Source organism: Roseomonas sp. SRI_022, assembly GCF_057586215.1.
This window is the reverse complement of sequence record NZ_JBYCZL010000039.1, coordinates 1-41,925: the sequence shown is the minus strand read 5'-3', so window position 1 is coordinate 41,925 and position 41,925 is coordinate 1. Positions and strand designations below refer to the sequence as shown.

At 66.4% G+C, this 41,925-nt stretch carries 38 protein-coding genes and 2 pseudogenes; 21 read left to right on the top strand and 19 right to left on the bottom strand.

What is annotated here, in order from left to right:
* Positions 1-131 precede the first annotated feature (131 nt).
* Entirely contained in the window at positions 132-536 is a 405-nt protein-coding gene (locus AC2YHJ_RS25690; RefSeq protein WP_487399034.1) for a hypothetical protein, read from the top strand.
* A gap of 296 nt (positions 537-832) precedes the next feature.
* Here AC2YHJ_RS25690 and AC2YHJ_RS25685 read toward each other — a convergent pair whose 3' ends face one another.
* Positions 833-2,311: a hypothetical protein gene (locus tag AC2YHJ_RS25685; protein ID WP_487399033.1), complete on the bottom strand. Its 1,479-nt coding sequence runs from the start codon at positions 2,309-2,311 to the stop codon at positions 833-835.
* A gap of 189 nt (positions 2,312-2,500) precedes the next feature.
* On the opposite strand from AC2YHJ_RS25685, the gene AC2YHJ_RS25680 reads away from it, so the two are divergent.
* The 3 genes from AC2YHJ_RS25680 to AC2YHJ_RS25670 are packed head-to-tail and all read left to right on the top strand — an operon-like array spanning position 2,501 to position 3,711.
* Entirely contained in the window at positions 2,501-2,725 is a 225-nt protein-coding gene (locus tag AC2YHJ_RS25680; protein WP_487399032.1) for an ATP-binding protein, read from the top strand.
* A gap of 42 nt (positions 2,726-2,767) precedes the next feature.
* Positions 2,768-3,052: a transposase gene (locus AC2YHJ_RS25675; RefSeq protein ID WP_487399031.1), complete on the top strand. Its 285-nt coding sequence runs from the start codon at positions 2,768-2,770 to the stop codon at positions 3,050-3,052.
* A 38-nt stretch (positions 3,053-3,090) separates the two neighbouring features.
* Complete coding sequence (locus tag AC2YHJ_RS25670; protein ID WP_487399030.1) at positions 3,091-3,711, top strand: hypothetical protein; 621 nt, start codon at positions 3,091-3,093, stop codon at positions 3,709-3,711.
* A 4-nt stretch (positions 3,712-3,715) separates the two neighbouring features.
* Here AC2YHJ_RS25670 and AC2YHJ_RS25665 read toward each other — a convergent pair whose 3' ends face one another.
* A complete protein-coding gene (locus AC2YHJ_RS25665; protein WP_487399029.1) occupies positions 3,716-3,922 on the bottom strand; it encodes a hypothetical protein in 207 nt (68 codons plus the stop codon).
* Positions 3,923-4,018: 96 nt separating this feature from the next.
* Positions 4,019-4,207, bottom strand: coding sequence for a hypothetical protein (locus AC2YHJ_RS25660; protein WP_487399028.1), 189 nt, complete (start codon positions 4,205-4,207; stop codon positions 4,019-4,021).
* A 77-nt stretch (positions 4,208-4,284) separates the two neighbouring features.
* Here AC2YHJ_RS25660 and AC2YHJ_RS25655 point away from each other — a divergent pair, with 77 nt between their 5' ends.
* On the top strand, positions 4,285-5,196 hold the full coding sequence (locus AC2YHJ_RS25655) for a class I mannose-6-phosphate isomerase (RefSeq protein ID WP_487399027.1): 912 nt from the start codon (positions 4,285-4,287) through the stop codon (positions 5,194-5,196).
* A gap of 6 nt (positions 5,197-5,202) precedes the next feature.
* On the opposite strand, the gene AC2YHJ_RS25650 is transcribed toward AC2YHJ_RS25655, so the two are convergent.
* The 3 genes from AC2YHJ_RS25650 to AC2YHJ_RS25640 form a co-directional block, all read right to left on the bottom strand.
* Positions 5,203-6,498, bottom strand: a complete 1,296-nt coding sequence (locus AC2YHJ_RS25650; protein ID WP_487399026.1) for a glycoside hydrolase family 130 protein — start codon at positions 6,496-6,498, stop codon at positions 5,203-5,205.
* On the bottom strand, positions 6,495-8,780 hold the full coding sequence (locus AC2YHJ_RS25645; RefSeq protein WP_487399025.1) for a glycosyltransferase: 2,286 nt from the start codon (positions 8,778-8,780) through the stop codon (positions 6,495-6,497). The genes AC2YHJ_RS25650 and AC2YHJ_RS25645 overlap by 4 nt, the downstream gene beginning before the upstream one ends.
* 442 nt (positions 8,781-9,222) lie before the next feature.
* Positions 9,223-9,429, bottom strand: a complete 207-nt coding sequence (locus tag AC2YHJ_RS25640; RefSeq protein WP_487399024.1) for a cold-shock protein — start codon at positions 9,427-9,429, stop codon at positions 9,223-9,225.
* A 509-nt stretch (positions 9,430-9,938) separates the two neighbouring features.
* Here AC2YHJ_RS25640 and groES point away from each other — a divergent pair.
* The 3 genes from groES (at position 9,939) to AC2YHJ_RS25625 (ending at position 12,227) form a co-directional block, all read left to right on the top strand.
* Entirely contained in the window at positions 9,939-10,253 is a 315-nt protein-coding gene (gene groES, locus AC2YHJ_RS25635; RefSeq protein WP_487399023.1) for a co-chaperone GroES, read from the top strand.
* 155 nt (positions 10,254-10,408) lie between these two features.
* Positions 10,409-12,055, top strand: coding sequence for a chaperonin GroEL (gene groL, locus AC2YHJ_RS25630; protein ID WP_487399022.1), 1,647 nt, complete (start codon positions 10,409-10,411; stop codon positions 12,053-12,055).
* Between the two features lie 43 nt (positions 12,056-12,098).
* Positions 12,099-12,227 carry a hypothetical protein gene (locus AC2YHJ_RS25625; RefSeq protein ID WP_487399021.1) on the top strand — a complete coding sequence of 43 codons (129 nt, stop codon included), beginning with the start codon at positions 12,099-12,101 and terminating at the stop codon, positions 12,225-12,227.
* Between the two features lie 250 nt (positions 12,228-12,477).
* Here the strand turns inward: AC2YHJ_RS25625 and AC2YHJ_RS25620 are convergent, their stop codons facing one another.
* The 4 genes and pseudogenes from AC2YHJ_RS25620 to AC2YHJ_RS25605 all read right to left on the bottom strand — a co-directional run.
* The gene (locus AC2YHJ_RS25620) at positions 12,478-13,290 is read right to left on the bottom strand and encodes an Ntn hydrolase family protein (RefSeq protein WP_487399020.1); all 813 of its coding nucleotides are present in this window, start codon (positions 13,288-13,290) and stop codon (positions 12,478-12,480) included.
* A 63-nt stretch (positions 13,291-13,353) separates the two neighbouring features.
* Positions 13,354-13,950, bottom strand: coding sequence for an exopolysaccharide biosynthesis protein (locus AC2YHJ_RS25615; protein WP_487399019.1), 597 nt, complete (start codon positions 13,948-13,950; stop codon positions 13,354-13,356).
* 338 nt (positions 13,951-14,288) lie between these two features.
* Positions 14,289-15,221 carry a carbon-nitrogen hydrolase family protein gene (locus AC2YHJ_RS25610; protein ID WP_487399035.1) on the bottom strand — a complete coding sequence of 311 codons (933 nt, stop codon included), beginning with the start codon at positions 15,219-15,221 and terminating at the stop codon, positions 14,289-14,291.
* Between the two features lie 255 nt (positions 15,222-15,476).
* Positions 15,477-16,018 (bottom strand): annotated as a pseudogene (locus AC2YHJ_RS25605) (transposase family protein); the annotation flags it as partial.
* Between the two features lie 69 nt (positions 16,019-16,087).
* Between AC2YHJ_RS25605 and AC2YHJ_RS25600 the strand changes: the two are divergent.
* Positions 16,088-16,454, top strand: a pseudogene (locus AC2YHJ_RS25600) (transposase); the annotation flags it as partial.
* A gap of 148 nt (positions 16,455-16,602) precedes the next feature.
* On the opposite strand, the gene AC2YHJ_RS25595 reads toward AC2YHJ_RS25600, so the two are convergent.
* The 4 genes from AC2YHJ_RS25595 to AC2YHJ_RS25580 form a co-directional block, all read right to left on the bottom strand.
* Positions 16,603-18,357 (bottom strand): hypothetical protein, encoded by a 1,755-nt coding sequence (locus tag AC2YHJ_RS25595; protein WP_487399018.1) that lies wholly within the window; start codon positions 18,355-18,357, stop codon positions 16,603-16,605.
* A 490-nt stretch (positions 18,358-18,847) separates the two neighbouring features.
* The gene (locus tag AC2YHJ_RS25590; protein WP_487399017.1) at positions 18,848-19,291 is read right to left on the bottom strand and encodes a DUF4236 domain-containing protein; all 444 of its coding nucleotides are present in this window, start codon (positions 19,289-19,291) and stop codon (positions 18,848-18,850) included.
* 293 nt (positions 19,292-19,584) lie between these two features.
* Positions 19,585-19,740: a hypothetical protein gene (locus tag AC2YHJ_RS25585; protein ID WP_487399016.1), complete on the bottom strand. Its 156-nt coding sequence runs from the start codon at positions 19,738-19,740 to the stop codon at positions 19,585-19,587.
* Between the two features lie 126 nt (positions 19,741-19,866).
* On the bottom strand, positions 19,867-20,310 hold the full coding sequence (locus tag AC2YHJ_RS25580) for a DUF4236 domain-containing protein (RefSeq protein WP_487399015.1): 444 nt from the start codon (positions 20,308-20,310) through the stop codon (positions 19,867-19,869).
* 153 nt (positions 20,311-20,463) lie between these two features.
* Here AC2YHJ_RS25580 and AC2YHJ_RS25575 point away from each other — a divergent pair, with 153 nt between their 5' ends.
* From AC2YHJ_RS25575 to AC2YHJ_RS25540, 8 genes are all read left to right on the top strand, one after another.
* A complete protein-coding gene (locus AC2YHJ_RS25575) occupies positions 20,464-20,706 on the top strand; it encodes a helix-turn-helix domain-containing protein (RefSeq protein ID WP_487399014.1) in 243 nt (80 codons plus the stop codon).
* Between the two features lie 325 nt (positions 20,707-21,031).
* Positions 21,032-21,337, top strand: a complete 306-nt coding sequence (locus AC2YHJ_RS25570) for a hypothetical protein (RefSeq protein ID WP_487399013.1) — start codon at positions 21,032-21,034, stop codon at positions 21,335-21,337.
* Positions 21,334-21,708: a hypothetical protein gene (locus AC2YHJ_RS25565; RefSeq protein WP_487399012.1), complete on the top strand. Its 375-nt coding sequence runs from the start codon at positions 21,334-21,336 to the stop codon at positions 21,706-21,708. Before AC2YHJ_RS25570 ends, AC2YHJ_RS25565 begins: the two co-directional genes overlap by 4 nt.
* A 136-nt stretch (positions 21,709-21,844) precedes the next feature.
* Positions 21,845-22,402, top strand: a complete 558-nt coding sequence (locus AC2YHJ_RS25560; protein WP_487399011.1) for a hypothetical protein — start codon at positions 21,845-21,847, stop codon at positions 22,400-22,402.
* A gap of 253 nt (positions 22,403-22,655) precedes the next feature.
* Positions 22,656-23,627 carry a hypothetical protein gene (locus AC2YHJ_RS25555; protein ID WP_487399010.1) on the top strand — a complete coding sequence of 324 codons (972 nt, stop codon included), beginning with the start codon at positions 22,656-22,658 and terminating at the stop codon, positions 23,625-23,627.
* Positions 23,628-23,828: 201 nt separating this feature from the next.
* On the top strand, positions 23,829-24,059 hold the full coding sequence (locus AC2YHJ_RS25550; protein WP_487399009.1) for a helix-turn-helix domain-containing protein: 231 nt from the start codon (positions 23,829-23,831) through the stop codon (positions 24,057-24,059).
* A gap of 143 nt (positions 24,060-24,202) precedes the next feature.
* Positions 24,203-25,912 carry a tyrosine-type recombinase/integrase gene (locus AC2YHJ_RS25545; RefSeq protein ID WP_487399008.1) on the top strand — a complete coding sequence of 570 codons (1,710 nt, stop codon included), beginning with the start codon at positions 24,203-24,205 and terminating at the stop codon, positions 25,910-25,912.
* Positions 25,909-27,003, top strand: a complete 1,095-nt coding sequence (locus tag AC2YHJ_RS25540) for a tyrosine-type recombinase/integrase (protein ID WP_487399007.1) — start codon at positions 25,909-25,911, stop codon at positions 27,001-27,003. Before AC2YHJ_RS25545 ends, AC2YHJ_RS25540 begins: the two co-directional genes overlap by 4 nt.
* A 492-nt stretch (positions 27,004-27,495) precedes the next feature.
* On the opposite strand, the gene AC2YHJ_RS25535 is transcribed toward AC2YHJ_RS25540, so the two are convergent.
* The 4 genes from AC2YHJ_RS25535 to AC2YHJ_RS25520 form a co-directional block, all read right to left on the bottom strand.
* Positions 27,496-30,459, bottom strand: coding sequence for a cation-translocating P-type ATPase (locus AC2YHJ_RS25535; RefSeq protein WP_487399006.1), 2,964 nt, complete (start codon positions 30,457-30,459; stop codon positions 27,496-27,498).
* Positions 30,460-30,558: 99 nt separating this feature from the next.
* Positions 30,559-31,257, bottom strand: coding sequence for a CBS domain-containing protein (locus AC2YHJ_RS25530; RefSeq protein WP_487399005.1), 699 nt, complete (start codon positions 31,255-31,257; stop codon positions 30,559-30,561).
* Positions 31,258-31,577: 320 nt separating this feature from the next.
* Positions 31,578-33,170: an ABC transporter substrate-binding protein gene (locus AC2YHJ_RS25525; protein WP_487399004.1), complete on the bottom strand. Its 1,593-nt coding sequence runs from the start codon at positions 33,168-33,170 to the stop codon at positions 31,578-31,580.
* 17 nt (positions 33,171-33,187) lie between these two features.
* Entirely contained in the window at positions 33,188-34,792 is a 1,605-nt protein-coding gene (locus AC2YHJ_RS25520; RefSeq protein WP_487399003.1) for a GMC family oxidoreductase, read from the bottom strand.
* Between the two features lie 1,314 nt (positions 34,793-36,106).
* Here AC2YHJ_RS25520 and AC2YHJ_RS25515 point away from each other — a divergent pair.
* From AC2YHJ_RS25515 to AC2YHJ_RS25500, 4 genes are all read left to right on the top strand, one after another.
* A complete protein-coding gene (locus AC2YHJ_RS25515; RefSeq protein ID WP_487399002.1) occupies positions 36,107-37,810 on the top strand; it encodes a recombinase family protein in 1,704 nt (567 codons plus the stop codon).
* 12 nt (positions 37,811-37,822) lie between these two features.
* Positions 37,823-39,346 carry an apolipoprotein N-acyltransferase gene (gene lnt, locus AC2YHJ_RS25510; protein WP_487399001.1) on the top strand — a complete coding sequence of 508 codons (1,524 nt, stop codon included), beginning with the start codon at positions 37,823-37,825 and terminating at the stop codon, positions 39,344-39,346.
* Between the two features lie 178 nt (positions 39,347-39,524).
* Positions 39,525-39,980, top strand: a complete 456-nt coding sequence (locus tag AC2YHJ_RS25505; RefSeq protein ID WP_487399000.1) for a helix-turn-helix domain-containing protein — start codon at positions 39,525-39,527, stop codon at positions 39,978-39,980.
* Between the two features lie 72 nt (positions 39,981-40,052).
* A complete protein-coding gene (locus tag AC2YHJ_RS25500; protein ID WP_487398999.1) occupies positions 40,053-40,661 on the top strand; it encodes a FecR domain-containing protein in 609 nt (202 codons plus the stop codon).
* 3 nt (positions 40,662-40,664) lie between these two features.
* On the opposite strand, the gene AC2YHJ_RS25495 is transcribed toward AC2YHJ_RS25500, so the two are convergent.
* A partial coding sequence (locus AC2YHJ_RS25495) for an adenylate/guanylate cyclase domain-containing protein (protein WP_487398998.1) occupies positions 40,665-41,925 on the bottom strand: 1,261 nt, incomplete at its 5' end.

Here is a 41,925-nt window from a genome sequence, read left to right as displayed (position 1 = left end):
AGCACCCGACGATCCGGGTGCTACCGGCCCGAGCCCCGCGACGTGAACCACAGCGGGGCAGCGCGGTGCTCTCCGCGCGAACAACCGTTCGCTCTTAAGCACCGCGAAGCCAAGCGAAGGCCGCGATCATCTTGTTGCTTTCTGCAGCCTTCCCGCAGATCGGCATCGTTGGCTTCGATGGGCAGATCGAGGTTGAGGCGCTGCGTCTCTACGGGTTGCCGGAGGATGCGCCGTCGATCCTCTATGGTTGCCCATCGCTGCCGGCCGGGACGCAGGCCATTGCACTGAAGACCAGCCGGGACCTGCCGAGCCTCGCTGCCGGCACGACGGCCAATGTCGACGTGACGGTGCCTGGGGCGCGGCGGGCAGACTTCGCCGACGCATCGTTGGACACCAGCAGCATCGCGTTCGTGCTGGATTGCCATGTGTGGTCGAACAACAGCGTGCACGTGACGGCACGGAACGTCAGCGCGTCGAGGGTAGATCTCGCCGCCGCGCCGCTGGCGGTGCAGGTGGTGAAGCGGCGTATCCCGTGAGCCGGGCGGCGGCTGCGGCGCCGTCACCTCCGCACCCGCCTCCAACCATGCGGCCGGCTCGATGACGGCCAGCCTGGTGGGCGCCGGCGGGTTCGCCGCCATCCCCACCACCGCCCTCGATCCGCCCCACCGTGCGGCGTCTCCAGCGGTCCCCGCGCTTGAAGGTCCGGGTCCCCTGCCGCGACGATACCAGCCAGCGGCGACAGTGAAAGCGACGCTTGATCGTCGCCTCTCAGATCACCCCGAAAACTTGGCGTCCTCCCGCATGGGATAGGGCCGCGAATATGGGGACGGGGTCAGGAACTGAGGCGGAAACTGACCCCCTCGACGTCCCTGGGCTCGTGCGGGCCGCCCGCCGGACAGGGGATCGCGTCAGAAAGCTCCGGCTCAAAGACGAGACCGAAGCACTTCTGGCAGAACCGCCACCCGCTCTGTCCCGGGCCATCGATGTCGTGCGGCAGATGGAACTCCAGGCTGCTCGGCTTATGCCCAAGGCGGAAGTCAGGCCGGTTTGGCTGCGGACATTGTCCCCCTCGATCCACTGACCGGATCGGGAAGAAGAGGCCCCTGCACCGCCCGCACTTTGTCCAGCCGCGCAGGAACTCGCCCTGCGAAGGCTCGACCGTCGATATCTGGAAGATCGAGCCGCCCTTCGCCGGTTCGTGCAGATCTCCGAGCGAGCAGTTGCTGTTCTCAATCTCAGGCTCAAAAAACAGAACACTGCATTTCCGGCAGCGGCGCCATCCTATCGAATGGTCGGAGGAATCAGTGAGGACGCCGTGCTGGAGCCGGTAGTTGAAGGCACGCTTATCAGCAATCCCGGCGAGCGGATGATCGAAGGGAAGCTGCAGGCCCCCGGGGTCGGGAAAGCGTGTGTGTGGCCTATTGTTATTGGCCGGGCAGCCTTCCTCGTTCGTCGGCTCAGAATAGAGCCCGAAGCAATCTATGCAGAAGCGCCAACCCGCTTCCGTCGTTTCATCGCTGGGCAGACTCTCGACGCCCGTATGCGTCAGGACAAAGGTGCCGTCCTGCGAATGGATCGGCTTTGCCGGCGCCGGGCACTTCCCCTTCTGGTTCGGTATGCCATTGAAGTGCAGCCCCTCGCACCGCACGCAACGATGCCATTTTGCCTGGAACGAGATACCCGGCACTCCTTGGGGCAGACGGAAATTGCGGCCCGTTGGAGTATGGGAATGTCGCCCTCCGGCGGGGCAGTCGCTCTTTTCGGTTCCCGGAGCGAAGTACAGGCACTTGCACTTATCGCACATCCGCCAGTCCCGCTGCGACGGGCCCAACGCCGCTTTCTCACCGATCAGGAACTTCAACGGCACGTTCGTATTGCCGTTTGCTCCAATGGCGTGAATGACGAGTCTGTCGGAGGATTCCCCTTCCAGCGACGCGCCGGCTTCGTTGCTGCCGAAGAAGGGGATAGTCCAATCGATCCGAAAGAAGATGTTCGTCCCATCGACGTTGTATCGCGCGGAGCCTTCAGTTCCCGTGGCGAAGCCACTGCTCCTGGTTCCAAGCACTGCCGAATGGTTGGCCTCGATTACCGGTTCGGGGCCGGGGGAAAATCCCCCGTGGTCGTGCACATGGTCGAAGAGCAGCAGCTTGCGGCCGGTCGTATTGCGAATTTCCAGAGTCGCTGATCGCTCGAAGATGGACAGGGTATGCTCAACGGCCTGGATGGCCTCTGCGGTTGCCTTGATGGCTTCCGCGGCCCGTTTCAGAAGACCGATAAAGTCCGCAGGCTCTGCGGCAGCGCTGTCCGACATACCTGCCTCCAATCGTGTTCCATCGAGTGGCAAAGGAGCGGCATGGCGTGGTGGTGCCTGGGCTCCGATGGCGGCATCAGAACCTCTCTAGAGAGAGGGCGTCCCGGCACAGCTTTTTCGATATTTCATCGAATTGATATATGCCGCTGGGATGGAGTGCAAGCGATACGCGGCGCGGATGGTGGCTTGGTGGTTCCCCTCGCCGGACCGCAATTCCCCCGGGCCTTCCGTCCTGCCGTCGTGCCGCCGGATGCGTCCGGCCTGAGCGAGTTCGGCGTGGGCATGAAGAGCGCGGCGTGCTGGTTCTTCAGCCATTGGCGCGTGCGCACGAAGGCGGTTGGCGAGGCCGTGGAGCGCACCGTCAGGTTCGACATCGAGCGCATCGTCAACGACGATCGCGAGGAGCTCGACTGAAGTTGAAGTTGACCCGCCTTCGTGGACGCCCCGAGGCTTGAGATGGAGGTGTCCGAGATGCCCAGGTTCAGAGTGCCCTACCCGCCGGAGTTCCGGCGGCATATTGTGGAGTTGGTCCGGTCCGGGCGAACCCCGCAGGACCTTGCCCGTGAGTTCGAGCCGAACGCGCAGTCGATCGCGTACTGGGTCCGCCAGGCAGAGCGCGATGCCGACGATCGCCGCGACGGAGGCGCGACCAGCGCCGAGCGAGAGGAGCTGAGCAAGCTCCGCCGCGAGAACCATCGCCTACGCCAGGAGCGCAACATCTTGGCAAAGGCGGCGGCCTGATTCGCGAGGGACAAGACCCCGTCCGGGTCTTCGAATTCATGAGCGCGCACCAGGTCGAATTCCCCATCCGTGTCATGGCCCGCGTGCTGCGGGTCTTCGTGCGCTGCTTCGATGCGGCGACGAATGTGCGGGAGAACATCGCCGGCGACGCGCTGGCCTCGATCACCACGCTGCTGTGGAACATCCCGTCCAAGGCCTGGACCGGCGGCGCGGCCATGGCCGATGCATCGCTGAACAAGCGTATGACGGTGCGGCTTGGCGCAGGGGTGGCCTTCGCGCAGATCGGCATCGTCGGCTTCGATGGGCAGATCGAGGTCGAGGCGCTGCGGCTCTACGGGCTGCCCGAGGCGGCGCCGGCGCTGATCTGCGGCACGCCAACCCTGCCGGTCGGGCAGCGGGAGCTCGCCGCCGAGGTGGCGTGGGACCTCCCTAGCCTCGCGCCTGGCGCAACCAGCCTGCTCGACGTCATGATCCCCGGCGCCCGGCAGGGCGACCTTGCCCATGCCGCGCTGGTGTCGTCGACGCGCTTCATCGAGCTCGACACCGCAGCGTGGTCCAACAACACTGTGCGCGTCATGGCCAGGAACATCTCGCCGGCCACCTTTGACCTGGGTGCGGCGACCCTCTCCGTGGCCGCGCGTAAGCGAGGGCTGCCCTGAGCCGCTAGAACACCCGGTCGGTGATCATCAGCGGTGTGCCAGGCGGAACCAGACCATCGTCCATCGCCACCGCTCGAGAACAGAAGATCAGCTTCTTTCGGGCGTTGTCACTGGCAGCGTCCCAGATGCGCAGGTACTCGTCGCGCAGCTCCGGCCCAGGCTTGCGGCCCGGCACACGCTCGGCGTTCGGTGTCTTCACATGTTTGCTCATCGTCGTCTGCCTCACCGCGTGCCGAGCATGATATCTGCTACTCGAAGGGCCAAGCGATTTCAGCAGCAGTTCGCTTGCTTCCGCAGCACTCGCATTTCAGCGGAAATCGCGCATCGCCGGCATCTTTGGGCGACGTAATCTCGGCTCGGGCCGCTTCACTTCGTCAGCGCGACCGAGCGTCTTCTCTGCCCAGCCGCCATCTACTTGGCCATCGATCGTGCCCCGCGTGGCGAGCAGATCCGACCGATCGATCAGCCGCGATGCGATGAGATGCACGATCGGCACCTCGGCGTGCTTGTTCTCGCGTTCGATGCACCCCAGTTCATTCGAATGCCATCAATCTCAAGAGAATGCGGGTACGCATGAGCCACACGGCGCTGCGCATCATACCCACGCTGGTCGAGAGAATCTGGGGCCGTCGCGACCTCGGTCTCTGGATTGAAGCGGCCCCTACGGCCAGCGGCCCGGCCATCGGTGAAGCATGGCTGAGCGACATCAACTGCGAGATCGAGACAGGCGGGACGCTCGGCGACAATCTCACACGTTGCCATGCCGACCGCACCGGACCCGTTTTGCTTGCCAAGCTTCTCTTCACGTCGGCGTCGCTGTCGGTGCAGGTGCATCCGACGGACACGGCAGCCCATGCGTCGGGCAGGTTCGCTTCCGGCAAGGACGAGGCCTGGCACATACTGGAAGCAACATCCGATGCCCAGGTTTGGATCGGCTTCGAGGAACCAGTCACCGCCAGCGTGCTTCGCGCGGCCTCGGCCGATGGCACGGTACTCTCGCTGATGCACCAGCATGCGGTTCGCGTCGGCGATACTCTCCTGATACCCGCCGGTACGGTGCACGCGATTGGCGCCGGCCTGGTGCTGCTCGAGGTGCAGGATCCAATCGATGTCACGTACCGGCTCTACGACTATGGCCGGGCGCGCCCACTACAGATCGATGACGCCTTGTCGGTCGCCGATCTCGGCAGGTCCCGCGTTGTCATCGGCGCGGCGACGAATGCGGTACGGCAGACGCTGACGGTTGGCCCACGCTTCGTGCTGGAGCGGCTTGCCGTGGCAGGCGGTGTCACGCTTGTGCCGGATGGCGGCCACGAACATATCCTGGTGGCGCTTGCGGACGGCGTCACCTTGGACGGTCGCGCGCTGCCGCGGGGTACGGCTGCGTTCGTCCCTGCCTCAGGCGACGCGGTATGGATCACCGGTACGGCCGTCGCCCTGCTGCATCCCGGGCCCGGTCCGAGCCCGTGCCTCGCGATGGGCTGAGCCTGCTCAGCCCATCGCGTGGAGCAGCGCCGCCACGGGCATCACGGCGAAGCGTGTGGCGGTATCCGACGCCGCATAGGGCAGGATTAGCTGCCCGGCATGAACCATCGAACCGCAGGAATAGACGACGTTCGGCACATAGCCGTCCCGCTCACCCTTGATCGCCGTCAGCATCGGCTCGCGTAGCCGCGCTATCATCCGGCTTGGATCGTTCAGGTCCAGCAGCGCCGCGCCGATGCAGTAGCGCCGCATCGGGCCCACGCCATGGGTGATGACAAGCCAGCCTTCCGGCAGTTCGATCGGGCTGCCGCAATTGCCGATCTGCACGAATTCCCAAGGTTGCGCAGCGGCGAGGATCTCCGTCGCGTCGTTCCAGACATGCAGATCGTCGGATCGGACGATCTGCAGTGTCTCGCCGTCCGACCGCGCCAGCATCGCATAGCGCCCGCCAATGCGACGCGGGAACAGCGCCATGCCCTTGTTGCTGACCGCATCCCCACGCAGCGGTATGAAGGAGAAGCGGCGGAAGTCGTCGGTCCGCAGCATTTCGGGCGCGATCTCCCGCCCGGAATAGGCCGTATAGGTGGCGAAGTAGGTGGCGCGGCCATTGTCTTCGACGAAACGGACGAGGCGCGCATCCTCGATGCCGTTGCGCTGCTGCTGCGTGATCGGAAAGATCACGCGCTCGCCAAGTTCCGTGCTGGGCGGAAAGGTCACGTCATACGCATCCGCCAGCCGTGCCGCGGTGCTGCGGCGTGGCGTCGTGGCGAAACGGCCAGGGGGATCAAGGCGGATCGCGCCTGCCCCTGTGACAACACCGGAGCAAAAGCAGACCGAGCTGATGTGGCCCTCGCCGGTGGCACGGAGACTCATCACAAAGCGCAGCTCGCCCGCCTCAAGCCCCGTCTGGTCTGGATGCGAGACGATGGACGGATTGAACAGCGCGATGGACTGGAAGCTGTACTCGTTGCTGAAGAAGGCGCCGATCAGCAATCGTCTTGCCTCAACCGGGTCGTCTTCAAGGCCCAGCAGATCGCGAATCTGCGCGTACCGTTCGGCGAAGGTGATCGCAATGTCGGCATGACGCGCGCCGAAATCGCGCAGCGTCGTTGCGAGCTCCGCTTCAACCGCCGCCACGTTCATCGCCAGGATCCGGTCGATCAGGCGCGTCGCGCGCAGCAGGTCCGACCGGTGCAGATCCCGCGGATCAAGGGCAGAGAGAAACGGACGCAGGATGACCCGGGCAGGGTCGGGTTCGATCAGGATCGGCAGCCTGACCAGGTCGGCATCGCCGTTGGTCACTCTGCCACCTGCACGAAGCCGTCAGCAAGGCTAGGTGACGCGGCCGCCAGTGCAGCACGAAGCTCGGTCGACGCCATCAGAAAGGCGAGCGTCGATTCCGCACCCTGGTTTCCGTTCACGCGGTCACACAGCAATCCGTCGCAACACCCGCCGGTGCTCTCATCGTAAAGGGGCTGCCCAAGGTCGTTGTCGCCGAGAAACCAGGTAAAGGCGCGCTGGGCCTCGGCGAGCCAGATGCCATCGCCGGTCACGCGCCAGGCCTCGAGGCATGCACCGATGGTGGCCGCAGCCTCAAGCGGCTGTTGGTCATACACCGCGCGTTCGTCACCTCGACGCCAGAAGCCCTCGGAGCCAATCGGGCGGAAGTGCTCGCCGTCGGCAGTTTGGGCCTGACAGAGCCACTCGAGCGCCTCGATGCCGAGCGTGACCCATTCAAGCCGGCCAGCCTGATGGCCGGCGGCGATCAGTGCCTGTGGCAGGCGGGCGTTGTCATAGGAAACGATCTCCTCGAACCAGGTCCAGCCCGGGCGTCGATTGCCGCGCAGATGATCGTAGAGTCGTTCCGCAAGGGTCGTCCGCAGCCGCGAAAGGCGCAGATCCTCCGGCCGTGCCGCGAGGGCTTCGAGAATGCCCAGCAGGGCAAAGGCCCAGGCGCGCTGGGAGGTCAGCGCTAGCACCGGCGGCCCGGCCCGTTCAAGCAGGCCATAGGCCCAGGCGCGATGCGACGCGTCGGCGGCTCTCGCCGCGACAGTGCCGATCGCCCAGACCGCACGGCCGTGGCTGTCGTCGGAACCTACGGCTTCTAGCCAGCGTCGGTCATAGGCCATGAAGTTGCGGAACCGCCCAGTGCCGGCATCCCAGGCGTGCTGCACGAAGGCTGCGGTGATGCTGAACAGATAGCCCGCAGGCGGCGGCGCCGTGCGGCCGGCGGTCAACTGGGTGGCAAGAATCAACCCGCGGGCATTGTCGTCGACACAATAGCCATGCGCCCGGTCGACGACCGCCAACGTCGCGTGCTGCGCGAGGCCGGTCGGGTCCAGCAGCTGCGCGAGATGCGCAAGGCTCACCGGTGGGACAACACCGCCCTGCGGCGCAAAGCCCCGGCGCAGCGGTGCCACGACACCGGCACCACCCGCCTTGGCCATCGCCGCGAGCTGTCGCGGCTTGGCACGACGCGACGCTTCCAGTCGCACCTGGTCAAACACGTCGCGGTAACGCTCGCCGATGCGCGACCACCGCATGTCGTGTCCGAGCGCATAGGCCGTTTCGCGCATCGCCTGCAGCCTGTCAGGATCGGCGAGCAGCCCCACCACCGCGGCGGCGATGGCCGGCGGATCGGCGAAGGGCACCAGCACGCCGCGCCCCTCCGCCAGCAGTTCCGCGGCATGCCAGTAGGGCGTCGAGACCACCGCCTTGCCCATACCGAAGCTGTAGGCGAGCGTGCCCGAGACGCTCTGCGCCTCATTCAGGTAGGGCGTGAGGTAGATATCCGCCGCGGCGATGGCGCGCGTCAGCGTTGGCAAGTCGACGAAGTGGTCGAGGAAGCGCACATGGTCACTGACGCCAAGCTGCGCCGCGAGAGCCTTGAGGGAGTCGCGATGCGCTTCGCCTGCGCGCCGCAGGATGTTCGGATGGGTGGCACCGACGACGAGGTAGAGTGCATCCGGCCGGCGCGCGACGATCGCGGGCATGGCGCGGATGGCCTGTTCGATGCCCTTGCCGGGTGACAGCAGACCGAAGGTCAGCAGCACCGTCCGGCCAATGGCATTGAACTCAGCCTTGTGGCCGGCGGGCGGGTTCTCAGCCGGAATCTCCGGAATGCCATGCGGGATCACCGTGATGCGGTTGGCCGAGACGTCGTGGACGCTGCTCAGGATGCGCTGTGACCGTTCGGTCATCACCACGAGCCGATCGGCGTGGCGGATCACCTCCTCCATCACGCGGTACTGGCCTCGCGTGGGGCGGTCCAGCACGGTGTGCAGGGTCGCGACCACCGGCATCGTCGCAGCTTTGAGCAGGGTCAGCACCCGTTCCCCGTCGCGATCGCCGAAGATGCCGTACTCATGCTGGACGCAGAGGACGTCGGCATTCACCTCGCCAAGGAATTCGGCCGCGCGACCATAGGCGCGCGTGTCGTTCTCCGGGATCTGCAGCCAGACCTCCGGCGGATAGGCGTGACTGGCACCCGTCTCCGTCATCGCCATGACGAAGCATTCGGCGCGGGGTACCGCACTGGCGACGGCAGTACGCAGGTCTCCCGTGAAGGTGGCGAGGCCACACATACGTGGGGGATGATTGCCGAGGAACGCAATGCGATGGAGCGGCGGGGCTGAAGGACTCATCGTGACACGGCTCCTGCTGATGATTCACCTGGCGGATGGTGATGGTCCCCGTGAGCGCGAGGTCTGTTCCCATGGGGCGGCACAATCGCCTCGGGCATCACATCGGAGGCCTGGCGTGCGCAGCCTCCATCCCGTGCTGCGGGTCGAGTGTTGGGCGAACCGTTCGGAGCTGCGCGTCAGTCGAAGCTTACGAGAGCCAAAGGCGCAACATCTCTATCCGCTGGCGCCCGCTGAAATCAGGGCAAGCCTGCACATCGCTCCCGGATCGGCACGGCGGCACTTCGAAGCTTGCTGACGCGGTAAGCCCAGTTGGGCGAAGCAAGGCGTTCGTCCGTGTGTATCCCTCGGCGTCAACCAGTGGGAGAACAGCATTCAGTGCGCCCTACGTCAGCTTGAGATTGCCTGCGGAAACCTTCCCTTGCTGTCCCTGCTGAATCTCGTACTGGAGCTTCTGCCTTTCCTTGGGGCTTGCCATTCCTGCCCGTTCAACATCGGCAGCGTGTAGGAACACGTCCTTCGAGCCGTCTTCGGGTTGGCTGAACCCGTATCCCTTCGTCGCGTTGAACCATTTCACAGTGCCGACAGTCATTGCGGCGCATCCTTCTGAACGCGTTGCCGGCGCGCAAGAACGCGTAGCGGATCAAGCTTCGTAGGGAAACGTGCACCGAACTCAGAGCTCGACTGAGAGCGGAGGGGGCAGGCCGGACCGGACGATCGTGACAATTGAGCAAGTGGTGAGGCCAGCCATGCTCTACAACCCTCGGCGCGACGGTCGGGGGAGATGCACTGTCGTTGGCTCAGACGAGAAGGCTCTCGGCGTGGCCGCTAGCTCGCTTCGACCACAGCGCGATCGCGTTGCCGATGCACACTCAGCGATGCTGACTTGTCGGTGACACGAATGGCTGAGCAAGAGTTGCGCCGGATCGAAGAACGTGTCCCAGCGCGCAGGCGAGGAGCGCTCCGAATGAATCATGGACATTCGCGTCGGGAAGGCCCAGTTGATTAGCACTCTGCCCGTGAGAGTGCCAAGCGGCTGCCAAGGCAGCGCCGGCGTCACCGCAGCGGGGCAATCCACAAGAAGCTCAAGGAGAGGGCCGCATGAATTTCCGTCCCCTGCACGACCGTGTTCTCGTTCGCCGCGTCACCGCGGAAGAAAAGACTGCCGGCGGCATCATCATCCCCGACACCGCCAAGGAAAAGCCGCAGGAAGGCGAAGTCGTCTCCGTCGGTGCCGGCGCCATCAACGAACAGGGCGAGATCCGTCCGCTCGACGTGAAGGCCGGCGACCGCATCCTGTTCGGCAAGTGGTCCGGCACCGAGGTGAAGCTCGATGGCGAGGAACTCCTGATCATGAAGGAGAGCGACATCATGGGTATTCTCGAAGGCGTGTCCGCCGCGAAGAAGGCCGCCTAGAGCAGATCGCGCCTGACTGGAATCAGTCAGGCGCGTGAAGATGCTCGCTCAAACAAGGGGTTGGAGCGGGTTGCGTGAGCGCAGTCGAACGCAAACGGCTCAAAGGCGCCGCTTCGCTACGGCCGCTTACAACCGATTTGCAAAGGTAGAAGACAATGGCTGCTAAGGACGTGAAGTTCGGCGCTTCGGCGCGCGAGCGTATGATCCGTGGCGTGGATATCCTGGCCGACGCCGTGAAGGTGACGCTGGGCCCGAAGGGCCGCAACGTGCTGCTGGACAAGAGCTACGGCGCCCCGCGCATCACCAAGGATGGCGTGACCGTCGCCAAGGAGATCGAACTCTCCGACAAGTTCGAGAACATGGGTGCGCAACTCGTGCGCGAGGTGGCGTCACGCACCAGCGACACCGCCGGCGACGGCACCACCACCGCGACCGTGCTGGCGCAATCCATCGTCCGTGAAGGTGCCAAGGCCGTGGCCGCCGGCATGAACCCGATGGATCTCAAGCGCGGCATCGACAAGGCCGTCGCCCTCGTTGTCGCCGACCTCGAGACGAACAGCCGGAAGATTTCCACCTCGGCCGAGGTCGCCCAGGTCGGCTCGCTCTCCGCCAATGGCGACGCGGAGATCGGCGAGATGATCGCCAAGGCGATGGACAAGGTCGGCAAGGAAGGCGTGATCACGGTCGAGGAAGCCAAGAGCGTCGAGACCGAGCTCGACATCGTCGAGGGCATGCAGTTCGATCGCGGCTACGTCTCCCCGTATTTCATCACGAATGCGGAGAAGATGATCGCCGAGCTCGAGAACCCCTACATCCTCATCTTCGAGAAGAAACTGTCCGGTCTCCAGGTCATGCTGCCACTGCTCGAGGCCGTGGCGCAATCGACGCGTCCGCTGCTGATCATCGCCGAGGATGTCGAGGGCGAGGCGCTCGCCACGCTAGTGGTGAACAAGCTGCGTGGCGGCCTGAAGGTCGCGGCGGTGAAGGCGCCGGGCTTTGGTGATCGCCGCAAGGCGATGTTGGAAGACATCGCGATCCTGACCAGCGGCCAGGTGATCAGCGAGGACCTCGGCATCAAGCTCGAAAGCGTGACGCTGGAGATGCTCGGGCGCGCCAGGACCGTGCGGATCGAGAAGGACAACACCACGATCATCGACGGTGCCGGCGAGAAGGACGCGATCCACGGCCGCATCGCCCAGATCAAGGCGCAGGTCGAGGAGACCACCTCCGACTACGACCGGGAGAAGCTGCAGGAGCGCCTGGCGAAGCTGGCCGGCGGCGTTGCCATCATCCGCGTCGGTGGCTCGACCGAGGTCGAGGTGAAGGAACGCAAGGACCGCGTCGATGACGCGCTGCATGCGACCCGCGCCGCGGTCGAGGAAGGCATCGTCCCGGGCGGCGGCGTCGCGCTCGTGCGCGCCTCGGTGAAGCTCGCGGGCCTCAAGGGGTCAAATCCGGATGAGCAGACCGGCATCGAGATCGTGCGCCGCGCGATCCAGTCGCCTCTTCGCCAGATCGCCACGAATGCCGGCCAGGACGGCGCCGTGGTTGCGGGTGAAGTGCTGCGCACCGACACCTACGAATACGGCTACGATGCACAGTTAAGCGAGTACAAGGACTTGGTGGCCGCGGGCATCATCGACCCAACCAAGGTCGTGCGCTCGGCCCTGCAAGGGGCCGCGTCGATCGCGTCACTGTTGATTACGACCGAAGCGATGGTGGCCGAACGGCCCGATCGCAACCCCACGGCCGGCGGCCCGCCTGGCGGTGGCATGGGCGGCATGGGCGGGATGGACTTCTGAGCGTCGTCTCGGGGCGGGTCGAAGGGGCCCGCCCCGGTCGCGCGTGCTGACCGCGGCGGACATCCAGCTGCTGTCCTTCGCGCGGATCACGCTGTTGCGTCCGCGCTGGGTTGTGCTCGGTGATGCGACGGATGCGCTCGACCCGGCGTGGCCGACGCCATGCTGCGGCTGATCGCGGAACTGCTGCCGCAAGCCGGCATTGCCCTGATCGGACGGCATCCCGGATCGGCGGAGATCTTCAGCCGGCGGCTGACGCCTGAGCGCCCGGCCGGCGGCGAGATCCGGCTCAATGAGATCTGGAAACGGCGCCAGGCGGCGAAGGTGCCGCGCCCCAGGCCGCTCAGCGTCGTCGATCGGCTCCGCGAGGGATATACGGCCGCTGATGGCAACCGCACCGGCACCTCAAGGTCCCTGAAGCGTCGTCAGCGTTCCCGCGGCTCATCGGGCAGGTGGAAGCTCTTCCGCTGCACCCAGCGGAAGCCCTCATGCTTCGTGATGGTCGCAATCTCGACCGCTCCGCCAACGGATTTCGGCAGGAAGACGGCGAAGCGGACAAAGCCGATCGTCGTCTCGACCAGGAACCGCGCGAGGTCGATCGCGTCCTGGATCGGCATCGCCGGGACGGCGAGCGTCGCATACAGATCCTTGACCAGTCTCTTTTGAAGGTCGGCTGCCTGCTGCGGCGCCATGCCATGGCGTATCAGGACGGCGTCGATGTTGAAGCCGATACCCAGGATGAGCCGATTCAAGGCTTCGTACTGTCCGTCCCACAGCACGCCAAAGCCGTTCTCGTCCATGACGCGCCTCGGCGGTGGGCAAGCCTGCTGCGTCAGGTTGACTTCCCAGATCTCGGCCAGGGGGCGACCGGCGGAGTAGCCGCAGACGCGCAGCTGGATGTTCGTCGGATCCGCACAGACCGCGGCCTTCTCCTCGAAGAGAAAGCTGCGCAAGCGGTCTGCGACCTGTTCAACCGTATAGGTTTCGGGATCGAGCCGCCAATCCCCGTGGTCCGCGCTGAGACCGGCAAAGCGCCGCCGCAGGTCCTTGAGGAGCGTTTCGACAGACTCGTTCCCGATGCCACCCGATCCAGTGGACATGGCCCCTATGGACAGGCCTTCGCATAGATTGGCGATCTTGTGCGCGTGTGCGTAGATCTGTCCGCTCTCCATGGAACCCGCGCTATCGGCGGCCATGACGATGCCGTCGTTGATCTTCACCGAGACAATGACTGTCACAACGAGACCCCTTCCTGCGGTGTTGCCTTCAACTGCGGTCCCTCGCCGCGCGCAGCCTCCCGCTCAGAGAAGGCCGGGCACCCAGCCCGTGGCACTTGCCGTTTCCCATATGACGATGCCAGTCGCCGCGAGGATGGAGAGTGCGGCCAGCAGCGCGGCGCAGAGCAGCACGCCGTCCTCCTCCAGATACGCGAAGGCGATCAGCGTGATAACCAGGGCGGGCAGGACATTGCTCAGCGGCACCGGGGCAAGAAGGCAGGCGCCCAGCAGCAGCACGATGCCGCCGACCACTCGCTTCGTCGCCTCGAACGGCGTATACCATCGCGGGCGGACGAACCGCTCCAGCCACCGTATGACAGGCACCGCGCGACGCACCATCTTCGCAAGCCTGTGTGCCTCGAAGTGCTGTTCGCCAACGCGGTTGGGAAACATCGGTCTGCCGCGGGCCAGAATCATCTGCATCGCCGGGACCATCAGCAGTATGCCGGCCACGGCCGACACACCCGGAAGAAGACCAAGGATCGCCAAAACTAGAAGCACGATACCAAACGAACGGTCGCCCAGCCGGTCCAGGAGCCAATTGAGCGATACCTGCCCCTCAGCAAGCATGGCATCGAGCATGGCTTCCAAGGCGAAGGAGGTGGGCGGGCGCAGGCTCATTGCACCGCAGCATAGGCGGCCTGCGCGGCGGAATGGGAGCAATGAATTGTGCTTCGCCGAGCGGAGGCCATCACGCAAGTAGAAGCCGTCGCGCCCGCGACGGCGTGTCGATTAGTGGATATGTCTGCATCCCGTCGACGCGGAGCCGAAAGCAGCCGATCCCGCACGACGCCCTGCGCCAGCGCCACCGCCACCGCCACCGCATCAAGATCATGTTCAGCAGGCTCAAGGATTCGCGCCGCATCGCTATGCGGTACGACTGCCGCGCCCACACCTTCTTCAGCGCCATCGCACTCGCCGCAAACGTCACCTTCTGGTTCAATCAGTGAGTCCTAAGCTTAGTCGAATCGAATAGGAGTCTGCCTCTTTCGATTCACGGTAAGGGTGAAAACGTCGGGCCTGGCATAATGCCCACTCGCGTCAAACTTTCGCCGCGAGGCACGCGCCGCCGCCACATCGATCTCGGCGAACAGCAGGCCCTTCTCTCGATGCATCGGTCCTGCGATGACGCCGCCGAAGGGCTTGTAGACGACGGCGTCGCCCGCGTTGATCCATTCGTCCTTGTTCGGGAAAAGCTCGTCGCGATACGGCACGTCATCGGGGATGTCGGATGCTTCCAACGCCGTCGCGCATCCGACTACCCAGCAGCCGCCCTCGCGCGCGATGTGCTGCATCGTCGCGAGCCAGGTTTCGCCGCTGTCCCAGGTCGGGGCGACGTAGATGTCGATGTTCTGCGCATAGAGCGCGTAACGCGCCAGCGGCATGTAGTTTTCCCAGCAGATCAGTGCCCCGACGCGACCGACCGAGGTGTCCACGACATTCAGACCAGAGCCGTCGCCGAAGCCCCAGACCATCCGCTCCGGATTCGTCGGCATCAGCTTGCGGTGGTTGTTCGCAAGCCTGCCGTCCGCGTCGATGATCGCGCAGCTGTTGAACAGAGTGCTGCCGCTGACCGCGCCATCGACCTCCTGGTATCCGAGTACGATGACCACCCCGTGGTCCCTCGCCGCGTCCAGAAGCGGTCGCAGCCCGTCCCGGCTCAGGTCGACTGAGTTCGCCTGCGAGAGGGCGTAAAGCTCATCGGTCTTGCCCATCCCAGCCCCCGGCGGCAGGCGCCAGACGAACGTCGGATAGCCGGGAAGCCAGGCCTCGGGAAACACCACCATGCCGCAGCTTTTGGCTGCTGCCTCACCGACAAGCTCGACTGCGCGCGCCATGGATTTTTCGAGATCGAGGTAGACCGGCGGTTGCTGGACAACGGCAAGCTTCATGTGATTGTTCCGCTGCGCCCCGGGCTGGGGCGAGGGCATCGTATCACGTCTGCTGCGCTGCCTTCGCACGCTGCTTTTCCCAGCGACACCACTCGCAGACCTTCTACGGGGCACGCTGCGCCTCCAGAGTTGCTCGTCGGCGGGCGACAAGCCCAGAGAATGTTGGAATCCGGTTTCCACCGCTGCTCCAATCTTCTCTCTCACAACCTGTCTCTCCCGCACGGCGGATCGCGCTGATGCGCAGGTTTGGCCACCGGCAACGAAGGCCTCAAGGAAGGCAGCTGCCGTGACGCGCGTGGCGCTCTCGACCAGTTGGACGAAGGCGAACTTGCTGGTGCGGTCGATGGCAACGAAGAGATAGAGCTTGCCTTCGGCGGTCTGCACCTCGGCGATGTCGATGTGGAAGAAGCCGATAGGGTACGCCTTGAACGCCCTCTTGGTGACCTTGTCGCCTTCGACTTCGGCAGGCGGGGGATCCCGTGTCGCTGCAGGCAGCGGTGCAGTGAGGACTGCGTCAGCTGCGGGATCGTGGCCTGCAGGGCATAGAGGCAGTCATCGAGGGGCAGCAGCGTGTGGCGGCGAAAGGCCACGATGATGGCCTCCTGTTCGCTGGACAGGGTGGTTGAGTGGGGTGCCTTCGGGCCTGTGGCCTGATCGGAGACTGAGGATCGTTTACGCCATTTGGCGATGGTTTTGGGATTGACGCCGAAGCACCGCGCCAGGTCCCTCAGGCTCGTTTGACTATGTTGGATCGCGCAACGGATGGACTGTCGGGAACTCCGTGTGTGACCGGTCATGATGGGAAAGAAGGAGCCCCCATGGCCCCACGGAAAGAGCCTCAGTTCCCTGACGCGATCCTGGACTAGCTGCTGTCCGGGTCGGAAGCCAGCGCCGCGTTCGACCGGGGTGGCCTGCTGGACCAGTTGGAGATGGCGCTGGAGGTCCCACGCGACCGCCAGGACAGCTTCGACCCGCTGCTGATCGCGAAGTACCAGCGCCGCTTCCCCGGCTTCGACGACAAGATCATCTCGATGTATGCGCGGGGCATGAGCACGTGCGAGATCGCGGGCCACCTGCAGGAACTCTATGGGTTTCGAGGTCTCACCCGACCTGATCAGCACGGTCACCGATGCGGTGTTGGACGAGATCGCGACCTGGCAGGCGCGGCCGCTGGAGCCGGTCTACCCGCTCGTGTTCTTCGACGCGCTGCGGGTGAAGATCCGCGACGAAGGCGCCGCGGCGTAGTTCCGGAACAGGCGTGGCACCCCGGGCATGAGGTGACCCTCCATACCTCCAGAATCACCGCGCCACGTTGAGCCCGGCATTCCAGACGCGCTGTCGAATACGGCGCCCCAAGGCTACGGCCGGCGTGCCCGGCGGCTCAGTAGGGGTCCGAGCAGTGGGGGTCTTCCTCGGAGTTGCCGGGTCCTTCCCTATCGAGGTCACGGCCCTTATGCCCCCTATGCCCCCTATGCTTTCCGCCATCCGAGCGTCGTGAACCAGAACCCACGTACGCGCCACCAAGGGGCTGTTCATCGCGCAGGGCGTAGGTCGTCGTGCTCCATCGACCTCGAGGCTTCGCCGCGGTCATCACCAGTGAGCCGATCCGCGTGCCGACACACTGAACAAGCGCGGCGACGATGACCTGACGCCCTCGATCATGCGGGTCGAGCAGGCGTCGGATTTCCGGCGCGAGGTCCTTGGCCGCGATCGGCATCGAGCCATGGATGCGCCACCAGAGGCGGAACACTTCCGTCGTCCTGTCGCGTTCCGGATCCTGTTCCTTCGTCCGGCGTATTGCGTCACCGGGATCGCGACAGCCCAGAGCCAGGAGTGGATCGCGAACGTGCCTGGACCAGACCTCATAGGAACCGATGGGGGATCCAGGCGGCATTTTCGCACCTTCGAGCTGGCCCCATCGCCAAATCGTCAAGGCATCCGCCAGCAGTACCGCGCGACCCTCTAGGATTTCATCGTCGAACCCCGGTGTGAACCGGCGCCGCTCCGGCTCACTGCTTCCACCATCCAGCATGACGACGAGAAATCGGCGGGCCAGATCCTCCGATAGCTGAACGCCATTCCCCGTCACGGCGACGAAGGTCGTCGAGTGTAGGCGGCGAACTCCGCTTCGGCCCAGCGGACGGGTCGCGCACGTCTCCTCTGTCAAAATGCTGGCCAGCAGATCCGATCGAAGGGCGGTGGAGTTGATGTTGTCCAGAAACAGGGCGGAGCGAGCCTCCAGGAGGGATGACGCAATCCGCTGGTCGAATTCCGTCCTTGTGGTTCCGGCGGTCATCGCCATCGGATGACGGCCGTAGGCGATTGCGCAGATCGCTCGGACCAGCTTTCCTTTCCCGGTCCCTGCGCCGGAAAGCAGCGGCGCCCGGATCAACAGGCCGGGCGCAAGCGGCAGAGACGGCCGGCAGACAGCCGTCAGCAGCCCGTGAATGAAGCAGGATTCGTCCAGGCCGATCGGCGCATCGAGATCGACCAGCATCAAGCCGCTGTCGGGATCTTCCTGCCGCACGGCGTCGGCGAATGGGAAGGTCGCGAAGGCATCACGCAATCGCCGGAGGGCTTGCCGAGCTTCAATCCGTGTTGGCATGTGCGGTACATCCGGCGACTGCTGCGCATCGCAGAACATATGCGATGCGTCGTCATAGCCAGCGGCGGGCAGGATGGTGCCGCCGACCTTCAACAGCGGTGCCGCCGAGATGCCCCGCAACGGGCGTAGGTGCCACTCCCCCTGCATGCCCAGGTAGACGCGGACGACGTCCGAGGGGAGTTTCACACGCTCGAGGCTCTTGGTGCCGTTACGCGTCACCTTTGCCGCTACGATGGCAGCTGCCGCCTTGTGCGCCAATCTGGTGACGCCAGTTTCGTCGAGGGGGCGGGCAAGAAGCTCATCGGTGTGCTGGTCGCGGACCAATAGAGCCGGTCCGCCAAAATCGAAGAGCCCGGATTGCTTGGCCAGGATGTCTCTCAGTCGGTCCGCGGTCGCTGCCGGGTCAGTCGGATCGACCAACAGCACGCCACGGTCGCCGGGAACGCCATCTTGCTCGTCCGCCGAGCCAGATTCTCCGCTCGACGCCGATATGATGTCGGCCTCCGTCGGGCTTCCAGTTGGGTGCGTCATGCTGCCGACCCCGAAGCGGCCACGGCGCTGGGGGCCATCCCGTTGGGGGTATCGATCTCGAGGCCGGCGGCGCCGGCACCGGGCAGTGGCCCTGGACGTGAAAGACGTCGGCACAGGGTAGGATCGGGCTGCGGTTGGTCGGTCTCGGGTGTCGTCATGTGGCGCGAGCCTTGTCTCGAGTGGACGAGCGACTCCGTGCTGCCCTTCAAGGGCAACTGAGGAGGCTCCGAGACCCGGTTCGCGCTACAGGCCACCAAGGGCCAAAGGTCTCGACCCTGTCGGGCACGCGACATATGGATGCGAGCGCATGTGGTTCAAGGCTTGCGGGGACGACCCGGCATGATCGCGGCTGTCCGCGACGAGGTGCTTACAACCATCTCGCGTGCCCCGGCGTGGTTCAGCTTGCCAGGATCCTGTGATTCACGCAGCGGCGCGACGCCGTGGTGTTCAGGCGGGACGACGACCCCGCATTCGGTAGACCGTCCCGAACCTAAAGCGCGCGCAGGATGCGGATCCACAGGATGAACATGGGCAGGAAGATCAGGACGAAGAACAGGAAGCCGCCGCCCTGAGGCTCGGGCCGGACAACGGGCGAGACGATCTCGGTGCCGGACCGCATTGGCGGCAACGTCACGGTCAGGGTGATCGGGTCGTCGTCCTTGATGGTGGGATCCTGGACCTGGGCCATGGCCCGCAATGCCGTGACGAGATCCTGGTTCCTGATGGTCGCCGCGCGTGCCGCCGGCAGCTCCCACGGAACTATCTTTGTATACGACAGCCCCGTATCGGGGGCACTGAGGGTTGTTCTCAGCCCCCTGCTGCTGACGTTGACGGTTGTGCCCCGTCCACCGGCACTCAGGCTGGCGCCGCTCTTGCTGAGATTCAGATGGACGCCGCGGGCGAGCCTGATCCGACGTCGAAAATTCAAGGCCACGCTACCTCCATCGGAAGGACACCCGTACTGCCGAGACAAGTCGCCAGGTGCGACAGCCCGCCCGATATATCCCATTTTGGGTTATTCGACATCAGGTTTGTAACGAGGCGGCCGGTTCAGGCGGATTGGCCTGCTCATAACATCTGCACTTGAGTGCACGACTCACCCCATACTCGCGTAGAGCCGACAGAAACCGCTCGATCGCAGCCGCCCATCCCGGACCCCTTTTGAGGAAGTCAGTGATTCGTGTATGCCGTCCGTCCTTGAGCCCACGCCAACTCGCCGGCGATCAGTCATGCGACATCTACCAGATAGGCCCGAACAGCGGCCTCCCCGTTCGGCCGCGCGAGGACCGGCTTTGTGGCAGGGTAGATCTGCATCTCACCCGCCGTCGTGATGGAGCCGAGGCCGACGGCAGTGCCTTCCGCGACATCCGCCCTTAGCGTCATGGTTTGCTGCACGGCAGCAAGGACGCCCAGGCCCGGAAGCTCCTCCGTGACGCTGCGCAGCTACTCCCCTGCCCGCCCTCTCATCCGGACGGTCAGGCATAGGCCCTGATGCGGTGGAACTGAACGTCAACGCCCGCGCAGCACCCTGACCCAGAGCACGAAGATGGGCAGGAAGATCAGGATGAAGAGCAGGAACCCGCCGCCCTGCGGCGCGGGCCGGACCACTGGTGAGGCGATCTGGGTGCCTGGCTGCCTTGGCGGCAGCGTCACGGTGAGGGTGACCGGATCTTCGTCGCGGATGCTCGGATCCTCAACCTGCGCCATCGCCCGTAGCGTGGTGATCAGTTCGAGCATGCTGATGCTGGCGACGTGCCGTGCGGAGACCGTCCATGGAACGGCTTCAGTGTAGGACAATCCTGTCCCGGGAACGCTTAGCGTTGTCCTGATGCCCGAGGAATTCAGGTTGACGGTTGCGCCGTGTCCGCCTGCGCTGACGCTCGCGCCGCTCGTGCTGAGGTTCAGATGGATGCCGGGCGCGAGCTTGATGCGCCGTCGAAAGCCCAGTGCCATTCTGCGTCCCCCGCCATGGAACATCGGTGCGCTTGGCCGGGATGCGCTGAGCGATTGGTGACGCTCCCGGCCGGAAGCCTGAACTATCCCATTTTGGGTTATTCGGCATCAGGTTTGTAACGAGATGGCCGGTTCAGACGGATTGGCCCGCCCATGCCCCGCTCGCGCCGCTCGCCCCGCCGGGCACGGCTGCAGGAAATCCTGATCGGAAAGCGCAACGCCGCGGGGCTGACGCAGGTGGCGCTGGCCAAGCTGCTGCGGCGTCCACAGAGCTTCGTATCCAAATACGAGACCGGCGAACGACGCCTCGATGTCATCGAGCTGATCGAGGTGTCCGAGGCGCTTGGGGCGGATCCGGTGGCGATTGTGCGGGCGCTGCGCAAGGTGACGGGGTAACGCTCGATCGATATCCGCAATTAGGATATCTCGATGCCCGCCCCGAAGACCACGCGAGATGGAGTTGCATCCCGGCCGCCACCTCGCCGACGGCGCGTGGGCGGATCACAACGCCGCGCCGGCTGCAGAAGGCGGGGCTCGGCGAGCGGCCGGACGATGCTGATGATCTGTGCTGAGGAAAGACTGGTGTTTCGCCGAATTGGTATAATTCTAAGACAAAACATCGCCGGACAAAGGCTTTAATCTATCGCGAATTGAAATATACCAATCGCATTTCGCCGCATTTTGTTCACGCTCATCCTGTTCACTTCATCAGGAGAGCGACATGGCTCTGACCCGCGACCTCATGGTCGGCGAAGGCGTTCGGATTGACGCCACCGACACCTGGCTGCTCAAGAAGATCATCGAGGACGGCACCGCTGCCGTGATGTTCGATCCCACCGGCAAGGAGGTGACCCTTCGTCAGGATGTCGCCTATCGCGTCGGACCGGGCTTCCGGCTGAGCGTGGTGGCAATCGACGCGCCGGCGCACATCCGCCTGGTCATCGACGCCTACATCCCGCTGGTGCACCTGTATCCGCCGCGCACCGGCAAGCCGGTCGTCAAGATGCCGAAGGGACCCGGGTCATGACCGGGAAGCGAAAGCGTGACCCGCACCACCCGGTCCTCCGTCCGCGGCAGGGCGGCCAGAGGAAGGAGGACCTGGCGATCCGTCGGGCCCTCATTCGCAGTGCCGCCTTCATCCGGCGGGAGATCGAGGCCGAGATCGGACGCCTGACGGCCTTGCGTGGCATGTCTGAAGCCGAGCTCGCGCGGTTCGGGACCGTCCCTTGGGAGGTGACCATCACCCTCCGCCGTGCCCAGAAGGCGCAGATCCACCTGCACTATGCAGAGAGCGTCTGGGCCGCACTGCCGGAGGCCATCGAACAGGGCGAAGCAGTCATGCTCGAATGCCGGACCGTCCCCGGTGACGTGCCGCCGGCCGACATCGAGGTCGAGTAGACGTGACGGCTGGTTGGCGGCCCCTCGTCTGGCCATATGACGCTGGCCACCGACGCCGATGTATAGCCATCCGCATCGGCCCGATGGCGGCGCGCGGGCCGTTCCTCGGGAACCGGCAATGCGGCATGCTGGCGGCATGTCAAGCAGATCCCAGTCCGCAAAGCCGAAGGCCACCCGTCAGACACCGCTCGAACGAGCCCTGACTGACCTTGCCGAACTTGCGGCCCAGCGGCGCGCGACGCCGATCGCCATCGGCCACATCCTCGCGCAGGTGACCGGCGCGGATCGGGACGCGGCCGCGAAGGAAGCCGGGCTGGCCCGAAGGTCTGCGTATTATCTGGCGACCATCGCCAAGGCCATCGACGCGGGCCTCATGTCAGAAGCCGATGCGACGGCGCTGGGGTGGACAAGGGCCCGCACCTTGGCGGCAGAGGCGCTTCGAAGCAGCCGGAAGGTGCCGTCGTCGGAGGTCAGATGGGCCAGCGCTCAATCCGCCAAGGCCGTCGCGGCCGGTGCAGCACCAACCGGTCCGAGCCTCGAGATGATAGAGTTCGTCCTCAAGCCCCGGCAGGCGTCGATGGTGCGACGGGCGCTCGAGGCGCACGGCGCGCCGCGGGGCGCAGGACCCGAAGCACGTGCGACGGCCCTGACCGAGATCTGCCGAATCATCCTGCGTCACGCGGCTGGGGCTTGACGCGGCGTAGCGGGCTGCAGTAGCGATTGATCGTTCCTGGCATGGTTTGTCCGTTAGTGCACTCTAGTGCATCTCAATGGCACCAGGCCAAGGGACCGCGTCGGATCGGTTCGCGAGATCGATCGGCACACCGCCAGCGACGACACGCTCATGCGTTCAGTCCTTCCGTGAACGGCGCGGCATGCCCACCGGGGGCGATCCACACAGCGATCATCCTCTTAAAGCCCCCAAAGCCATCATTCAGGAGATCCACATGCAGAGCATGACCCTCAGGACCCGCCTCAATGTCGATTGGCTGACCCTTCGGTTCCTCCTCCATGGAGACGAAGCCGAGCAGGTCCTGTCGGTCCTAATAGGATACGCCCAGGATCCTGAGAGCGCGGGGGCTTATGGAGTCAGTCGAGGAGGTTCGAAGCTCAGCAAGGGCACGCAGGTGGCGCTGCAGTTCTTCGCCGAGAAGTCACGGGAACCCCTGATGTGGTCCGAAACGGCGGCCGTCAGCCTTCGAGCGAAGCGGCCGAAACCTGTTCAGACCATGCTGGTGCTCGACATCCATCCCCCCGGGCTGACGGCCGAAGGCTGGAACTACGTGCGCAAGGGCATCATCGAGATGATCCTGAATCGGGCCCCATGGGAGGTTGCCGACGCCAAGGTGACGCGCATCGACTACGCCTTGGACCTTCACGGCGTCCGGCTTGACGACTTCGCCTGGCCGGTCGCGAGAAAGCATGTCCGAAAGGCGCAGACCGTTCGGCGCAAGCTGGTATCGTTGGGCTCCGGCAAACTGAAGAGTGGCGCCGTCGCGATCTACGATCGCACGGGAAGGGACGGCTACGATCCGATGCAGCCCTGGACCCGGATCGAGGCGCGTATCAAGCCTGGTTGTCGCTTCGCAGACCTGTCGACTGTGCCCAATCCGTTCCAGCAGATAAGCGTGACCGACGTTCGCGCCGCATGGAAGGCTCTCGGCCGGGGCAGCATCGAAGCAACCACAATGCTGTCGCACGCACATCTGTACGGATGCCAGGCCCTCGTCGATCTCTTCCCGAAGAGGGCGCCGACCCTGTCCCGGACCGCCGTCCGTATGGCATTGGCAAGTGCCGTACCGGGATGGTGGAAGCCGGACGAGATGTGGTCGCAGCTGCCGGATCTCTTTTCCGATACGCCCGCTGGCGGTGAACCATCGGCCGAGGAGGACTGCGATCCGTTGCCCGAACCATTCTAGATCTTGCACTTGAGTGCACTATCGAGATGCCTGTCCGGACGGACCGCCGGAGCCGGATGGGCAGCCTCGATCGACCTGCACTGCACCGAGCCAGGGGTAGGTGACTGCGGGCGCAGCGATGCTCCGTCACCCTGCACGCTGAGATCGGCACTGCTGCAGCGCGGACAGAATGGCCCTGGCCTCCGTTCAAGGACCGCGCCCATGCCGAAGACCGTCAATACCACCCCCGCTGTTGCCTTCGCCCACGCGAAGCTGCCGAAGCTCCTGCCGGTCGCGCAGGTCGCACAGCACCTGTCGAGGTCAACGCGAAGCGTCCGCCGCTACATCGCGCAGGGCCTGCTACCCGCGGTCGAGCTGCACGGCCGACTGCTCATTCGACCCGAGGAACTCGCGGCCTTCATCGCGCGACACGAACGTCGGCACGACGACTGAGCGAATGACGGCCGTCGCTGGCGTCGCCTGTCCGCCCTTGGCCAGCCCGGCATCAACACATTCCCCCGGCTCAACAAAGGTAATCCACCCCTCCCTCCTTATGCCTAGCCGCAATGGCCGCACTCGTCCTCAGGAGGACCAGCATGACCAACCTCTCCCCATCGACCGACCGGCGGTCGGCTGCTGAACCCAAGGCTACGCCCGTCGCAGCCATGCCGACCTACGGACAGGTGAAGGATGCCGTCCTGGCAGCGTCAGACCTGACGCCGAAGGTCCGCATGAACCTCCTTCGTGCGGTCGACATCGCGGTCGTCCTGATGGGACGGGCGTCGGTGAATGCCGCCGTCGAGATTCCCGGACTGCAGCGCAAGCTCGAGAAGACCACGCCGGCCATGCTCGGGTTCACGAGCGCGAACTCGTTCTCGGCCTTCCAGTCAAATCTGCGCCGCGCATTTCGGATCGCCGGCGCGACTGTCATGCCTGGGAAATCGCGAACTCCCCTCAACGCAACATGGCGGGCGTTGCGGGAGCGCGCGGAGCAGCTCGACGCCTGGGCGCCGCTCAGCCGGTTCTGCCATTTCTGTTCTGAGCAGGGCATCGCACCCGACGATGTCCGCCCCAGCCACGTTGTGCGCTTCGTCGCCCTGGTGCGGGACACCAGCCTCAAGAGCCGAGCTGACAAGACCGAGCGCCAGGTCACCAAGGCGTGGGCACGGGCTCGAAGCACCGTGCCAGGCTGGCCACAGCAACCCCTGCCCGTACCTGCGCCGCGGCGGGCGGAAGGATGTCCCCCCTGGTCGGCCTATCCTCCCTCCCTCGAGGTCGACGCGCGAGCCTTCGTCGCGCGGGGAGCCGATGACTGGCTGGAAGGAGATGCTGGGCCGCCACTGAAGCCACGGACCAGGTCCAACTATCTGGAAGCGCTGCGTCGCGCTGCCGGGGAACTCGTCGCCTCCGGCATTCCCGCCGCGGAACTGAAGACCCTGGCCGATCTCGTCGCGCCCGATCGCGTGAAGGCCATTCTGTCCAGGGTGGCTGAGCGCACCGGTCGCCGGCAGGGTGGCCATGTCGGCCAGTTGGCCATCATCCTGCGGGTTGCTGCCTCCGGTCACGTCCGGTTGCCGGCCGACCAGCTGGCGCGCCTGGATACGATGGAAAAGGCGACCCGCGCTCCCCGGCAGATGGGCGACCGGACACTGCGCCGCCTGGAGGCCATGACGCCGGAGCGCATCGATGCCTTTATCGCGCTGCCGAGGAAGCTCGACGCCCTGGCGCGCAAGCAGGGCAAGGTTGACATCACCTCGGCCCGCCTGGTCCGAGCGGCGCTGTTCATATCGCTGCTCCTCGAGCTGGCGTCCCGGCAGGGCAACCTCACGGAGCTGCGCCTCGGCAGCGACATCATCGACGATCGCGATGGGCGCGTCTGGGTGATCATCGCGGGGTGCCAGGTCAAGAATGGCGAGGAAATCCGCGCCGAACTCAGTCCTCGCACCGCGGCACTATTCCGTCGCTATGTGAAGGAATATCGACCCGTCCATGCAGGCGCGTCGGACGCTGACTGGCTGTTCTGCCGTGAAGACGGGTCGCACTGGCCGACGGATCGGGCCTACGAGACGGTCACGGACCTCACCGCCAGGCATATCGGGGTCGATCTGAACCCGCATGCCGTTCGTTCGCTCGTCGGCGAGATCCTGGAAGCAGAGCATCCCGGCGCGGTCGGGCTGGTCAAGGATGTGCTCGGGCACAAATCCGTCGCCACGACGGAGACGCACTACCGCCGGCTGAACGTGCAGCGTAGCAGAAGGCTGTATCGCGACGCTCTCGAGCGCCGCGAGGGGAGGCGGCGGTCATGAACGGATCGAACCCCCAAGTCCGGTCCTACCCACGGAGCCTGCGACATGCCGTCTGGCCCGCCCCACTCCGTGATGCCTGGGTTGCGGCCCAACAGCCTGCCGGCTTTCTGGAAGTCGCGGCACCAGCATCGCAGTGGAGCGCCGCCCGACGCCGGCAGGTGGTATTCGACGCCGGGCGGTTCTTGAACTGGCTCCGGATGCAGGGCGTGGCGATCGATTCGCCCGCTGCATTGGCGGATGCAGCCACTCCCGCCTCCCTCACGGCCTTTGCTTCGGCGGAAGGGAAGCGCCTGCGGTATTCGAGCCTCGCCACCGCGCTTGGCAACGTTGTCGGGTTCGTCAGGAGCTTGTGCCCTGGCTGGGATGCGACTGAGGCCTACCGGATCGTCGACCGGATCAAGGCCCATGCTCGGCGGGAACCGCGGATGCCGCGGCGCATCGCCGATCCGGTGGTCCTCTACGAGGCCGGCCTCGCCAGGATGGACCGGTGCCTGAACGAGGCGCGGGAGGTTGTGAATCCCGAGGGCTGGCAGTCCGGCCTGATGGTGGCGCTGTGTGCGGCGACACCAGTACGGATCAAGAATCTCGCGGCAATTGTCCTCGGCGAGCATCTCTGCCGCGACCCCGAAAGCGGCGCATGGTGGTTGCGCCTGGCGTCCGATGAAACCAAGACGCAGCAGTCGGATGATTGGCAGGTCCCCGAAACCCTAGCGCTTTATCTCGATCACCATGTCGCGCATGTCCGCCCCATCTTGCTGGCACGAGGTCGCCACAACGCCGATCACGGCGGCCTTTGGATCGGGGCCTTTGGACAACCTTTGGAGCGCCAGGGCGTCCGCGCCCGGATCAAAGCCGTCACGGCCGAGGTGCTGGGAAAGCCGATCACGCCGCACAGCTTCCGACATTCGGCCGCGACCGGTTTTGCGCTCCGGCATCCGGATCGGCCGCGCGACACCGCGGCGCTGCTCGGCCATGCCGGCGCGCAGACGACCGAGAAGCACTACCTCATGGCAAGCCGGCAACTGGCACTCAGGAGGCTACGCGAGGTGCTGGAAAAGCGCCTGGCTGCCGCAGGGGGATCGGTCAGGTAGGTGTCGGGCAGTTCGTGCACTCGAGTGCAACGCCGATAGCGCCCGGCCCACTCCATCGGCGACGACGCGCTCGTCATCGCCGAAGCGGGACGCCAAAGATTGTGATTTCACCTTACGGTGCTCGGGCGCAAGGGGACCCAACCGACCGACGGCGACTGTCATGATCGGCCCGGCCGCCCATAGGGGCGGCGGTGAACGCTTCATGCCCATCGTGGTCTTACAGCGGTCGCGGCTACCACTTCGAATATCCCCCCAGGAGGCATCCATCCCGATCCGTGTCGGTTGCCACAACCAGCGACCGACATGATCGTCACGAGAACTGGCAGGATCTGGCCGTAAGCGGTCCGGCCGCTTTCCGTGTGATATCGGCGGGTAGCCGACATCCGGTCATGACGCAGTCGCTGGCCAATGACGACGTTGCCTGACGTCGCCCCAGCAGATTAGGCATTGCTTGGCCGTCCTCCCAGGCGCTGACCTTTTTGATGTATGGCCTCACGCCTCTGCGCCTGCTCCCAAGCGACGTCCCGCAACCTTCACGATTTCGGATCCCAGCAACAGGATCCCGCCGATGATGGTCACGAGCATCCAATCGCCGAATGACAGCGGGACCGTATGGAACGCCTCCTGGAGCATCGGCACATAGATGACGAGCACGTGCGCGAGCACCGCCGTCGCCACAGCGGCAAGCAGCCACCCATTTTCGAAGAAGCCGGAAAAGGCGCTTCGCCAGGCCGAGCGCGAGATGTAGACGTTGTACATCTGGAACATCATGAGCGTCGTGAAGGCCATCGTCCGGGCATGGGCCTGATCGGCGGCGTTTGGTTCGCTGCCCTGGGCGAAGAGCGTGAACAATCCGCCGGGGTAGTAGGCGTCGAGCACTGCGATCGTGCCAACCATCATCACCAGGCCGATCACGCCGATACGCACCCAGTCCTCGCTCGTGAGAACGCCACCGCCGTGCCGACGCGGCCTGCGTTCCATTACGTCGGGATCCTTCGGGTCGACCCCGAGTGCCAGCGCGGGCGGTCCATCCGTGATCAGGTTGATCCAGAGCAGCTGGCCCGCTAGCAACGGCAGGAACAGCCCCGGCTCTGGCGGAACGAGCCCGAGCGCGCCGGCGAACATCACGCCGACGAACATCGTCAGCAATTCGCCAGCGTTCGACGACAGGAGATAAATCAGGTACTTCCGGATGTTATCGAAGATGCCTCGTCCTTCCTCGATCGCCTTCACGATGCTGGCAAAATTGTCGTCCGTTAGCACCATGTCGGCCGCCTCCTTCGACACGTCGGTGCCAGTGATTCCCATTGCGACACCGATGTCGGCGGTCTTAAGCGCGGGCGCGTCGTTGATCCCGTCGCCGGTCATCGCAACGATGTGCCCCTGACGCTGAAGAGCCTCCACGATCCGCAGCTTATGTTCGGGATCGACGCGGGCGAAGACACGGACCTCGTCGAGTTGTGCCTCCAGTTCCGTCTCACTCATGGTGCGCAGGTCAGCTCCGGTTAGCAGCCGCGCCCCAGGTTCGAGGATGTCCAGTTCTCGGGCGACCGCCGCGGCCGTCGCCGGATGGTCACCGGTGATCATCACGGTCCGGACGTGGGCGTGCCTGGCCGTCGCGACTGCGGCTTTCGCCTCGGGCCGGGGCGGATCCATCATGCCCACGACACCGAGCAGGACGAGGTTCTCCTCGATATCGTCCAACAGTTCGAAGTCGACCTGCGCGCTACCTCCCGCGTCGAGGCCAAGGACACTCGCCGACAGGCTGCGTGACGCGACCGCGAGGGTGCGCAGTGCCTGAGCCGCGAGTTCCTCATTGCGGTGTGCGAATGCGGTGCGCACGGCGTCATCCAGCGGTACGACAGCGCCATCCGCGAGCATCGATCTGCAGCGCGCCAGGATGATCTCCGGTGCGCCCTTCACAAAGATCAGTACCTCATTGGGATTCTCGCGATCGCGATGCACCGTCGTATGGAGCTTGCGCTCTGACGTAAAAGAAATCTCGGCGACCCGCGGCCAGCGCGCGAGGTCCGCTTCCTGGATGCCGAACTTACGCGCCGCAACGACCAGGGCGCCTTCGGTCGGATCGCCGCGAACGCGCCACTGGCCGTCTCGCAACATCAGGCCAGAGTCATTCGCAAGCGCCGCGGCGCGCAGCACCTGGCCGACCGCAGCGTGTTCCGAGGGCATCTCCTCGAGCGGGGCACCGCCCACCGCAAACGAGCCTTCCGGCAGGTAGCCGCTGCCGCCGACGCTGACTGTCGCGCCTGTGGTCAGAATGGCCCTGACGGTCATCTCATTGCGGGTCAGCGTGCCGGTCTTGTCGGAGCAGATCACCGTCGTGCACCCGAGTGTCTCCACCGCAGGCAGCTTGCGCACGATGGCGTTGTTTGCCGCCATCCGGCGAACACCCAGGCTGAGGCCCACGGTCACGATGGCCGGCAATGCCTCTGGGATCGCGGCGACGGCCAGCGCCACAGCGAACAGAAACATGCCGAGGATCGTGTGCAGCGTAATTGCTGCGCTGGTCAGGAGTCCGGTGGCAAAAACGACGGCGCAGATCGCCAGCATGACGACGGTCAGTCGGCGTCCGGTGCTGTCGAGTTCCTGCTGGAGCGGCGTCGGGTCGCGCCGGGCGCTCTCGATCATTGCGGCGATGCGGCCGACTTCGGTCTGCATCCCCGTCGCGACAACGACGGCGCGACCGCGCCCTGCCGTCGCGACAGTGCCGGCAAACAGCATGTTTCTCCGGTCGCCGATGCCGGTGTCGGCCTCGATGCGTCGCGTATCCTTGGCCACGGGCAGGCTCTCGCCGGTCAGCGAAGCCTCGTCGGTGCGTAGGTTCGCTGCCTCGAGGAGGCGGGCATCGGCCGGGACCTTGTCACCGGCCTCCACGAGCAGGATATCGCCGGGGACGATGTCCTCGGTGGCGATGCTCTCGTGTTCGGCGCCGCGTATGACCGTCGCCTCCGGCGTGGCGAGCGCCATCAGCGCGCGGACGGATTTCTCCGCCCGTGCCTCGTGCACGAAGCCAAGCACAGCATTGAGCAGGACGATTGCCAGGATGACGATCGCCTCGTAGGGCAAGGCGCTCTCGCGCGGATCCTGGAGCAACCATTCGGCGGCGGAGATGACCGTGGCGACAAGCAAGATGATGACGAGGAAGTTCTGGAACTGCTCAAGCAACCGGCGCCACCAGGCAGTCTCCGGCGCGGCCTTGAGGCGATTGGGACCGTGGCGTTCAAGGCGTCGGCGCGCCTCCTCAGAGTCCAGTCCATTTCCTATGCTCGAGCCCAGGGCTGCGACCACCGCTTCGGCCTCGGCGGCGTGTGGAGCGGTCGTGGCATGCTCGCCCCCGGCATCCTGTAGATCCGGCTGCCGCGTATGTGTACCGGTAGGGGCTTCGAGCGCTGCATGACCCACCTGGGTCCGCACGGATACAGGTTGCTCTGCCATGGTGCCCTCATCTGCGCCAGAGGGTCGGCCGGATGGCCGGCAGCCTCGGCGGTGGCTGCGGATGCATGGACTTTGCTGCGGCGCCGCATGCGGCGCAGGTCAGGAAACGCCGATCCAATGTCGAGGGAGGCGCTGGGTAGCAAAGACGATGTCGCGGACGCCCGGCACCTCTTCGGCCAAAGCGCGCAACCCACGCTCCACATGCTCATTGAGCACGAGCCCGCTGAACGTCACGACGCCGTCCTTCACGTCCACGAAAGTGAAATGGGTGTCCGCCCAGGGTTGGGCTCGCATCGCTCGGCGCACTTCGCTGCGGACAATGTTATCCGGAGCCTGGCTGTCCTGGTGATGGGGAAGTTGCAGCGCTGCGCGGACAAGGTGTGCGCGGGTAATCAGGCCGACCAGCCTACCGTCCTCAAGCACCGGCATATGGCGAATGCGACGTTCCTCCATGAGACGCGCAACATGTTCGACGGAGGTGTCTCTCGTCGCGGTGACCAGGTCCGCCGCCAGAGTCATGACGTCGGCAGCGATCTGGCCGTGCGTACGGGCGAAATCATCCGCCTGTCGGCTCATGGAGTGCAGGAGGCCCCAGAGATAGCCGTGGTGGGCCTGCTCGGTTGCCACAAGGCGATGAAGGAGGTCGCTCTCCGTCACGATCCCGAGAAGGCGGTCGGCCCCGTTTACAACGGGTAGTCCGGTCACGCCGCTTTCGACCATCGTTTCCGCCACCACATGGAGTGGCGCATTGGGAGCAATGGTGACGGCTTTCGCCGTCATGACGTCGCACGCGCGCATGTTTGCCTCCCGGGCGCGGCGCTCCCTGTCGTCATGAGCAAATCCGGGCGGCTGATGTTGTTGGGCAGGTAACGCCTCGCGATACCGCCGAAGGCGGTTTCGCGATGGGCATTCACCTGACGGTCCCAGCCGAGCCGCGACATCTCCGTGACGCGGGTCCTGCCGCAGGTAAACGGCAGCGGTGATTCGGCGGTTCAGCCATGCGAAAGTCAACGGAAATCGGTCACGACCTGGTCGCGCTTCGCGGGACCAACCGCGATACCCTGCGTCTTTCGGCGCAGCCTGGACGGGGCCGAGGGTACCTCGGCCCCGCGGCGTCATCAGCGACCAGTGCGCCGGATGTTCCAGAACACCGGGATCCCCGAGGGGATCACGCCTTCGAGGTTGCGGCGATAGGCGATGGGCTGGGTGAACTGCCCCCAGACCACCGCCGGTACGATCTCGAAGGCGATGCGCTGGATGTCGGCCGCGATCGCGCGGCGTTCCTCCTGCGTTGCCGCCTGGGCGAAACGCTCGAGCAGGGGGTTCAGGCGCTCATCGCAATGCCAGCCGGGGAAGTCCTGGCAATTGGTGCCGATGTAGAAATGCGTGAGCGGGGAGGAGAGGTCGAAGCCCTGAGCATGCACGCCGAACAGCGACCAGGACGCATCGCGACGGGCGCGGCGCGCCACCACGGTGCCCCAGTCCGTTGCCTGCAACTCGACATTGAAGCCGACCTCGCGCAGTCGGGCGGCGACGACCTCGCTGCCGATGCGCGGGGCGTCGATGTCGGTCGCCTGCATGATGATCACGGGCTCGCCGCGGTAGTTGGTCTGGCGCAGGGCTTCCCGCGCGCGAGCGACGTCGGGGTGCGCGGCGATCTCGCTGCCCGCGGTCGTCTCCAGCGCACCGCCGCACATCCAGAAGGAGAGGCACTGCGGCAGCGACAGGTCACCGGTCGCGCCGAGCGCCGTCGGCCCCTGGGACTGGTCCACCGCCATCATCAGCACGCGGCGCACCGCCGGATCGGTGAAGGGGCCGGCCGCCGAGTTCACGCGCACGAAGCCCTGCCACATCGACGGGCCGGCGAGGGGAACCACGGCCACGTTGCGGTTTCGCTGCAACACCGGCAGCAGGTCGAAGGCCGGCATCTCGATGAAGTCCACCTCGCCGGTGGTCAGCGCATTCGCAGCGGTCGCCGCGTCGGGGATGACGCGCCAGGTGACGCGGTCGACGTGCACGCGCTTGCCGCCGGCCAGGAAGTCCGCCGGTTCCTCGCGCGGGCGGTAGTCGCGGTAGCGGTCGAAGACCTGGCTCGCGCCCGAGACCGAGAGGTCGCGCCGGAACACGAAGGGACCGGAGCCGATGAGTTCGCTGTTCTGCTCCGTGCGCGGCCGCTGCGCGAGGCGCTCCGGCATGATCACCGGCACCAGGGAGGACGGCTTGCCGAGCGCATCCAGCACCAGCCCGAAGGGCCGGTTGAGCACGATGCGGAAGGTGCGCGCATCGACGACGTCCATCGACGCCGTCGCCGCCATCAGGTGCCGCCCGAGGCCGTCGCCCGGACCCCAGCGACGCAGGCTGGCGACCACGTCGGCGGAGGTGACGGGCTGGCCGTCATGGAACTTCAGGCCCTCGCGCAGGGTGAAGGTCCAGGTCATCCGGTCGTCGGAGACGGTGTGGCTTTCCACCATCTGCGGGCGGATGTTGCCCTGGCTGTCCATCGCGAACAGCGTGTCCCACACCATGTAGGCGAAGTTGCGCGTGATGTAGACCGTGGAGACATGGGGATCCATGATCCGCACGTCGGCCTGCATCACGGCGGTGATCTGGCTGGCGGGCTGCTGGCCGGCCGGGACCTGCGCCATCGCTCCCGCGAAGGGCGTCGCGATCGCCGCGGCGAGTGCCGCACGGCGAGTCCATGTTGCGAACATTGTCGGGTTTCCTTCCGTCATGGTTCGTGAGCGATGAGGTCCGCCGCCTTCTCGCCGATCATCAGCGCGGTGGCGTTGGTGTTCCCCGCGATGTGGCGCGGGAAGATGGATATGTCGGCGACACGCAGCGCCTCGGCGCCGTTCACGCGAAGGTCCGGCGCCACTACGGCGCGCGCGTCGGTGCCCATCCGGCAGGTGCCCGCGGGGTGGTAGAAGGGGCGCGCGGTCGCGCGAAGGAACGCGATGTCCGCCTCCCGCCCGGCATCGGCCGGCGGCACGAGAAGCAACTCCTTCACCTTGGTCCCGAAGGGCGGGGTCGTCGCCATGCGCCGCACCCAGTCGAGGCCGCGCAGCAGCGTCTCGACATCCTCCGCGTCGTCCAGGAGGCGCGGATGGATGGCGATGGGCGCCGCGGGGTCGGCCGAACGCAGCGCGAGCCGCCCGCGGGATCGCGGATGGTTCACGTTCACGAGGATCGTCGCCAGGTTCCGCTTCGGGATGATGCGCTTGCCGTTCTGCAGCGTGGACCCGTAGGGAAACAGGTGGAACTGCAGGTCCGGTTCCGCCGCTCCCGCGTGGCTGCGCAGGAAGGCGAGCACCTGCGCCGTCGGGATGCCGAAGGGGGAGGGACGCCCCGCCGCCCAGCGCAGGAATTGCCACGCGGCGCGCAGCGGCTCGGCCTCGGCGTTCACCGTCGGCACCGTCATTTCCGCCTGCACGTAGAGGCCGGGGTGCTCCATCAGGTTGAGGCCGACCTCGGGGCTTTCGACCACCGTGGCGATTCCGTGCGGGGCCAATTCCGCAGCGTTGCCGACGCCTGACAACATCAGCAGGTGCGGCGAATTGATCGCGCCCGCGGTCAGGATGACCTCCCGTCGCGCGCGGATCGCCAGCGCACCGCCGTCGCGCCGCGTGGCGATGCCGGTGGCGCGCCGGCCTTCGAAGGTCACGCGTTCCACCAGCACGCCGTCGAGCACGCGCAGGTTGGGCCGCGCGAGATTGGGCCGGATGAAGGCGTCGTAGGCCGAATGGCGCAGCCCGTTGCGCGTCGAGCCCTGGTTCCAGGCGATGCCCTCGTGCGAGGCGCCGTTCAGGTCGTCATTCGCCGGGATGCCGGCGGCGATGCCGCTGGCGATGAAGTCGGCCGAGACGGGATGGCGCCAGCCCAGCGCCGAGACGCGCTGCGGCCCCAGCCCGCCGCGCGTGGCGTTGTCCGGCGCATCGGCGGTTTCCAGCCGGCGGAACAGCGGCAGCACGTCCTGCCACCCCCAGCCCTCACAGCCGAGCGCGTTCCATGCGTCGTAATCGGCCGCCGCGCCGCGGATGAAGATCATGCCGTTGATGGCCGAGGATCCACCCGGCACCTTGCCGCGCGGCCAATCCTCGAAAAGGCCCTTGCGCGTGGGATCGGGTTCGGAGCGATAGGCCCAGTCGTAGCGCGGGTTCCCGATGGTGCGCATCAGCGCGGCGGGCAGGCGCGTCAGGCCGATGCGCTCGCGCCGGCCGGCCTCGACCAGCACCACGGAAACGCCCGGCCGCTCGCTCAGGCGCGCCGCCAGCACGCAACCGGCGCTGCCGGCGCCGACGACGACGTAGTCGGCCTCGATGATTTCATGCGACATGCGTTGCCTGCCGCGCGGCCATTTCGGATCGAAAGCGGATCGTGTGGGTAGTCAGGGCCAATCGCTCCTTTTGGGGGCGCGGAACTTGGCACGCCGGGCCACCGCTGCGAAGATTGGGTGCGGGAGAAGTCATACTCGACACCATGATGGCGCTGCCGCTCGCGACGGCTGCAGGCAGCGTGCTCTTCGCGAAGAATAGCGACCGCTAGAGGAACGAGGCCCAGCCGGTTGATTGGCTACCCGCGCGCGCGGCACGCGCCTGGCGAGAGGCTCCGCTGCACCTATGTCGCGATCCCGCAGGGGACGGAGACGCATGCCGTGCTGCTGCGCCGCCCCTTCTGGTGCTAGGGCGCGCAGATCGACGGCAATGAGCACGGCGTGTTCATCGGCAACGAAGCGGTCTTCGCCACCTGAATGAGCACCAATACGACAATGGTTTCCTCGTCGCCGACCATCGCGAGGCCTTCGCCGTCGAGACCATCGGGCGGCCCTGGGCCGTCAGCCGCGGCCGCCTGCCCTGCGACCGCGCGACAATCTTGCTCGGACGCGCTGGCTCCGTCGATCGTGCCTGCGCGCCCTGAGCTCGTGCTTTTGTCTGGCACCCAGCTTGGGCGCGCCGGCCATCCGGCACCTCACGCGGAGTTCAAATGTTTCCGAGAAGGGCGACGGCAAGGATCACGAGTAGGACGACTAAGGATCCGAGGCTTGTGGCTTGAGCTGCTGCTCACTGCCGGTCGAGCACTGTGACTGCGACTTCGTCTCCGCGGCGCAGTCACGTTGCGAAGGCCATCATGGAGGGGCGAGGAGTTCGAAAGCCGGGTGCCGGCTGCGATCAGTACTTCACCGCAGCGCCTGGCAAGTCCGACGCATTGTGGCCGCTGTGTCCGCTTTGGGAGGCGGCGACCAACCCCCTAAGCGTCCGAGATGGGCGCGAAGCTGACGTCCGCCACATGGCACAGGGCACCTGAAGCCCGTCGACCGCCGCCGCCCAGCGTGAGCTGCGTGCCTGCACGTGGTGCACGAATGCGGGCTGGTCCATGGCGTGTACCGCGACCGGGAACGGTGTCATTTTTCCATTGCCCGGCGTGGCAATTGTCCTGTCGCCATGCGCGACATCCCTCGTTCCGCGTCATCCCTGCCGCCGACCGACCGATCGGCCGATGACGCTGGGGCGCCTCTCGACGACCGCCTGCTCGCCCTCATGCGCGCCCTGGCCCGTCACGCGGCGATGGAGATCTGGACAGCGCAGGGCACGACCAGCAACACTCCGGGAACAGCCAAGGAGGGCTCCCCCGCCACTGGGAAGGATGCCCCATGTCCCTGCGCTGCGCCCTCTATGCCCGCTACTCCTCCGACCTCCAGAACAAGGCTTCCATCGAGGACCAGTTCCGTCTCTGCGCCGCGCGTGCCGACCGTGAGGGATGGACGGTAGTCAGCTCCTTCCACGACGCCGCCATCTCCGGCGCCACGACGTTGCGGCCAGGCTATCAGGCCCTGCTCGAGGCCATGCGGACCGCGAAGGTGGATGTCGTCCTCGCCGAAAGCCTCGATCGCTTCTCCCGGGACCTCGAACACATCGCTGCTTTCCATAAGCAGGCCGTGTTCGCCCGCGTTCGCCTCATCACTCTCGCCGAGGGCGAAGTCTCCGAGCTCCACGTCGGCCTCAAGGGCACCATGGGCGCCGTTTACCTCAAGGACCTCGCCGACAAGACCCGTCGCGGCCTCGCCGGACGCGTGCGACAGGGCCGCTCAGTCGGCCGCGTGCCTTACGGCTACCGTGCGATCCGCGGCCGCCTGGGTCCGGATGGCGAGCCGGAGCGGGGGCTGCGGGAGATCCATCCTGTCGAAGCAAATGTCATCCGCCGCATCTTTCGCGAGTACATCGGGGGCCTGAGCCCTATGGTGATCGCCCGCACCCTGAATGCCGAGGGCGTGCCCGGGCCCAATGGTGGGTTGTGGTACGATGCCACGATCCGCGGCAGAGCCCGCCGGGGCGACGGGATGCTGCGGGCCGCCATCTATGTCGGCCGGCTTGTCTGGAATCGGCGCCGCACCCATAAGCACCCCGATACCGGTCGGGCGCACCGCCGACCGAACGATCCGGAGGACATCGTCATCCAGGACGTGCCGGAGTACCGCATCGTCGATCCCGAGACATGGGACGCAGCGCAGGCGCGCCTTGCCAGGGATGCCGCTCCAATGGCCCCGACGGGGCGGGCACGGTTCTGGGATACCCGGCGCCCGCACTACCTCCTGACCGGCAAGGTGGTTTGCGGATGTTGCGGCGCACTCTTTACACCGGTCGGCAAGGACTACCTCGCCTGCCGCGCCCGCAGGACAGCCGGGTGCCGCAACACCACCCGGGTTCGGCGCGGCCCGCTGGAGACACGCGTGCTCGAGGCGCTGGGCAGCCGGCTGATGGATCCGGAACTCGCGGAGGTCTTCGTCCGGGAGTTCACGCGGGAATGGAACCGGCTCGCCGTCGAGGAGGCCGGCGCGCGAACCGGTCAGCGCACCGAACTGGCGGCGGTCGAGCGCAAGATCGCCAACCTTGTCGAGGCCCTGGCTGACGGCGTGGCGAGCGGCGGCGCGGTCTCAACCAAGGTCGCCGAACTCGAGCGCCGCGCGGACGTCCTGCGGGCTGCAGTGGCAGCGGCGCCACCCGACCGGCCCCGGCTGCACCCCGGGCTTGCCGAGGTCTACCGCGATCGGGTGGCCCGGATCCGTGATGCGGTGGCCGGAGATGAAAGCGCCGAGGCTCTCGAGGCGGCCCGGGCGCTGATCGACAAGGTGATCGTTTCCGGGCCACCAGATGGAGGCGGACCGCCTGGCATCGAGTTGGTCGGCGATCTTCCGGAAATGCTGAAGGCAGCCGGGGCGCTGCCCGTCCAGCCCGACAGCCAAGATAGAATGGTGGGCCATCTACGCGCGCCTATCAGTTCGGCAAAAGGGGATCAGGGAGGGCTCTGCCCTCCCGACAAGCGCCCCACCCCATCCTCTCCACCCTCTGCCAACTAGGACTGCTGCTGCATGTGGGATCGTTTGCTGGGTCATCTCGCTGCGCGGCGGGGGTGGCGGTTGTGGGTCACGGCGGTGGGGTTGGGGGCTTTGGCGGCCTTGGCCTTGCCGCCGGTGCACGCGGTGCCGGTGTTGTTGTTGGCGGTGCCTGGCCTGTTGGCGATGGTGGGGGCGGCGCCGAACTGGAAGCGCGCCTTCATGGTCGGCTTTGCCTGGGGCTGGGGGTTCTTCGCGGCGGGGCTGTACTGGATCACGCATGCGATCCTGACGGATGTCGCGAATTTCTGGTGGCTGGTGCCGATCGCGGTGCCGGCGCTGGCACTGCCGCTCGCGGCCTTCGTGGCAGGGCCGGCGGCCTTGGCCTGGCGGGTTCGGGCGGGCTGGCCGCGGGTGCTGGTTTTCGCCGGCACATGGGTGCTGTTCGAATTGCTGCGCGGCTGGGCGTTCACCGGCTTCCCGTGGAACCTGATGGGCACGGTCTGGGCCTTCGGCGCCTTGCCGGTGCAGGCGGCGGCCTGGTTGGGGGTGCATGGGTTGTCGCTGGCGACGGTGATCATCGCCGCGACGCCGCTGCTCGGGCGCCGGGCGATGCTGGGCGGGGTGGCCGCGCTGGCCGGCTTTGCCCTGTTCGGACTGGTGCGGCTGTGGCCGGCGGAACCGCCGCCGCGCCCAGTGGGGCTGCTGATCGTGCAGGGCAATGTCGCGCAGGAGGTGAAGTGGCGGGAGGAGCAGCGCATCCCGATCCTGCGCCGCTACGTCGAAGCCACGCGCGACGCGGCACTGGCCGCCCTGCGGGACCTGCCCGAGGACCAGACGCTGGTGGTGATCTGGCCCGAAACCGCGGTGCCCTTCCTCGTCGCCAATGATCGCGATGTGCGGCAGCTCATAGCCGGGGCCCTGCCGCAGCGGGCCATCCTGTTGACCGGATCGGTCCGGGCGGAGTTCGGGCCGGATGGGCGGCCACGACGGGTCTTCAACAGCCTGGTGGCGGTCGACCCGGCCGGGGAGGTGCGTGGGGTGGCGGACAAGAACCACCTCGTCCCCTTCGGGGAATACATGCCGTTGTCTGGATTGCTGCCGATCCGGCTGGTGCAGGGCGGGATGGATTTTACACCTGGGGAGTCCCTGCAACCGATACGCGTGGATCAGGTGCCGGCTTTTGGGACTCTTGTATGTTACGAGGTCATTTTTCCCGCGCAGGTTGTGCCTCGGGACCGCCCGGATTGGCTGGTGAACGTCACGAACGATGCGTGGTTCGGCATTTCGGCCGGCCCCTGGCAGCATTTGGCGGCGGCGCGGCTGCGCGCGGTGGAGGAAGGATTGCCGCTTGCGCGCGCCGCGCAAACCGGGATTTCCGCCGTGTTCGACGCGCGGGGCAGAGAGGTTGCGCGAACCGGCCTCGGTGAGGCCGGGCTGCTCATGGCGCCGTTGCCCGCGCCGCGGGAACCGACCCCATTCGCGCGCTTTGGCTTGCTGATTGCGACGATTCTCGCGGCGGGCGTATGCTCGCTGGGGTGGTGGAAAGGACGCACATAGGTCAGCAATACGTTCACAACGCGACAGTTTCGCCCAATTGATGCGTCTCAATTATTGAGAATAAGAAAAAGAGTTGACAGAAAGTGAAGGGCGGCCTACTGCTGCGACAGGGCGGGGCTGCATTCGCCGCAATCGCGGCGGGAGAAGGTTCATGATTGGCGCAGCAGCGGAGGTGCGAATGTCGAACAATGAGACGGTGGAGCGGGTCGAACGCGAACATCGCGCGAGCCCGATCGACGTCCATGTCGGCACGCGTGTGCGGCTGCGCCGCACCCTTCTTGGCATGAGTCAGGAGAAGCTCGGCGAGGCGCTCGGGCTGACGTTCCAGCAGATTCAGAAATATGAACGCGGCGTGAATCGCATTGGCGCGAGCCGCCTGTTCGATCTCGCGCGCGTGCTCGACGTGCCGATCGGCTTCTTCTTCGACGACATGTCGCCCGAGCTCGGCGGCAACACCGCCACCCGCTCGCGCGCGGCGGCCTTCGGCTTCGCCGAGGGCCAGGAAGGCTTCGAGGACGACACGCTGCATCGCCGCGAAACGCTCGAACTGGTGCGCGCCTATTACCGCATCACCGATGCTTCGGTGCGTAAGCGCGTCTTCGATCTGATCAAGACGCTCTCCCCGACCGACTAACTGCGCCGAGCCTTTGTGTCGCATCGCGGGCTGGGGCGTTCCCCCGGCCCGCGGTGTTGCTATGCTGGGCTCATGACGATCCTGCGTCGGTCGCTGCTCGTCGCCTCTGCCGGAATGGCCGCGCCGGCCCTCGCGCAGGCGCGCACGCGCGTCGGTCAGGTGGCCGCCGCGACAGGCCAGGCGCTGGCGCAGTTCGGCCCCGCGCCTGCGCGTCCGCTCGCGCCGCCCGACCCCGTGCTGATGCTCGACACGCTGTCCACCGGGCCGGCGGCGCGCCTCGCTTGCAGCCTGACCGGCGGCATCCAGCTTCGCCTCGGCGAGAACGCGCTGCTGACGATCGATGAGGCAGTGCTGGGGCGACCGCGCAGCGGCCTCGTGCTGCGCGCGCAGGGCGGGCCGCTGCTGATCGAACGCGAGCCCGTTCCCGGCCAGCCGCCCCTGTCCGTCACCCTGCCCTGGGCGCGCATCGGCGTGCGAGGCACGCGCTTCTTCGCCGGCCCGATCGATGGGGTGAATGCGGTCTTCGTCGCCCGCGGCCGCGTGGCGGTGGAGGCCGGAACCGGCAGCGTCACGCTCGATGCCGGCGATGGCGTGGACATCCCGCCCGGCGGTGGCGAACCGGGTCCCGTGCGTCGCTGGGGTGAGGCGCGCATCGCGCGCGCGATCGCTTCCGTCTCCTGAACCTCAGCCCAGCGGCCGCACCTCGTGCTCGCCCTCGAAGCCGCGCAGCGCGAAGCGGCCGAGCGGTGGCGGCAGCGACGGATCCTCGATGCCCGTCACCAGCGCCCTGCGGCCAAGCTGCTTGCCGAGTTCCTGCAGCCGCGCCGCGATGTTCGCGGCATCGCCGCAGACCGACCAGGTCAGGCGCGACCCACCGAGTTCGCCCGCCAGCACCTCGCCAGCCGCGACGCCGATGCGCGTCGCGCCGAAGCCCAACGCGACAGCTTCGGGACGTGCGCGGAACACTTCGACGAAACCATCGATCGCGCGCGCCGCGGCGAGGGCGCGGGCCGCGTGATCAGGCTGCGCCACCGGTGCGCCGAACACCGCGAGGACGGAATCGCCGATCAGTCGTTCGAGCGTGCCGCCCTCGGCGACGACACAGGCCTCGATCCCGGCGAGATACGCGTTCAGCACCGCGACCAGCGCCTCGGGATTCGCCCGGCGCACCATGGCGGAGAAATCCGCGAGGTCGGTGATGATGATGGCCACGGCCCGGCGTTCGGGACGCAGCCTCTCGGCCTCGGGCATGGCCAGCAGCCGTTCCGCCACCCCCGCCGGCACGCGGCTGGCGAAGCGGGCCAACAGGCGTGCCCGGTCCCGCGCCAGCCGCCGCGCTTCCGCCACGCCCTGCACCAGGCCGCCGGCCAGCGCCCCGGCCGCTGGCAGCAGCGGATCAGCGAGCCACGGGCCGGCCTGCAGCGCCGCCGCTGCCAGCGCCGGGCCGACGACCATGAGGCCCAGCATCACCACCAGCCCCGGCACCGCCCGCCGCGCCATCGCCCCGGCCGCCAGCAGCCCGAAGCCGAACGCAAGCGCCGCTTCAGCGAAGCGCGCCCAGCCGGGCCGAAGCGGCACCCAGCCCTGCGCCAGCTGCCCGGCGGCTTCCGCCTGCAACCGCAGGGAGGGCGTGAAGTCGCCGAACACCGAGGGGCGGAGCGATGCGACCTCCGGCACCGTCACCCCGATCACCGCGACGCGCCCGCCGAGATCCGGCAGGTTGCCGGCCAGCACGCGGGAGGCACCGATCGCGGCCGGTGGGGCGCGTCCCGGATGCAGCCGCAGCATCCCATCGCGCGGCAGCGGCAGCGCCACCCCCGCCAGCACCATGCCCGGCGGCGATCCTGCGGTCAGGAGCAAGGTCGCCGTGCCGGTCGCGCGCAGCACCGCGGCCAGGGCCAGGCTTGGCGCCGGCAGGTCGGGCGCGGCCTCCAGCCGGACCAGC

What these genes read in the sequence shown, in the direction of transcription:
- AC2YHJ_RS25500 (WP_487398999.1), top strand. Translation starts at nt 40,053, where the DNA reads ATGACGATCCTGCGTCGGTCGCTGCTCGTCGCCTCTGCCGGAATGGCC.
- AC2YHJ_RS25545 (WP_487399008.1), top strand. Translation starts at nt 24,203, where the DNA reads ATGACCAACCTCTCCCCATCGACCGACCGGCGGTCGGCTGCTGAACCC.
- AC2YHJ_RS25585 (WP_487399016.1), bottom strand. Translation starts at nt 19,740, where the DNA reads ATGACGCTAAGGGCGGATGTCGCGGAAGGCACTGCCGTCGGCCTCGGC.
- AC2YHJ_RS25610 (WP_487399035.1), bottom strand. Translation starts at nt 15,221, where the DNA reads ATGAAGCTTGCCGTTGTCCAGCAACCGCCGGTCTACCTCGATCTCGAA.
- lnt (WP_487399001.1), top strand. Translation starts at nt 37,823, where the DNA reads ATGTGGGATCGTTTGCTGGGTCATCTCGCTGCGCGGCGGGGGTGGCGG.
- AC2YHJ_RS25550 (WP_487399009.1), top strand. Translation starts at nt 23,829, where the DNA reads ATGCCGAAGACCGTCAATACCACCCCCGCTGTTGCCTTCGCCCACGCG.
- AC2YHJ_RS25645 (WP_487399025.1), bottom strand. Translation starts at nt 8,780, where the DNA reads ATGTGTGGCCTCGCCACCTTCACGGGAGACCTGCGTACTGCCGTCGCC.
- groL (WP_487399022.1), top strand. Translation starts at nt 10,409, where the DNA reads ATGGCTGCTAAGGACGTGAAGTTCGGCGCTTCGGCGCGCGAGCGTATG.
- AC2YHJ_RS25580 (WP_487399015.1), bottom strand. Translation starts at nt 20,310, where the DNA reads ATGGCACTGGGCTTTCGACGGCGCATCAAGCTCGCGCCCGGCATCCAT.
- AC2YHJ_RS25560 (WP_487399011.1), top strand. Translation starts at nt 21,845, where the DNA reads ATGTCAAGCAGATCCCAGTCCGCAAAGCCGAAGGCCACCCGTCAGACA.
- AC2YHJ_RS25525 (WP_487399004.1), bottom strand. Translation starts at nt 33,170, where the DNA reads ATGTTCGCAACATGGACTCGCCGTGCGGCACTCGCCGCGGCGATCGCG.
- AC2YHJ_RS25555 (WP_487399010.1), top strand. Translation starts at nt 22,656, where the DNA reads ATGCAGAGCATGACCCTCAGGACCCGCCTCAATGTCGATTGGCTGACC.
- AC2YHJ_RS25540 (WP_487399007.1), top strand. Translation starts at nt 25,909, where the DNA reads ATGAACGGATCGAACCCCCAAGTCCGGTCCTACCCACGGAGCCTGCGA.
- AC2YHJ_RS25595 (WP_487399018.1), bottom strand. Translation starts at nt 18,357, where the DNA reads ATGACGCACCCAACTGGAAGCCCGACGGAGGCCGACATCATATCGGCG.
- AC2YHJ_RS25505 (WP_487399000.1), top strand. Translation starts at nt 39,525, where the DNA reads ATGTCGAACAATGAGACGGTGGAGCGGGTCGAACGCGAACATCGCGCG.
- AC2YHJ_RS25565 (WP_487399012.1), top strand. Translation starts at nt 21,334, where the DNA reads ATGACCGGGAAGCGAAAGCGTGACCCGCACCACCCGGTCCTCCGTCCG.
- AC2YHJ_RS25575 (WP_487399014.1), top strand. Translation starts at nt 20,464, where the DNA reads ATGCCCCGCTCGCGCCGCTCGCCCCGCCGGGCACGGCTGCAGGAAATC.
- AC2YHJ_RS25640 (WP_487399024.1), bottom strand. Translation starts at nt 9,429, where the DNA reads ATGACTGTCGGCACTGTGAAATGGTTCAACGCGACGAAGGGATACGGG.
- AC2YHJ_RS25520 (WP_487399003.1), bottom strand. Translation starts at nt 34,792, where the DNA reads ATGTCGCATGAAATCATCGAGGCCGACTACGTCGTCGTCGGCGCCGGC.
- AC2YHJ_RS25665 (WP_487399029.1), bottom strand. Translation starts at nt 3,922, where the DNA reads ATGAGCAAACATGTGAAGACACCGAACGCCGAGCGTGTGCCGGGCCGC.
- AC2YHJ_RS25515 (WP_487399002.1), top strand. Translation starts at nt 36,107, where the DNA reads ATGTCCCTGCGCTGCGCCCTCTATGCCCGCTACTCCTCCGACCTCCAG.
- AC2YHJ_RS25685 (WP_487399033.1), bottom strand. Translation starts at nt 2,311, where the DNA reads ATGTCGGACAGCGCTGCCGCAGAGCCTGCGGACTTTATCGGTCTTCTG.
- AC2YHJ_RS25655 (WP_487399027.1), top strand. Translation starts at nt 4,285, where the DNA reads ATGAGCCACACGGCGCTGCGCATCATACCCACGCTGGTCGAGAGAATC.
- AC2YHJ_RS25530 (WP_487399005.1), bottom strand. Translation starts at nt 31,257, where the DNA reads ATGCGCGCGTGCGACGTCATGACGGCGAAAGCCGTCACCATTGCTCCC.
- AC2YHJ_RS25675 (WP_487399031.1), top strand. Translation starts at nt 2,768, where the DNA reads ATGGAGGTGTCCGAGATGCCCAGGTTCAGAGTGCCCTACCCGCCGGAG.
- AC2YHJ_RS25670 (WP_487399030.1), top strand. Translation starts at nt 3,091, where the DNA reads ATGAGCGCGCACCAGGTCGAATTCCCCATCCGTGTCATGGCCCGCGTG.
- AC2YHJ_RS25615 (WP_487399019.1), bottom strand. Translation starts at nt 13,950, where the DNA reads ATGAGCCTGCGCCCGCCCACCTCCTTCGCCTTGGAAGCCATGCTCGAT.
- AC2YHJ_RS25570 (WP_487399013.1), top strand. Translation starts at nt 21,032, where the DNA reads ATGGCTCTGACCCGCGACCTCATGGTCGGCGAAGGCGTTCGGATTGAC.
- AC2YHJ_RS25535 (WP_487399006.1), bottom strand. Translation starts at nt 30,459, where the DNA reads ATGGCAGAGCAACCTGTATCCGTGCGGACCCAGGTGGGTCATGCAGCG.
- groES (WP_487399023.1), top strand. Translation starts at nt 9,939, where the DNA reads ATGAATTTCCGTCCCCTGCACGACCGTGTTCTCGTTCGCCGCGTCACC.